We start from the raw sequence: 56,018 nt of genomic DNA on the forward strand, positions 1-56,018 counted from the left end.
GTCCTCGGGGTGATGCACCACCGTCATGACGAGCACGTGCACTGCGCGCAGCCCTCCGTCGCTAGAGCCGCTCGACGCGTTCACCCTCGGCGAGCACGCCTCGGGTGTCGAGCACGAGCTTGCCTTGGTCCTCGACGACCGACAGGTCGAAGGCGGCGTGCTGCTGCAGCAGCAGCGTCACGTCGGCTTCGGCCACTGCCTTGGCGAGGTCTTCCTCACGCGGCACCTCGACGTCGTCGACGCGCCACTCCTTGACGTACGGGTCGGCGAAGACGAGCTCCGCGCCCAGCTCCAGCAGCGCCCGCGCGACCGGCAGGGCCGGGGTCTCGCGCTCGTCGGCGATGTCGGGCTTGTACGTGACACCGAGCAGCAGCACCCGGGAGCCGTTCACGGGCTTCTTCTGCCGGTTGAGCAGGCGCTGCACGCGGGCGACCACGTACGACGGCATCCGCTCGTTGATCTCCTGGGCCAGCTCGACGAAGCGGAACGGGTAGCCCAGCTTGCGCACCGTGTAGGAGAGGTAGGACGGGTCGACGGGGATGCAGTGCCCGCCGACGCCCGGCCCGGGGAGGAACTTCTGGAACCCGAACGGCTTGGTGGCCGCGGCCTCGATCGACTCCCACAGGTCGACACCGAGCTCGTCGCAGAAGATCGCCATCTCGTTGACGAGGGCGATGTTGACGTGGCGGTAGGTGTTCTCCAGGAGCTTGGCCATCTCGGCCTCGCGGGTGCCGCTCACCGGCACGACCTGCTCGATGAACTGGGAGTAGAACCCGACCGCGCGGTCCTTGCAGGCCGGGGTGTAGCCGCCGACGACCTTCGGGGTGTTGCGCAGGCCGTACTTGGGGTTGCCCGGGTCGATGCGCTCGGGCGAGAAGGCGAGGTGGAAGTCGGTGCCCGCGGTGAGGCCCGAGCCCTTCTCCAGGATGGGGCGGGCGACCTCGTCGGTGGTGCCGGGCCAGGTGGTGGACTCCAGGACCACCAGCGCGCCGGCCCGCAGGTTGCGGGCGACGGTGCCGGTCGCACCCTCGACCGCAGACAGGTCGGGGCGGTGGTCCTCGTCCAGCGGGGTCGGCACGCAGATGACGACGGTCCGGCTGTCGGCCAGGACCGATTCGTCCAGCGTGGCGGTGAAGCCCCCCGCCAGCATGTGCTCAAGGTCGGCGTCGGTCAGGTCGTCGATGTAGGACGAGCCCGCGTTGAGGGCCTCGACCTTCGCGGCGTCGACCTCGAAGCCGACGACCCGCAGACCAGCGGCCGTGGCCTCCTTGGCCAGGGGCATGCCGACGTAGCCCAGACCGATGATGGCCAGGTCGTAGGCAGTCACTGGATGACCTTGGAACGCCGGAAACAACACTTCATGGTCGCAAAGGCTATCTCAAGTCCGAACGAGCTACGCCTAATGCGATTGAACGCATCGCAAACGGCTGGGATCCCCGTTACCAACACGAGACCATCAACCAGCAATCGATCGGTAAATATCACGGTAAGTCTCCGCGATGCGGCTCCACGTACGCTTCGCCGCCACCTCGGCCCGTCCAGCCTCACCCATCTCGGCCCTTCGCTCCGGATCGTCACGCAGCCCGGCGATCGCCTTGGCGAGCGCCTCGGGGTCTCCCGCGGGCACCAGGAGCCCGGCTCCCTCGGAACCCACGAGCTCGGAGAGGGCGGGCAGGTCGCTCAGCACGACCGGCTTGCCGAGGGCCATCGCCTCGACGGGTTTCAATGGCGTAACGAGTCTGCAGACGCGCAGGTCCTCGCGGGGGCAGACGAAGATGTCGATCGCCGCCTGCGCCTGCAGGGCCTCGTCGGGACCGACCCGTCCCGGCAGGATCGCGATGTCGCCCAGCCCCAGCTCCTCGACCTGTTCGAGCAGCGCCGCCCGCTCCACGCCGTCGCCGACGAGCAGCACCCTGACCGGCGCGCCCTCGTCCCGCAGCAGCGCGGCCGCGTTGATCATGGTGGCGAAGCCCTCGTAGGCCACGATGCTCGACACCGAGCCCATCACGATCTCGCCGGGCTCGATGCCGTACGCGGCGCGGAAGGCCGCGCCGTCGTACTCGGCGCTGAGCAGCGCGTCGTCCACCGCGTTCGGCGCGAGATAGATCCTCTCCCTCGGCACCCCGCGTTCGACGATCTCGGTGGCCATGGTCTCCGCGAGGGTGACCACGGCGTCGGCGGAGCGCATGATGAACGCCTCGCGGTCGCGCTGGAGCACGTGCCGCTGGCTGCCGATGCGCTTGGGGTCGCGGGAGGCCCAGGTCTCCTCCAGGAAGCCCCGCACCTCGTAGACCATCGGCGTGCCGGTGCGCTCGCGCACCGCCAGCGCCACCGACCCGTTGCGGTGGTCGGTCGCGGCGTGCAGCACCTGCGGCCGCAGGGTCCTGACCAGCTCGGTCACCTCTCCGGCGCCGCGGATCATCCGCCCCTGGCTCTCGAACGGCACCTCGCCGCTCGGGATCAGCCGGTGGTAGGGGATCCCGTCGATCTCCTCGTACGGCGTCGCGTCGGCGTGCCCCTGCATCATCGGCCAGCCCCAGCTGGTCACGACGTGCGGGTCGAGCCCGGCGGCCTTCTGCGAGGTGACGATGCGGTGCGTGCGGACGGTGTACCCGGCCTGCGTGTACGGCAGCGCGTTGGTCACGCAGTGCAGCACCCGGCCGGGGAACCGCTCGCCCACGATCACCTTCGCCTTGGGCGGGATCGGGTTCGGCTGGATCGCGGCCAGCTCTCCGGCGTAGTAGGCGTACCGGCGCTTGATGAAGGGATAGCGCGTGTGGGCCTGCAGCACCGCCGCGGCCTCGCTCATCCGGCCGGAGTCGAAGTGCTCCTTCGCCTCGCTCCACGGGCCCTTCACCAGGCGCATGCCGAGCTTGCGTACGACGATCTTGGCGCGGCGCGCGACGGGCCAGGCGAACCGGCCCACGACGGGGCGGACACTCGGCGGGAGCGTCTCGGCCGCCGCCTGCGCCACGCGTACCGGGTCGGACTTCACCTTGGTCACCACGACGCGGGAGACGATGACCGGGTGCTGGACGAATCCCTTGATCAGCCCGCGCAGTCCGGCTCGGGCCGACTTCGCCGCCACCGGGGTGGGGGTGGAGCCCGGGGGCGTCGCGGAGTCCGGAGAGTCCGGGGACGTCGGGGCGACCGAGGACGCCGGGAGCGACGCGGGGACCTTCTCCTCGTCCTCGTCCGAGGGCCTCGCCGGGACCGTGGGCATGTCGGAGACCGGGGGCACCTCGGAGACCGGGGGCGCGTCCTGGGGCGTCTGCGCGGCGGGCGCCACAGGGGCTGCGGGGTCTGGGCTCTGGACCGCGTCCGGCTTCTCGACCGCGTCCACGGCCGGGGCCGGGGCCGGAGTCGTGTCCACGGCCGGGGGCGTCTCCGCGCTCGGCGGGGGCGGCGGCTCCGTGGGCGTGTCCACGGCGGGCGGGGGCGTCACCGAAGCCGAGGTCTCGTCGGGAGCCTCGGCCGCCGGAGGCGTCACCGGAGCGGAGGGCTCGGCGGGGGTCTCCTTGGCGGCCGGGGTCTCAACGGCCGGAGGCGTCACCGGGAGGGAGGGTGTCGCCGGTGCCGAGGATGTCGCCGGACCCGGGGGCTTCGCCGGAACCTTCGCTGGAACCGAGGGGGAGTCTGGCCTGTTGGCATCGGATACCACGCCGTGACCGTACCATAGGCAACGTTTGCCCCACTGCCGCATGAAAGGCGAGGTCAATGAGGGACTTTGCCCGTCCGGGCGCTGCTCAGGGCCCCGATAATCCCCTCGTCCTGCACGTGCTCGGCGCGCGCCCCAACTTCGTGAAGGCCGCGCCCGTGGTGCGCGCCCTCGCCGAGCTCGGGGTGCGGCAGGGCATCGTCCACACCGGTCAGCACTACGACGCGCTCATGTCGGACGTCTTCTTCGCCGACCTCGGTCTCCCCGACCCGATCGCCAACCTCGGCGTCGGTTCCGGCTCGCACGCCCGCCAGACGGCGGCCCTGCTGGTCGGCCTGGAGGACGTGGTGCTCGAACACCGTCCCACCCTGGTCGTCGTCTACGGCGACGTGAACTCGACGCTGGCCGCGATCCTCGTCTGCGCCAAGCTCAACGTGCCGACCGCGCACGTGGAGGCGGGGCTGCGTTCGTTCGACCGGGAGATGCCCGAGGAGGTCAACCGGATCGTCACCGACGGCCTGTCCGACATCCTCTTCGCCACCTCGCCGGACGCGCTCTCCCACCTGGCCGCCGAGGGCATCGACCCGGCCCGGGTGCACCTCGTCGGCAACCCGATGATCGACAGCCTGTTCTCCGCGCTCGACCACCTCGACCCCGCGCCGGTGCGCTCCCGGCTCGGCCTTCCCGAGCGGTACGCGGTGGCCACCCTGCACCGTCCCGGCAACGTCGACGACCCGGCCTCCGCCAAGGAGCTGGTCGACGCCGTACTGTCGGTGAGCGAGCGTCTCCCGGTCGTGGTGCCGCTGCACCCGCGCGGCCGGACCCGTCTGGCGGAGGCCGGACTGGTGAACGGGGAGAAGCTCCTCATCGTCGACCCGCTGGGCTACGTGGAGTTCCTGTCCCTGGTGCGCGGCGCGACGCTGGTCGTCACCGACTCCGGCGGCGTGCAGGAGGAGACGACCATGCTGGGCGTCCCGTGCCTCACGGTGCGGCCCAACACCGAGCGGCCGATCACCATCACGCACGGCACCAACCGGCTCGTCACCCCCGCGCAGCTGGCCGCCGCCGCCGACCGGGCACTGGCGGACGGCGCGGCGACGCCGTCGGGCGAGCTGCCCCCGCTCTGGGACGGAAAGGCCGGTCCCCGGGTCGCCCGGGTGATCGAGAGCTGGCTGCGCGGCGGCAACCTCTCACCGGCCGGGCAATCCGTACCGCCCAAATCCCTTTAAAACGACTATTTCGGTACGGCTATGGTCGTACGCTGGCACGACCCCTGACAAAGGCGATTCCCCATGAGCGATGAGACCCCAGAAGAGCCGAAGTTCCAGCGTCTCGGGCCGATCAACTGGCTGCCCGAGGAGCGCAAGGTCGTCGAACGCCTTGAGGAGCGCGTCCAGGATCTGGAGCGGCGGCTCGCCATCGCCGAGGCGCGGGCCGACTACGCGCAGTGGAAGCTGGAGTCCACCAAGGTGCAGCGCCCCTACCGGGTGGCCGAGGCGCTGACGGCGGCCAAGGGTGCTCCTGGGGTCACCGCGCTGCCGGGAAGGCTGCGCTCGGCGATGCAGGCCCGCAAGGGGCCCAAGCCGCCCCGCCCGGTGGCCGAGGTGGTCGAGGAGCTCAAGAACCAGGGGCCCGTGGTCGACGTCCCGCAGGTCAAGTGGCCCGCCGGTCCTATCGTCCGCCCCGACATGAAGGTCGCGGTCATCCTGGACGACTTCTCCCGGATGGCGTTCAAATACGAGTGGGACCAGATCGAGTTCGGGCTCCGCGACTGGCCGCAGATCTTCGCCGAGCGCCGTCCCGAGATGCTGTTCGTGGAGTCGGCCTGGCACGGCAACCAGGGCCGCTGGCGCTACCAGATGACCGGCACGAAGGCTCCCAAGCCCGAGCTGCTCGCCCTGATCGACTGGTGCCGCGCCGAGGGGATCCCCACGGTCTTCTGGAACAAGGAGGACCCGCCGAACTTCGACTTCTTCATCGACACGGCCAAGCTGTTCGACTACGTCTTCACCTGCGACGGCGACATGGTCCCCCGCTACCGCGAGGTGCTGGGCCACGACCGGGTCGACGTCCTGCAGTTCGCCGCGCAGCCCCGGGTGCACAACCCCATCCAGGAGAAGCGCGGGCGCGTGAACGACGTCGTCTTCGCGGGCATGTACTTCCGGGACAAGCACCCCGAGCGCCGCGAGCAGATGGAAACCGTCATCGCCCCGATCCGCGAGCTCGGGCTGCACATCTTCGCCCGCAACGGCACCGTGGACCCGAAGTACGCCTGGCCGAAGGAGTACGTCCCGCACATCGTGGGCGAGCTCCCGTACGACCGGATGCTGGCCGCGTACAAGATGTACAAGGTCTTCCTCAACGTGAACTCGGTGCTCGACTCGCCGACCATGTGCGCGCGCCGCGTCTTCGAGCTGTCGGCCTGCTCGACGTCGGTGGTCTCCGGCTGGTCCCGGGCCATCGAGGAGACCTTCGGGTCGCTGATCCCGATCGCCCGCGACGAGCTGGAGTCGTACAACCAGGTCCTGCACCTGATCAACAGCCCCGAGCTGCGCGCCCGCCAGGGGCACCTGGCCATGCGCGAGGTCTTCGACAAGCACCTGTTCTCGCACCGGGTGGACCAGATCCTCGGGATCCTCGGCAAGCCGGTGCGGAAGCGGACCCGGTCGATCTCCGTGGTCCTGCCCACCAACCGCGCCTCCCAGATCGAGCACGCGATCTCCTCGGTCGCCCGGCAGATCCACCGGCCCGTCCAGCTCGTCATGGTCCTGCACGGCCTCGACATCGACCCCGTCGTCGTCGCCGACAAGGCCCGGATGGCCGGGATCACCGACGTGGTCGTCCTGCCCGCCGACGAGTCGCTGTCGCTGGGCGCCTGCCTCAACATGGGCATCGCCGCGGCCGAGGGCGAGCTGATCGCCAAGATGGACGACGACAACCTGTACGGCGAGCACTACCTGTCGGACCTGGCCCGCTCCTTCGACTACTCCGATGCCGAGCTGGTCGGCAAGGGCGCGCACTACGCCTACTTCGAGGGCAGCAACACCACCATGCTGCGCCTGCCCGGCCTGGAGCACCGCTACGCCTTCCTCGTCCAGGGCGGCACCTTCCTCGGCAAGGCCGACATGTTCCGCCACTACGGCTTCGAGGACATCACGCGCGGCGAGGACACCCGCCTGGTCCGCCGCCTCAAGGAAGACCGCGTCAAGATCTACTCCGCCGACCGCTTCAACTTCGTCTACTGGCGCAGCGGCGACAAGTCCATGCACACCTGGCAGGCCGACGACATCAAGCTCACCCGCAACGCCCAGTTCTCCTTCGCCGGGCATCCCGAGGCGCACGTCATGATCTGACGTCGGGGCGGTTCCCTTCGATGGGACGGTTCCCGAAGGTTTTCCTGAGACATGGACACGACGGCCAAGGACAGGCGTGTCAGGTGGGTTCGCGCTCCGGTGGGTGGGTGCTCCGGGCGGCCGTCGTTGGTGGCGGCTCCGGTGTGTCAGGCCTCCGGCCTGGCGGGCGCGCTGGTCGCGGATTTTTATAAGCCGCCCGGAACACCCACCCACCTCCGCACACGATCTGTCCGGCCGTACGCCCCGCAGACCGTAGCTGCTTTGCGACGGGCCACCCATCGGGCTCTTTGACGCTGAAGCAATCCGTACGGGGGCGTTCGACGGTTGAGCGCCGTAGCTGAAGCGCCAGCGCGGAAAGGAGCGCAGGGGCGCTCGCCGGGGCTCGCTCGCCGTACGAAGTTCATGCGGTCCTGAGTACGCCGTCGGTCGGCAGGTGGAACCAGACGGCGGTGCCCGCCTCGGTGTCGTGGTGGACACCCCACCTGGCTGCCATTGCTTCCACCAGGAGCAGGCCGCGTCCGCCGTCGCTGTCGAGTCCGGCCGCGCGGACGAACGGCAAGGTGGTCGCCGAGCCGTCGTCGATCACCTCGGCGTGCACCATGCCGGCGCCGATTCCCAGGCAGACCGTCACCGATCCTCCTGGTGTGTGCCCGGAGTCGGAGTGGACGACGGAGTTGGTCACGACCTCGCTGAGCAGCAGTACCACGTCGTCGAGGGCGGTGTCGGCGACTCTCCCGTTCAGGGGGTGCCGCGCCCAGGTGCGTACGGTCGCGACCGAGCAGGGGGTTCCCGCGAACTCGGCGTGGCCCAGCGGGTGCAGTACGGCCCAGCGCTCCGAGGCCGTCCGCTGCCGCTCGTACCGGCAGGCAGCCTGGTTGTACGCGTTCACGCGATCACCGGCTCGAACGGTGTGAAACCACCATCACGCATGGATTGGACCTCCATCCGATCGAGGACCTGTCCGGGCGTCGTGGACGGGTCCGCCTTTGAGATGCGCAGGAGGGGTTTGGTACGTGCCGCCGTACGGCCGCTGATCATGTCGGCCTGTCAGGGTGAACCAGCTCTTCTGAGGGAAATAGTCTTGGGACTATATTCAGCCCGCGTCGGTTCTCTGTCAATTATCCCAAGACAATTTCTGATGGAAGAAGAGTCGTGTGATGGCCGTGCACTCGCGTTACCTTGATCTCGCCGCCCAGATCCGGACCCGGATCGAGGCTGGCGAGTGGGAGCCCGGAGCCAAGCTCCCGCGTCTGGACGACTTCGCGTCGCACTACGGTGCGAACCGGGACACGATCGGCCGCGCGATCGGGGTGCTGGAATCTGAGGGCTTCGTCTGGGCGGTGCAGGGGCGCGGGATCATCGTCCGGCACGGCATGATGCGGCTGCGCAGACCGCGCGGGAACCTGGTGAAACGGAACGTCGCCACCGACGGTCCCGGCTACTCCTTCCCCTCGGCCTCCGCCCAGGAAGTCTGGAAGCACCACATTCCGCCGACCGCGTCCGTCGAGCCTCTGACCGACCCGCGAATCGCGAAACTGCTCGGCGTTCCGGCCGGTAGTCCGGTGATGCGCCGGTTCCGGGTCACCGGTCCCGAGTCGGAACCACCGTTCCAGATCAACATCTCGTGGATCCATCCGCGTGGTGTCACCGGCGCGCCCGAGGTCGACGCCCAGGCTTCCGGTCCGGGTGACTGGCTGTACCGGCTGGAGAGGGCCGGTCACTGGCCCATCAGCTGGATGGAGATCCACAGAGCACGGATGCCCACCAAGGACGAGGCCGGTCTACTGGAGATCCCCACCAGCCTTCCCGTACTGGAAATCGTGCGCGTGGGCACCTCGGGAGGCGATGGCCGACCCATCGAGGTGACCGAGTACGTCGTGGCCAGTGACCGCGTCGAAACCGTGCACGTTCTCCATCGCGACGAATCCACGAAAGCCCCGTGGCCCGACGGCACAGAGACGGGTGAGTGAGCGAATGCCCTTCATCGTTGAAGCCGCTGCCCGCACTCACATCGGACTCGTGCGCCGGCGTAACGAGGACGCCGTCTTCTCGGGGCGTTCCCTGTTCGCCGTCGCCGACGGTCTCGGCGGTCACACCTCAGGCGACGTCGCCAGCACCACCGTGATCGAAGCCCTGCGACCCCACGACCGCCAGGTCGACCCGGCGGATCTGCCCACTGTTCTGGGGCGAGCGGTCTATGCGGCCAACCAGGCCCTGCACCGCAGGATCGAAACCGAACCCGAACGGGCGGGCATGGGCACCACGCTGGTGGCGATGCTGTGGTCAGGGACGACAGCGGTCCTGGCGAACGTGGGCGACTCCCGCGCCTACCTGCTGCGAGACACCGGACGGGCATCAGCGATCATCCAGATCACCGAGGACCACACCTACGGGAACCTGGTGGCCGACGCCGGCGACGTGCCGAACCTGGCCGGGCGCATCTCCCGCTTCCTCGACGGCCGCGCCGACGGCCGCTCCCCCGACCTCACCGTCCGGGCACTCCGCGCCGGGGACCGGTTCCTGCTGTGCTCGGACGGGCTGAGCTCGGCCGTTCCCGGTGAGCTCATCCGAGACACCCTGCGCTCGTCGAACGATCCGGAGAAAGCGGCCGATCGCCTCGTCACGCTGGCCATCGACCACGGCGGCCCCGACAACATCACAGTGATCGTCATCGACGTGCGGAACGCTTAGATGCTCTCGCCGTACGTACCAAGGATCAAGGAGAGCGAACCGTGAAGCGGTACATCCTCACGGGCACACCCGGTGCTGGGAAGACGTCGATTCTCCGGGTTCTGGAAACCCACGGGTACGGCGTCGTCGACGAGGCGGCGACCGCGGTCATCGCGTTGGAGCAGGCGCGGGGAGAGGCAGAGCCGTGGTCCCGGCCGTCCTTCATCGACGACATCGTCGCCCTGCAGCGACAGCGGCAGACGCGGACGTTCACCACCGCCACGCACATCCAGGTCTACGACCGCTCGCCGATCTGCACCCATGCGCTCAGCACCTATCTGGAACACCCGATCCCCACGTCGCTGTCCGCCGAGATCGACCGGATCACGCGCGAGCGGATTTACCAGCGCCAGGTGTTCTTCGTTCGCAACCTCGGGTTCTGCGAGCCCACCGCCGCCCGGCGGATAGGTTTCGAGGACTCGCTGGAGTTCGAGCGCGTGCACGAGGAGAGCTATCGCGCGTTCGGCTACGAGCTCGTCGACATCCCGGCCGGGAGCCTGACCGACCGGGTGGCCATGGTCAGGGAGTCGATCTCGCGACTCACCGCCTGAAACCCGCGCGCCCTTCCCCTCTCAGCTCAAGGAGGCCAACCAGCCGGTCAGAATCTCATTGACCTCGTGAGCGCGTTCCTGCTGGATCCAGTGGCCGCAACCGTCCAGGAGGTGGGAGGAGGCGAGTCCGGGCAGGGTGACGGGGTAGGCGTCGATCGCTTCGGTCAGCCAGGTGGTGGAGGCGTCCAGGGCGCCGCCGATGAATACCGAAGGCGCCAGAATGGGGGCCGCGTCCCAGGGAGCCAGATCCTCCCAGTCCCGGTCCATGTTCCGGTAGCGGTTGAGTGCCGTGCTCATGCCGGTGCGTTCGAACTCTCCGGCGTAGGCGTCCAGGTCGTCCTGGGTGAGCCAGAACGGCAGCGGGCCGGTGGGGAACCGCTCGCGGAGCGTGCCGCCACGGGTGGCGAAATGGGGGTCGGGCATCCCGGGGGCGGGCATGGTGTCGCCGGAGAGTGCGGCGTAGAACCCGGCCAGCCAGCCTCGGACGTCCGGTTCGATCTCGGCCTCGGCCCGGCCGGGCTTCTGGAAGTAGCTGACATAGAACTCCTCCTCGCCGCCCATCCGGGCGAAGACCTCGCTGGGCCGGGGCCCGCCCCGAGGCGCGTAGGGAACGCTCAGCAACCCGACCGCGGTGAACACCTCCGGCCGGACCAGGGCGCTGTTGGCGGCGATGCTCGAACCCCAGTCGTGACCGATGATGATCGCGGTTTCCGCGCCGAGGGCGTGCACCACCGCGACGTTGTCCTCGACCAACTCCAGCATCCGGTAGGCCGCCACCCCGTGGGGCTTGGACGAACGGCCGTATCCGCGCACGTCCACCGCCACCGCCCGGTATCCGGCCTCGGCCAGTGCCGCCAACTGGTGACGCCAGGAGTACCAGGACTCCGGAAACCCGTGCACCAGCAGCACCAGCGACCCAGTGCCCTGCTCCACCAGATGGGTCCGGCCCGCCGGGGAGGGAACCAGGCGGTGTGTTCCTCCAGGCTTGACTGCTCGCGACATGAATCCCCTTAGTCGAGGCGCTCCTCCAGCGCATCTCCTAATCGTGGGGTGGTGTCCTGAAGATCCGCGAATCCTGTTGCCACTTCGGCAAAAATCCTCGGCTCGTGAGGTGATCTCCGCCGAAGCGCTCCGTGGTGAGCTCCCGCTTGTCTTCTTAACAAGTTCCATACATGTAATAATCTAAAGTACTAGGACAGTAGATAAATGGAGGAACCGGTGATCGAGTTCCATCTGGATGCGAAGTCCGGCGTCTCGCCGTACATGCAGCTGGTCCAGCAGGTGCGGCACGCGCTGCGGCTCGGCCTCCTGCGCGAGGGCGACCAGCTGCCGACCGTCAAGGAGGCCGTGGCGCAGTTGGCGATCAACCCCAACACCGTCCTCAAGGCCTACCGGGAGCTCGAACACGAGGGCCTGGTCGCCGCCAGGCCGGGGGTGGGGACGTTCGTGACGGCGACCCTCACCAACACCTCGCTGGCCGCGCACGGCCCGCTGCGGCTGGAGCTGCAGCGCTGGCTGGCCAAGGCCCGCCGGGCCGGTCTCGACGACGAGAGCATCGAGGCCCTCTTCACGACCACCTTTCGGACCACCGCTCAGGAGGAAATAGCGTGACCACCGTCTTACAGGCCCAGGCGCTGGGCAAGCGGTACGGCAGGCGCTGGGCGCTGCGCGAGTGCACCGTCGACATCCCGGCGGGCCACGTCGTGGGGCTGGTGGGCCCCAACGGGGCCGGTAAGACCACGTTGCTGAAGCTGGCCGGTGGCCAGCTGGAGCCGACGGCGGGCGACATCACCGTGCTGGGCGGGCGGCCCGGGGGCACGCCCGCCCAGCTGGCCAGGGTCGGGTTCGTCGCCCAGGACACCCCCGTCTACGCGGGACTGACCGTCGCCGAACACCTGCGGCTGGGCGCTCGCCTCAACCCCCGCTGGGACGCCGCGATGGCACGGGAGCGTATCGCGCGGCTCGGCCTCGTCCCTGCCCAGCGGGCGGGCAAGCTGTCGGGCGGCCAGCGCGCCCAGCTCGCCCTCACCCTCGGCCTGGCCAAACGCCCCGAGCTGCTCATCCTGGACGAACCGGTCGCCTCGCTGGACCCACTGGCCCGCCGCGAGTTTCTGCAGGGGCTGATGGAGGCCACCGTCGAGCACGAGTTCAGCGTCGTGCTCTCCTCCCATCTGGTCTCCGACCTGGAACGGACCTGTGACTACCTGGTCGTGCTGGTCGACTCCCGCGTCCAGATCGCCGGGGAGGTCGACAAGCTGTTGGACACCCACCACCGGCTCACCGGCCCGCGCCGCGATCCCGACCGCCTGCCCGCCGACCAGCACGTGGTCTTCGCGCGCCACACCGAGCGGCAGAGCACGTACGTGGTCCGCACCGACGCCCCGATCCTCGACCCCGCCTGGACGGTCACCCGGCTCGGCTTGGAGGACCTCGTCCTGGCCTACATGGAGAAGCACACCGCCGAGAACCGGCGAGCCGTTCTGGAGGCGCAACGATGATCTGGCTGACCTGGCGCCAGTTCCGCGGCTCGGCCACGATGACGGCCGCCCTGCTCGTCGCACTCGTCGCCACCCTGGCCCTGACCGGCCCTGACCTGGCCTCCCGTTACTCCACCGGAATCGCCGCCTGTACGCGGGACGGCACCTGCGACCGCTTCTTCGACCGCTTCTTCGACGAGTACCAGCTGCCCTTCATAGCCGCCAGCCTCCTCGTGCTGCTCCTGCCCGCCCTCGTCGGGCTCTTCTGGGGGGCACCGCTGATCACCCGCGAACTGGAGGCGGGCACGCACCTGCTGGTGTGGAACCAGAGCGTCACCCGCGGCCGCTGGCTGGCGGTCAAACTCGGGCTCACCGGCCTGGTCGCCGTCACCGCCGCCTGCCTGTGCGGCCTCGCGGTGACCTGGTGGTCCGCCCCACTGGACAAGTCGGCCAACACGGATATGGCCCTGATGGCCCCCCTGGTGTTCGGCGCGCGCGGCATCGCCCCGATGGGGTACGCGGCCTTCGCCTTCGTCCTCGGCGTGACCGTCGGCATGCTGGTGCGTCGCACGCTGCCCGCCATGGCCCTCACCCTGGCCGTCTTCGCCGCGATCCAGATCGCCATGCCGCTGCTCGTCCGGCCCCACCTGATGCCCCCGGTCGTCGGGACCTTCGAGCTCGGCCGGGCGAACGTGGACAGCATCAGCGTGAACCGGGACGAAAACCAGTTCGTGCACGTCACGTTGGAGTCCGCTATTCCCGGTCAGGCCGGCGCCTGGGTCCTGTCCAGCGACTTCATCGATCCGTCCGGGCGCACGCTCCCCGGCAGCGGCGAGGCGGGCGTCGCCGTCAGGACCTCCACCACGTCGGGACCGTGCGCACCGCCGGGGATGGGAGCGGGACAGGGCATGGACGGGTGCCTGGTCGAGGTCAACCGGCTGGGTTACCGGCAGCAGGCGACCTACCAGCCCCTGGAACGCTTCTGGCCCTTCCAGTGGATCGAGACCGGCATCTACGCCCTGTTCACTGTCGGCCTCACCTGGTTCTGCTTCTGGTGGGTCCGAAGGCGCCTGTCATGACCACCACCAAGACCCCGAAGACGTTAGTCACAACCGCCGCCAAGACCCCGAAGGCATTGGTCACGACCGCCGCCAAGACTCCGCGGCTGCCTGCCGTGACCACCGCCGCCAAGACCACCACCGTCAAGACCGCCGTCGTCAAGGCTGCCGTCGTCAAGGCTGCCGTCGCCGGGCTCGCCCTTCTCCTGGCGGCGGCCTGCACCGCACCGACACCGCCACGCGCCCAGGCGAGTGCGGCCGGGGCAACAGTGTGCGCCCGCCCCCAAGGACCACCCGAAGCCGAGACGGCTACCACGATCGACGTCATCGAACAGGCCTACTTCTGCATCCTCGGCACCTACTACAGCGGAGCCACCCTGGACGCCCGCGCCCTACTACACGCCGGATTCGTCGCCCTGACCCAAGAGCTCAATCGTGAAGGTCGCGACGTGCCCGAGGCGACCATGCCCGCGCTGACCGGCGACCGCAAAACCGACTGGGCCGCCTTCGAGGCCGTCTACCGAAAGGTCACCGACCAGGTCCCCGACCTGCGCGACCGGTTGGCCGACGTCACCCTTGAAGCCATCGTGGCCGCCCTCGACGACAACCACGCCCGCTGGGCGCACGACCTCAAGCGCCACCCCGACTCCTACGACGACGACGGCTACGGCCTGGGCCTTGCCGCGAACATCACCGGCCCCCAAGCCCACACCAACCCCGGCACCGCCCTTGCCCCGCTGTTCGTCACCACCGTCCACGGCGGCGCCGCGAAAACCGCCGGACTGCGCCCCGGCGACATCATCGAAGCAGTCAACGACTCGGCGCCCTTCATCGACGGGAAGGCCACCCCCGCGATCGCCGCCCTCTACCCGCAGTACCCGGAAGCGCGGCCGGTGCGGCTGCGGCTGCTGCGCCAGAGCACCGGCCACCGCTGGAACGCCACCCTTAAGCCCGGCCTGTTCCAACGCGACCTGGCCAGTCTGCAGGTGGTGCGGTCGAAGCTGGTGGATGACGACGTGGCCTATGTGCGGATGAGCGGGTTCGCCCCCGACTCCGCCAACCGGGTGTTCAAGGCCGTCTCCCGGCTGCGCACCGGCCGGATGCTGTCCGGGGTCGTGCTGGACCTGCGCGGCAACGGCGGCGGCAGCCCCACCGAAGCGATCCGGCTCCTGAGCGCGTTCGCCCACGGCAAGAACACCGCCTACCAGTGCACCGCCGACGCCCGATGCGAGGCCTCACCCACCGACGACACCGTCGAATTGCTCGGCCTGCCACTGGTCGTGCTCATCGACCGCGGCTGCGCCTCAGCGTGTGAGCACTTCAGCTCCGCGATCAAGGACCTGCACGCCGGCACCCTGGTGGGCACCAGGACCGCCGGGCTCATCTCCGGCCCGGCCCAGCCCTACCTCCTCACCAACAACACCCTCCTGAGCTTCCCCGACCGGCACCACCTGGGGCCCGACCGCGAGGTGATCGACCGCATCGGCGTACCACCCCATCACCACGTGCCCCTGACCCCCAAGGACGCGGCCACCGGATACGACCCCGCCCTGACCAAGGCCCTGACCCTGCTGCACAAATGAACGGACCTCCCCCATGAGACAGCTCCTGGCGGTCGCTGCGGGACTGGTCGTCCTGGCCGCGTCCGCCTGCTCCGCTCCCGCACCGCCCCGGGCCGATGCCGGCCCGCCGGTGACACCGACCGGTCCCATCACCCTGCCAACCCCCACCGGCCCCCACCCGGTCGGCACCACCGTTCTGTATTTGACCGACACCTCCCGGCCCGATCCCTGGGACCTCGATGTCGACGTCAGAGAGCTCAAGGTCACCCTGTGGTATCCGACCAGGCAGCGCGACGGGCAGCGGGCGCCGTACATGACGGCGAAGGAGTCGGAGCTCACGCTGAAGAGTTCCAGGATCGTCGGCGTGCCGTACGACACGCTGAGCAGGACACGAACCAACGCCGTCAAGGACGCCGCTCCCTCCGGGCGCAAGCTTCCGCTGGTGGTGCTCTCTCCCGGGTTCACCAAGCCGATGAGCACGCTCACGTCTCTGGCCGAGGATCTGGCCAGCCGAGGGTATGTCGTGGCCGGGATCGACCACACCTACGAGAGCTACGCCACTACCCTGTCCGACGGCCGGGTCGCCGAGTGTCTCGCGTGTGAGGGCGACACCGACCCGGGCTTCGGCCCGAGAGTGGTCCAGGGCCGGGCGGCCGACGTCTCCTTCGTCCTCGACGAGCTGCCGTCGAAGTGGGACGGCTCCGGCCTGATCGACCGCTCCCGGATCGCGATGGCGGGACAGTCGATCGGCGGGGCCGCCGCGCTGGCGACCATGGTGAAGGACCCCCGCGTACGTGCCGGGATCGACATGGACGGCACCACCTACGCCCGCATCCCCAGAAGCGGGTTCGCCAAGCCGTTCATGTTCGTCGGTTCGCCGGAGCACGTCCCCGGGGGCCGTGACACCTCGTGGGACCGCGACTGGAAGCTGCTGACCGGGTGGAAACGCTGGCTCGTGCTGACGGGCGCCGAACACCAGTCCTCCACCGACCTGCCGCTGCTGGCGGGCCCCCTCGGCATCAGGCCCGCCCCCGGTGTCCTGTCCGGGGCCCGTGGCTCCGAGCTCACCCGCACCTACGTGGCGGCCTTCCTCGACCGGCACCTGAAGTCGCGGCCACAGCCCCTCCTGGAAGGGCCGTCGCCACGCTATTCCGAGGTCACGTTCTGCCCCGCGACGTGCGGCACCCCCTGAAGCCATCTCGGGAACGTACGACATGATCTGGTCTCACATGGGTGGCCCGGTCGTCGGCGTTCCTGGGCCTCTGGAAGGTGATGGCAGACTTCGTCCATGAATCCGGAGAGCGTCACGGCGGCGGTGGCGGGCACGTGGCAGCTCGGTGATCTGGTCGTCAACCGGATCGGGTTCGGCGCGATGCGGCTGACGGCGAACGCCGACGGCACGCCGAGCGACCGTGACCGGGCGATCGGCGTGCTGCGTCGCGCGGTCGAGCTCGGGGTGAACCACATCGACACCGCCGCGTTCTACTTCTCGCCGCTGCGTTCCGCCAACGAGCTGATCAACCGGGCGCTGGCCCCGTACCCGGATGACCTGGTCATCACCACGAAGGTCGGGCCGGGCAAGGATCCGTCGGGGGCGTGGCTCCCCCTGGCCAGGCCGGAGCAGTTGCGCGGCCAGGTCGAGGAGAACCTCCGCCAGCTCGGCCGCGACCACCTCGACGTGGTGAACCTGCGCGTCCACGGACCCGACTCGATCGCCGAGCGCTTCGGCGCGCTGGCCGAGCTGCGCGACGCCGGGCTCATCCGCCACCTGGGCATTTCCAACGTCAGGCCCAAGCACCTCGCCGAGGCCCTGGCGATCGCCCCGGTGGTCTGCGTGCAGAACAGGTACGGCCTCGGCGCGAGCCCGGAGCGCCACGAGTTCCTGCGCGCCTGCGGGGAGCAGGGCATCGCGTTCGTGCCGTTCTTCGCGATCGCCGGGGACGGGCGCGAGGCGGGCGCGGGCGGCACCGAGAACGACGAGGTCCTCGCCGTGGCACGCGCCCACGGGGCGACGGCCGCGCAGGTCCGGCTGGCGTGGACGCTGGGGCGCGGGCCGCACGTGCTGGCCATCCCGGGCACCGGCAATCCGGATCACCTGGTCGCCAACGTGGCGGCCGGGGCGCTGCGGCTCTCTGAGGAGGAGGTCGCCCGCCTCGAAAGGGCGGTTCCGGTCACTTTCTGACTCTCCGGGCTTCCGGGGCTCCGGGGTTTCCCGGGCCTCCCGGGCCTCCGAGATCTCCGAGGTCTTCGGGGCTCCGGGACTGGAGGTCTAGCCGACCGGGCGGTAGACGCACACGTTCACGCCCGCGTCGCTGGTGACCGTGGAGACCAGTTCGAACGTGCGCAGGGCACCGTCGGCGGGGAAGATCGATTTGCCGCCGCCGAGGATCACCGGCATGACGATGAGCCGGAGCTCGTCGGCCAGCCCCTCGCTCAGGAGGGTGCGCGCGAGGGTGGGGCTTCCCATGAGCACCAGGTCGCCGCCCTCGGTCTCGCGCAGCTTCCGAAGGTGGGCGACGGCCTCGTCACCGGGGATGCGGGTGGTGTTGTTCCAGGTCAGCTCGTCGTCGCCCAGCGTCTGGGACACGACGTACTTCGGGATGGCGTTCATCCGGTCGGCGAAGGGGTCATCGGTCCTCCCGGGCCACGCCGCGGCCATGGTCTGCCACGTACGGCGCCCGAACAGCAGCGCCTCGGCCCCGCTCATCGCGTCGTCGAAGGCGCCGCCGGTCACCTCCGGGTCGAAGAACGGGTGCGACCAGCCGCCGTGGGCGAAGCCGCCGTCGGTGTCCTCCTCGGGGCCGCCCGGCGCCTGCACGACGCCGTCCAGGCTCATGAACTCGATGATCACGATACGCATGGGATTACTCCTTCGGGGGTGTGTCGCTGAGGGATGTCACTTGAGGGATGTCGCTGAGTTGTGGCACTGCCGGCGCGGACGGGCCGGCCGGGAGTGGCGCCACCGCTGTGGACGAACCGGTTGAGAGTGGCGCCACCGCTGTGGACGAACCGGCCGAGAGTGGCGCCATCGCTGTGGACGAACCGGCCGAGATGGCCGGTCAGGCGAAGTTCTCGGCCGTCCAGGTGTCCCACGCGGCCTGCTCGTCGCGGCCCGCGAAGTTCTGGTGGCCGAGGACGAGGGCGTCGCCGCGGGCGGTGCCGGAGTGGATGAACCGGTACAGGCCCTCGTCCGTCCGTACACCCAGGTTGACGGGGAGGTTCGCGTAGTAGACGACCCCGGCGGAACCGTCGGGGAGCCGGACGGGGTCGCCCTCGCGGATGTCCGGTGTGACGCCCAGCGAGTCCGTGACGATCTTCCAGATGGTGTCCGGGCCGCCCGCTCCGGGCCGGAAGGCCGTGGTGACCGACGGGGTGCGGCCGGCGAAGTGGGCGAGGTACTGCCTGAGGGTCTCCAGGTAGATGGGCCAGCCGGCCTTCATCGCCTCGAACTCGGTTTCCCAGTCGTCGCCGAGCATGCCGTTCTGCACGAGCCGCAGCACGGTCGTGCCGCCGTCGCGTCCCTCGACGAGATACTCCATCGCCATGAACCGGCCGTCGGGAGCCTCCGCGCCACGGGTCGCGAGGCGGGTGCCGGGCTCGTAGGCGGTGATCGTGGCCTGCTGGGTGTGGCCCATCATCGTCAGGTGGGCGGAGCCGCCGGCGGACGCGCCGAGCTCGGTGCGTCCCATGAACCAGGAGTCGACGCCCGGTCCGGTCGCGATCGCGTCCCAGACCTGCTCGGGGGTGGCGGCGAGCTCGATCTCCTGGACCAGCTCGAACGGGTGCGTCATCGGATTTCCTTCACACTCGGGTGGACGGCGACGACGATTCGGTGGTCGCGGCCCTTCTCGGCGGACTCGTCGTGGTACTTGGACACCAAAGCGGTGACGGCTCCGGCGAGCTCCTGGGCGAACGCGGCCCGGTCGGCGGCCGAGGCGAAGCGCACCTCGCCGTCGATCGCGAAGGTCGCGACGCGCTTGCGCGCCTTGGTGGCGCCGGTGATGAGCGCCCCGACGTCGCGGACCAGCCGGGCCGCGACGGCCAGCAGCCAGCTCGCCGACAGCTGGTCGGGGGAACGGGCCGGGTCGGGCGCGACCGACGCCAGCGCGGTCGGGGAGATCACGTAGGAGGCGGCGGTAGCGCGCATGATGCGCTCGTTGACGTTGCCCTTGCGCCGCTCCTCGATCATCTCGACGAGCCCGTGCGCCTCGAGCGCCTTCAGATGGTAGTTGACCTTCTGCCGAGGCAGGCCGACCTTGGCGGCCAGCATGGTCGCGGAGCCGGGCTCGCTCAGCTCGGCCAGTAACCGGGCCCGGATGGGGTCCAGCGAGGCCTCGGCTGCGGCCGGGTCCTCGATCACGGCGATGTCCTGCATGACCACAGACTACGACCGACAAATTATATTGTCAAGGAAGTCTTATTTTCCGGTACGCCACTCCCGCTTGGATCGGGTCTTGGCAGTTCCGGGCAGGTGTGGGCGGGTCCGGGTGACTCGGTGCCGGTCCCGCTCCGGCGCTTCACCGGTGGGCTCGCGTCGCCTCCCGGACACGGGCCATGGCCGGCCGTTGCCCGGGATCGCGCGGACGCTACGAGTGCCTGGGGACGATGTACTGAATTTTCAGGAACCGGTGGGTTCGGGCGGACAGTACATGTGTGTGGAAACGACTATGCGTGCCCGGGTACGCGCCGGGGATCCGGACGCCTTCGGCGGGCTGTTCGACGACCACGCGCGCTCGGTCTACAACCACGCCTTCCGGCTGACCGGCGACTGGTCGGCCGCCGAGGACGTGGTGTCCCTGACCTTCCTCGAAGCGTGGCGGCTGCGGGGCGGGATCGACGCGGACGGCGGCTCGCTGCGGCCCTGGCTGCTGGGGATCGCGACCAACGTGGCCCGCAACGTCAGGCGTGCCTCCCGGCGGCACGCGGACGCGCTGGCCAGGCTGCCTCCGGGTGAGGCGATGCCGGACATCGCCGAGGAGGTCGCGGCCCGCGTCGACGACGACGAGCTGCTGACCTCGGTACGGGTGGCCCTGGGCGCGCTGCGCAGGTCCGAGCGGGAGGTGCTCGCGCTGTGCGTGTGGGCCGGGCTCGGGTACGCCGAGGCGGCGGAGGCTCTCGGCGTACCGGTGGGCACGGTCCGTTCCCGGCTCTCGCGGGCGCGGAAGAGGTTGCGGAGGCTCGCCGCGAGCGTGAGCGCGGGGGCGGACGCGAGCGTGAGCGCGGGGGCGGACGCGAGCGTGAGCGCGGGGGCGGACGCGAGCGTGAGCGCGGGGGCGGACGTGGACGTGGGTGCGGGTGCGAGTACGGGAGAAAACCGGGAACCGCGAGCGCGGTCCAGACAGGTAGAAGGTGACCGCGAGAACGCGGTCCGGTTCGTTCGGGAGAAGACCCTGTGAATGCCGCAAAGCCCCGGCCCGATCGCGATCAGATCGAGGAGCCGGCCCGGTCGCTGCCGGTCCCGGTGGAGCGGGACCTTCCGGAGGAGCGTCGCCGACTGCTCAAGGAGTTCGTGATGCAGGAGATCCACCAAGACATCTCGCGGGGAAAGCCCGCACGCCGCCCGCTGCGGCGTCCCTCCTCCCTCGTCGCCGCCCTGGGCGCCGTGGCGGCGCTGGCGGTGGCCGTACCGGTCTTCGTCGGCGCGGGGACCCCCGCCTACGCCGTGGACCAGAACCCCGACGGCACGATCTCCATCAAGATCAACGAGGTCAGGGAGCCCAAGAGGCTGGAGGCCGACCTGAACGCCCTTGGCTTCAGGGCGGTCGTGGACTACGTACCACAGGGAAAGCAGTGCGAGGATCCGCGCGGCGACTTCCTGCCGCGTGAGAGGTCCTACGGACGCGCCGCCGACGACGCGCTGGTCCTCATCGACAGGGAAACGCCCTCCGAAGGAGGGTTCGTCTTCAACCCCGGCGCCCTCGACGAGGGACAGACGGCGGTACTGGAGTTCACCATCGGCGAGCCCACCGTGGGCATATGGGCCCGGATCTCGAACGGGCCGGTGAAGCCGTGCGTCCTGGTCGACAGTGCCGAGCACCCGTTGGGTCCCTCAAGAGCGCCAGGTTCGTCGGGCGGATGAGCCACCCGGGTCCGCCGACCTCGGCGAGCCGGTGAACCTGGCCGTCCGGCCCGGTCACGGCCCTCTGCGACACGTCACCCACCGGAAGCCAGGGCGAGGCCGCGCGTCCGTGTTACGGGAAAACGGGGGCCGCGCGTCCGTGCCGCCGGAGAACGACGACGGCCCCGTCCCGGATCTCTCCAGGACGGGGCCGTCGCAGGTGCCCGGGGTGGTGGTCTCCGGATTTCCTCGGGTTGCCCCTGCGGAAACCGGCCGCCCCGGGTCACGGGCTAGCGGACGCCTCGCCTGCCGTAAAGGCTCACCGCCAGGATGACGCCGACTGCGGCCAGGGCGATCTGGATGATCAGCTCGATCCAGTCGATACCGGATGTGGCGGAGACCCCCAGGGCTCCGGCGATCGCGGTGCCGATGAGTGCCGCGACGATACCGATCACGATGGTCAGCCAGATCGGGATGCCCTGCTTGCCGGGCACGACGAGCCGACCCAGGGCACCAATGATGGCGCCGATAACGATGGCGGTAATGATGCCGGTGACTGTCATGTTCCACGCTCCCTGTCTGCTCAGCTGCCAGGCGTATGCCCTGGGAAAAAGGAACAACACATAACGGGGTGCCCTGAATTAGTGGCCGCCGGTCACGAGTCCGTCGCGTGGGGGTCTCAGGCTGGTCCTGGCCCGTTACCGTCCGCGGAGGAAATCGGGCTTCACCTGCCCCGGGAGTCCCATGGCCCCCATCCGCCCCCTGATCCGCCTTTCGAGGGAAGTGGCTAGAAAGATCGGAAAAATGGGCCGAAGTTAGGGGGTGGCGGGGTGGGGACGGCGGGTTTTCAGGGGGTGTGACCCCGCCGGTTCAGCCTGCCCTGCCGGTGCCACCTCTCCTGTCGGTTCCGTTGGTCTCACCGGTCTCACTGGTCTCACCGATCTCGTTGGTTCTGCCGGGAGTGGCCATGCCGTCGGTGCTCGTGCCGTCGGTGCTCGTGCCGTCGGTGGAGGTGCGGGAGGCCGAGGTATCGGGGGTGGCTCTGACTTGAACGGAAGTGTCCGGGGTGGTCGCGGGGGTGGCGGTGTTCAGGAGGGACCGGGCGAGGCCGAGGCCGGCGCCGCCGAGGGTGAGGGCCTTGGCGAGCATCTCCTCGACGCCCTGGGCGCCGTTGAGGACGACCATGTGGTCGACGTTGCCGAAGGCCTTCGCGCCCGCCTCGACGATCTGGGGCCACTTCTCGGCGAGCTGCTGGGCGATGACCGCCTCCTGGTTCTCGGCGAGGGCGTCGGCGCGGGCGCGGATCGCGTCGGCTGCGGCCAGGCCCTTCGCCCTGGCGGCGTCGGCCTCCGCGAGCCCCTGCGCCTTGGAGGCGTCGGCGGCGGCCAGGCCGCGGGCCCTGGCGGACTCCGCCTCGCCGAAGCCGGTGACCTTCGTCGCCTCGGCGGTGGCGATGCCGCGCAGCCGTACGGACTCCGCCTCGGCCGCGGCGGCCTGCTTGACCTGTGACGCCTGCGCGGCGGCGCGGAGCTCGGTCTCGCGCGCCTCGGCCTCAGCCTGGGCGATGCGGGCGTCGCGCTCGGCCCGGGAGACCGTCACGGTCTCGTACGCCCTGGCGTCCGCGGGTTTGCGGATCTGGGCCTGGAGCCGCTGCTCGGCCAGCGCGGCCTCCAGCTCGGCCGCGCGGGTCTCCTGGACGACGACCTCCTGCCGGGCGGACGCCTCGGAGAGCGGCCCCGCCTGGCGGGACCTGGCCTGGGCCTCGTCGATCTCGGCCTGGTAGACGGCCTGCTTGATCTGCGAGTCGCGCCACGCCGCGGCCTTGTTGGCGGCGGCGATCTGCTCGGCCTGGGTGGCCTCCTGGTCGCGCTGGGCCTCGGCGATGCGGGCCGCGGCGGCGATACTGGCGGCGTGCGGCTTGCCGAGGTTGGTGATGTAGCCCGTCCCGTCCTCGATCTCCTGGATCTGCAGGGAGTCGACGATCAGACCGAGCCTGATCATCTCGTCGGCGGCCGAGGCACGGGTCTCGCCGGTCAGCCGCTCGCGGTTGAGGATGAGGTCCTCGACGGTGAGGTTGCCGATGATCGAGCGCAGGTGACCGGTGAACAGTTCGTGGATGGCGCCGTTCATCGAGTCCTGCTGGTCCAGGAAGCGCCGCGCGGCGTTCGCGATCGAGTGCAGGTCGTCGCCGACCTTGTAGATCACGACACCTCGTACGACCACCGGGATGCCCTGCTGGGTGACGCAGGAGACCTGGAGGTTGGCGGCGCGGCTGTCCAGGCGCAGGCGGCGCGCGGTCTGGAAACCGGGGAGCACCGAGGTGCCCTTGCCGGTGACGATCCTGAACCCGAGGCTGTCGGCGTCCGTGGAGTTACCCCGGGCGCCGAGACCGGAGATGATCAGCGCCTCGTTGGGCTCCGCCACCCGCCAGACGGTCTTGAACAGCAGGATCATCACGAGAAGGGCGACAAGGGCCACGCCCCCTATGACGAAGTACTCCGTGGGCATCTCGGCCTCCGCGATGTGGGGGAGAAGAGTGGGAGATCGGGTTCGAGGGAGGAGTCCCGGGAGAAAGGGGTGTCGAGGGTGGGGTGAACGAGGTCAGGGGAGGGCGCGGGCGACGTAGACCGTGCGCGGCGGGAAGAACTCGACGATCACCACGATCGAGGCAGGGGCGATCTCCTCGTCCGGGACCGTCGGGTGGGCGTAGAACGCCTCGACGCCCCCGCGGACCGCCACCATCACCTCCCCGACCAGGCCTGGGCCGATCCTCCCGGTGACTCTTCCCTGCTTACCGATCACGCGATACTCCCCGCGGCATCCGTCAAAGAGGAAAAGCGAACGCGGACGCCGCCCCCGGTATGCCGCGTCCCACCGTCCGGCGACACGGAGGCGCCGGATCCATCACTAATCCCCTCACTTCACTTTATACGGGTATCGGGTTGAATGACCATAACGTTCTGGGTTATCCGGTAATCCCTATGACGCGCCTCCCCTGCTCCGGGGGGAGTGACATCGGAAGGGCACTGAGCAGCGGAAATGGGATGAGGGCGACGCGAGGATGACATGGGACGCGTACCGGGCCGCTCGCGACATGGCTGGTTTTCCCCGGATCGGATAAGCCCAGGAGACACCGAAGCCGCATCACCCCCTCTCCCCCTTTAATTCCCAGCCACCATGGCATGCCTCTCATATGGGAGATGTCACGACAGCGCGTTAATGGCACGGGTAAAAACTTCCCGAAAACGCAGCGCGGCAGCCCCGCCGATCCATTCACATCGTGATGATCGCCCCATGACCGATCCTCACGAGATCAATCCCCGTAAGGCCCTGGAACTCGGCATGGACCGGCCCATCTCCCGTCGAGACTTCTTCGATGGGGTGATCGCGGCCACCGGGATCGCGGCGGCCTGCTCGCTGCCCGGGATGGGCGAGTGGGGCGGTTCCCCTCCCGCGCCCCCGGAGAATCTGGAGCTTTCGCCGGACACGTCCTATCCGCCGTCCCTCACGGGGCTGCGCGGCGACACCGCGGAGGCGCTGAGCGTGCCCCACGCCCTCCGCGACCGGCGCTTCTGGCCGTACGCGGGCACGCCGGAACCCACCGGCGAGCACTACGACCTGGTCGTGGTCGGCGCGGGGATCAGCGGCCTCAGCGCGGCCCACCGGTGGCTGGAGCGCGACCCCTCCGCGCGGATCCTGATCCTCGACAACCACGACGACATCGGCGGGCACGCCCTGCGCAACGAGTTCCGTCCGGCGGCGCGGAAGGGGCCGCTGGTCGCGTACGGCGGCTCGCGGTCGATGGAGCGCCCGTCGGCGTGGACCCCCGAGGGCAGGGACCTGCTCGCCAAGCTGGGCATCCACCCCGAGAGCGTCGGAGAGCCCACCGGCCGGGGACTGTACGCGAGCCTGGGGATGCACGACAGCGTCTTCTGCGACCGGGAGGCCTTCCCCGCCGGGAACGCGGAGAAGCTCGTCGTGCTCACGCCCGGCGTGAGCGCCGACCGCTGGATCGCCGAGCTGCCCGTCGCGGAGCAGGCCAGGAAGGACCTGCTCATGCTGTACGGGAATCCGCCCGACTGGTTCCCCGGCCTGTCCGCCGAGGAGAAACAGGCGCGGCTGGCCCGGCTGACCTACTCGGGCTTCCTCAGGGACGTCTGCGGGGTCCACCCGGACGTGCTGGCGTTCGTCAGGACCATGCCGAGCGACGAGTGGGCCTACGGCTCCGACGCCTTCGGCGCGATCGACGCCTGGGGCGGCGCCGACGAGTACCGGTACGCGGGGTTCCAGGGGCTCGGGCTCGACAGGTCCAAGCCGTCCAGGTACAACTCCCCGACCGTGATCAAGGAGTGGGACGCGGGCGAACCGCGCGCCTGCCGCTTCCCCGAGGGCAACCAGGCGATCGCCCGGATGATGGCCGCCCGGATGGTTCCCGGCTTCGCCACGGCCACCGGCGTGGAGGGCATCACCACCGCGCGCTTCGACTACGGCGTGCTCGACCGGCCGGGCAACCGGGTCCGGATCCGCCTGTCCAGCCCGGTGGTCTCGGCCGCCAACGACGGCCTCCCCGGCACGGATCCCGGCCCGGATCCCGGCCCGGATCCCAGGACGGCCACCGGTGCCACGGTCGGCTACTTCGACGGCGAGCGGGTGAGGACCGTCCGGGCGGGCGGCGTGATCATGGCCTGCTGGAACGCGATGATCCCCTACCTGGTCGGCGACCTCCCGCCCGCGCAGCAGGCGGCCCTGCGGCGGTCGGTCAAGGTGCCCCTGCTGTACGCGACGGTCCAGCTCCGCGACTGGCGGGCCTGGCGGGAGCTGGGGATCAGGCGCGCCCGGTTCACCGGCGCCCGCTGGTGCGTGGCCGAGCTCGGCGACCCGGTCGACCTCGGCGGCTACCGGTCCCCGAGGAGTCCCGAGGAGCCGATCGCCGTGCACATGGCCAGCACCCCCGTCACCCCCGGCATGTCACCCGCGCAGGGTTCGGTCGCCGGACGGTACTCCCTGATCGGGACGCCGTACGAGCACCTGGAGTACGGCATCCGCGACCAGCTCACCCGGCTGCTCGGCCCGGGGGGCTTCGACGCGGCCCGCGACATCGAGGCGATCACGGTCAACCGGTGGGGACACGGCTACGCGCCCGAGTACGCCACCCCGTGGGACCTCGACTTCTACCCCGACGGGCAGCCCCCGGCGGCCGTCGCCCGCGTGCCGCACGGCCGGATCGCGATCGCCAACTCCGACTCCGTTCCCGCGGCCCGCGCCGACGCGGCCGTCACGGCCGCCTACCGCGCGGTCGCGGAGCTCCAGATCCGGCCGCCGAACCCCTCCGGTGGCCCGATCCTGATCTGATCCGGCCTGAGTGTGGCCTGGCCTGGCGTGGCGTGGCGTGAGTCTGGTCGGGCTGAGTCTGGCCGGTCCCGAGTCTGGCTCTCGCGCCCCCGGTGGTCCGGTTCTCCCAGCCCCGGTTCGCTCAGCCCGGTTCGCTCAGCCCGGTTCGCTCAGCCCGGTTTCCCAGCCCGGCTCTCTCAGCCCGGCTCTCTCAGCCCGGCTCTCTCAGCCCGGCTCTCTCAGCCCGGCTTTCTCAGTGTGGTGAAGGCCCAGCTCATGCTGGGCTCGACCGCCCAGCGGGTGACGCGCCGTACCGGGGACGTGCACAGCAGGGCGGCGAGCCCGACGCCGAAGAGCGCCACGGCCGCGACCCCCGGCACGGTCTGGGACCAGTCGCCGTAGAACCGCTCGGCGACCTTCACCACCAGGCCGTGGAGGAGGTAGGCGTACATGGTCGCCATGCCGAGCCCGGAGTACCAGGTGCGCCTGGACGGGGTGATCGCCAGGAACGCGGCGACGAGCAGCGCCCCGGCGGCCAGCATGCCCAGGCGGATCAGGCTGCCGGTGAGGTCGTCCACCCCGATCACGTCGTTGGCGTGCCGCCAGCGGATCCACTCGGTCTTCACGGAGGTGTGGATCGCGAGCGCCAGGGCCGCCCCGGCGACCAGGACGACCGCGCCCGCGACCCGGACCCACCGCCTCTTGAGCCACTCGAAGTGCTCGGGCCGCAGCATGAGCCCGAGCACGTAGAACGGGAGCAGGCCGAGGGTGCGGTTCATCGACAGCTCGTCGGGGAGCCTGCTCATCCCCGACAGCAGCGACAGTCCCACCGCGACCGCCAGCGGCCACCGCAGCTGCTGCCAGACCGGCGTGGACAGCCGCCACAGGAACAGCGACATCAGGAACCAGGTCAGGTAGTACGGGTCGAGGAGGCTGATGTCGAGCTTGCCGTACAGGAGGAGGCGGGGCAGCGAGTAGATCAGCTCGAAGATCACGTACGGGACGGCGAGGGTGCTGATCAGCTTGCGCGCCTTGCCCGACCCGAAGGTGAAGTTCCGTGACAGATAGCCGCTGAGCACGATGAACAGCGGCATGTGGAACGTGTACACGAAGAAGTAGGCGGCGTGCGCGACCGGGACGTCCCGCAGGTCCTCGATCAGGTGGCCGGACACGACCAGGGTGATCGCCAGGAACTTGGCGTTGTCGAAGAACGGGTCCCTGCCCGCGGCGGCCGGGAGGACGACCCGCAGCGGGGTTGTGACGCTCACAGCCCGGGACGGTAACCGGACCCGCCCAACACCCGGCGAACGGCCGGTGACGCGCGGGGAAATCCCCGCCGCGAACCACGGCACCGGCCGCCCGCGAACGACCCGGCGCTCAGGGACGGCCGGACGCCCACGGACAGCCGGGCGTCACTCAGGGGAGCCAGGCGCCCGCGGACGGCCGAGCGCCCGTGTACAACCCGACGCTCGCGTACGGCCGGGCGCTCGTATACGGCCGAGCGCCCGCGTACGGCCGGGCACCCGGGGACGACCCGGCGCCCGCGGACACCTGCACCTGCATCTGTGCGTGTCCGTGGGCGCCGGGGCGGACGTCGTCATCGCGCCGCGCGGGTGGTCACGCGACGGCGGCGGCGCTCGCCTCCCAGAGGGCGCGGGCCAGCGCGGGGTCGCGCATTCCCCGGGGAACGGCCGCGGGGGCGCTCTTGGCGAAGTAGCGGCCCGGATGGGCGGCGCCGTCCGGGTGGGTGGCGAGGTGGACCATGGTGCTCGCGCCCTCCTCGACGGTCTGGCCCATGCCGGGAACGTTCTTCACCATCCACATCATGAACGTCGACGGGGCGAACTCCGTCTTGATCACGCCGGGATGGAAGCAGGTCGCGGTCACCTCGGTGTCCTGGAGGCGCCGGGCCAGCTCGACCGTGAACAGGGCGCCCGCCTGCTTGGAGTCCCCGTACTGGAGCCAGCCGTTCCAGCGCCGTCGCTCGCGGTCGAGGTCGGACGGGTCGAGGCGCCCGGTCTTGCCCGCGCGGGAGGTGGTGGTGATCACCCGCCCCGCGACCCGTTCGAGCAGCAGGTTCGTCAGGAGGAAGGGGGCCAGGTGGTTGACCTGGATCATCGTCTCGTGGCCGTCGCGCGTGAGCTTGCGCTCGGTGGTCATGACGCCCGCGTTGTTGACGAGGATGTCGATCCGTTCGTAGCGGGACAGCAGTTCCGCCGCCAGCCTTCGCACATCATCCAAAAGGGTGTAATCGCAGGTAAAGGTATCCGGAAGGGACCCGGAGACCGCCTTCACCCTTTCCGCCACGCGCGCCGTCTTGTCGGGATTACGGCCGACCAGAACCACCTTCTGCCCGCGTCTCGCGAGCTCCACCGCAGCGGCTTCGCCAATTCCGGCACTAGCCCCGGTAATCACACTAATCATCAGATCCTCCACTGCGCAAAAACCTTATTCGGTGCTAGTCTCCTGTGCGATCTTCGGAGGCGTATCCATCCCTAAACCGGCACGAGCCTCCACACGCTCAGGGGTTGGGACGAGTGGACATGAGCTCTAGAAACCGCTCGATTCGGTTCAAGATTTTCCTGCTGTTGCTCCTGCCGCTGCTGTCGCTGAGCGCGCTCTGGGGCTTCGTGCTCAACCTGACCGTCGGGGACGGTATCGCGCTGCTGAGGGCGAACACCCTCTACCAGACGGTGGGCGTCACCTCCACGGAGCTGGGCCTCCAGCTCCAGGCCGAGCGGACGCTGGCGTCGGTGGCGATCAGCTCCCGGGTCCTCACGAGCGGGATGGGCGAGCAGCGCGCCCGCACCGACCGCGCGGTCGAGGGGTTCAGGGTGGGCGCCGCCGGTGACCATTCCGGCAGCCCGGAACTGGCCAACTCGCTGGACGAGCTGCTCCGCCAGCTCGACAGGCTCCCGAACGTCCGCTCCGGCGTCGACAGCGGGCAGCACTCGCGTCTGGACGTGCTGTCGAACTACAACCAGATCCTCGACAGGGTCTTCCTGGTGTACGACCAGATGGTCGCGGTGCCCGACCTCTCGATCTTCCAGCAGGCCGCGGCCATGCAGGGGATGGGCAACGCCCACGAGATGGTCGCCAGGGAGGACGCGCTGATCAGCGGGGCGCTGATCGACTACCGGCTGTCCGAGGAGGAGCGCAGGGCCTTCGGCGAGTACGTCTCCACCCGGCGCTTCCTGCACACCCGCGGCGCGGCCTCGCTCGACTCCGAGCTGGGCGCGCAGTACCGCGACACCTTCTCCTCCGCGGCCTTCGAGAAGTTCACCAACCTGGAGAAGGCCATCGCCGGGTCGTCCGGCGGCCGGCTCGCCCCGGAGGCGAGCACGTGGAAGGCGACCACGAACTCGCTCTCGACCTGGCTGGACCAGGTCAACCTCGCCGCCTCCAAGAAACTGGCGGCACGGGCCCAGGACGTCGCCACCGGCGTCATGGTCCGGATCATGATCGCAGGCGGCGTCGGCCTGATCGCGGTGGTGGCGTCGATCATCATCTCGGTCCGCTTCGGCCGCCGCCTCGCCACCGAGCTGGCCGGGCTCCGCTCGGCCGCCCTGGATCTGGCGGACGTGCGGCTCCCCCGCGTCGTGGACCGCCTGCGGCGCGGCGAGGACGTCGACGTACGGGCCGAGGCGCCGCCGATCCAGGCGGGTGGCTCGACCGAGGTGCACGACGTGGCGCACGCGTTCGGCTCGGTGCAGCGCACCGCCGTGGAGGCCGCCGTCGGCCAGGCCAACCTGCGGCGCGGTGTCAGCCAGGTCTTCGTGAACCTGGCCCGGCGCAAGCAGAGCCTGCTCCACCGCCAGCTCACCCTGCTCGACAGCATGCAGCGCCGGGCGACCGACCCCGACAGCCTCGAGGACCTGTTCCGGCTGGACCACCTGACCACCCGCATGCGTCGGCACGCGGAAGGCCTCATCATCCTGTCCGGCGCGGCGCCCGGCCGGACGTGGCGCAAGCCGGTGCCCGTGATCGACGTGCTGCGGGCCGCGGTCGCCGAGGTCGAGGACTACACCCGGGTCAACGTGCTGCCGGTGCCCGACGTCTCGCTCGACGGGGCCGCGGTCGCCGACATCACCCACCTGGTGGCCGAGCTGATCGAGAACGCCACGATCTACTCGCCGCCGCAGACCGTGGTGACCGTGCGCGGAGACGTGGTGGCGAACGGGTTCGCCGTCGAGGTCGAGGACCGCGGCCTGGGCCTGACCCCCGTGGAGTACGCGGCGATCAACGAGCGGCTGGCCAGCCCGCCGGAGTTCGACCTGGCGGACAGCGACCGGCTCGGCCTGTTCGTGGTGGGCCAGCTCGCCTCCCGGCACGGCGTCCAGGTCATCCTGCGCGGCTCGCCGTTCGGCGGCACCACGGCCATCGTCCTCATCCCCCGCCCGGTGATCGCCCAGCAGGAGTCGCCGCTCGCCCTCACCGCGGAGCGGACGTCCTTCACCGCCGAGCGCGTCCCCGGGCGTCAGAAAGAGGTGTTCGAGCCCGCCCCGCCCGGCGCGCTCGCCCCTCCGGCCGGCGGCAACGGCCTCCCGCGCAGGACGAGGCAGGCCTCCCAGAACCAGCCTGGACAGACGGGCCAGACCGGTCAGCCCTTCCAGCAGAACCAGCCGGAACAGCCCGCCGCCCCGTCCCTCAGCGTGGTGACCGACCTGCCCGCCCGTACCCCGTCCCCGGACCAGGCGGGGCAGCCGCCGGTGCCCGCGGGCCACGAGACGGGCTGGGGCGCGGCGGCGCGCGAGGCCCCGGCCGGCGCGCCCTTCCCGGCGTCGCCCCAGGGACCGTCCCACGCGCCCCGTGAGTCCCACGAGACGCCTCGCGAAGCCCCGGCCCGGGAGAAGGGCGGCAACGGCGGTCCGACGCGTCAGACGGCCACACAGCCCCTCACGGGGCCGGGCGGCCTGCCTCGCCGGGTCCGGCAGGCGAACCTGGCGCCTCAGCTCCGCCAGGACTCCGAGCCGGCCGGGCCGGAGCCGAGGACGGACCCCGGCGAGGAGCGTTCGCCGGACGAGGTCCGCGCGCTGTTCTCCGCCTTCCAGGCGGGGGCGCGACGCGGGCGCGAGGAGCAGGACAATGACTTCGCGCACCATACGACAGGCGACAAGGAGGACAAGTGACCGGGAAATTGACCAACACCGGCGAGCTGAACTGGCTCCTCGACGACCTGACCACCAGGGTGGGCGCGGTACGCCAGGCGGTGATCCTCTCCACCGACGGGCTGGCCGTCGGGTTCTCCAAGGGCCTCCTGCGTGAGGACGCCGAGCATCTGTCCGCGGTCGCCGCCGGATTCCAGAGCCTGGCGCGCGGCGCGGGACGCCACTTCGGCGGCGGCGAGGTGCGCCAGACCATCGTGGAGATGGAGTCGGCGTTCCTCTTCGTCACCGCCGCCGGGCAGGGGACCTGCCTGGCGGTGCTGAGCAGCTCCGACGCCGACGTCGGCCACATCGCGTACGAGATGGCGATGCTGGTCAAGCGGGTCGGCCAGCACATCTCCACCAATCCACGCCAGGGTCTCTCGTGAGCGAGGGAACGGGGGGCCGCGTCGTCGACGGACCGTTGGATCCCCGATCCCGGTGCTGGAGGTCCGGATGACGAACTGGATGGACGAGGACGCCGGACCGGTCGTCCGGCCGTACGCGCTCATCGGGGGTCGCACCCGCTCCTCCGGTGACAAGCTGGACCTGGTCGCGATGGTCACCTCGACTCGCGGCGCTCCGTCCGGGGGGTTCGTCCCAGGCCCCGAACAGGAACGCATCCTCGCCATGGTCACCACTCCGACCTCGGTCGCCGACGTCGCCTCGGACCTCAACCTGCCGCTCGGCGTGGTCAGGGTCCTGCTCGGCGACCTGCAGGACCACAAGCTCATCTCGATCGGGCGCGCCTCCGCGAGCGAGCGCATTCTCAAGGAAGTGATCAATGGACTTCGGGCCCTCTGACGAACCCGTCGCCCTCAAGATTCTCATCGCGGGTGGCTTCGGGGTGGGCAAGACCACGCTGGTGGGCGCCATCAGCGAGATCCGGCCGCTCCGCACCGAGGAGGTCCTCTCCGACCGCGGTATCGGCATCGACGACGTCGACGGCGTCGAGGGCAAGACCACCACCACGGTCGCGATGGACTTCGGCCGCATCACGATTAGGGAGGGCCTGGTCGTCTACCTGTTCGGCACGCCGGGCCAGGAGCGCTTCTGGTTCATGTGGGACGAGCTGTCCTACGGCGCGCTGGGTGCCGTGGTGCTCGCCGACACCCGGCGGCTCACCGACTGCTTCCCCTCCATCGACTACTTCGAGCAGCGCGGCACGCCGTTCATCGTGGCCGTCAACTGCTTCGACGGCGCCGACCGCCACGAGGCGGAGGACGTGCGCGTCGCCCTGGACCTCGACGTGGACGTGCCGGTGCTTCTCTGCGACGTACGGCGCCGCGTCTCGGCGAAGACGGTTCTCGTGACACTCGTGGAGCACTCCCTGAGGGTGCTGACGGCCAGCCAGAGCTGAGGATCGGGCCGGGGTGCTCCCCCGGCCCCGCGAGGGCCGGACACCGGCTCGGACACCGGCTCGGACACCGGCTCGGGCATCGGCTCGGGCACCGCGGCCGGGAGACGACGCGCGTCACCGCCCGTGCGCTACCACCTGGAAACGGGTACGGCGGCCCGGGCGCCACGGCCAGGGAGCGGGCGCGCCCGCCGTCGGGGGCGCGAACATGCGTACGGCGCCCTCGGCGTCCTTCTCCGCCGCCGGGACGCTGGAGGCGTCACAGCGCCCGCAGGCCGCTGATCAGTTCCTTCAGGAGGCTCTCGGGGGGCATGGAGGCGGCGGGCAGCGGCGACCGTACCAGGATCAGGCCCTGGTCGAGCAGGTCGCCCAGGAGGACCTTGATCACGCCGATCGGCAGGCCCGCGTCCGAGGCGATCTCCACGATCGGGCGGGCCCGCCTGACGAGGTTGAGCAGCCGCCGGTGCTCGGAGCCCAGGTTCGCCCCGGGCGCGACCGGCACCCCGGTCGCCGCCACCATCGCGAGCAGGTCGAACGAGGACGACGACGCCCGGGTGCGCCCGCCGGTCATGGCGTAGGGGCGCACGACGGGACCGGCCTCCTCGTCGACCCACTCGACGTCGTCGTCTTTCATTGGCCGGCCACCCGGGGGCCGGTGGCCAGGTGCTGGCCGACACGGGTGACCAGGCGGGCCATCTCGTAGGCGATCAGGCCCACGTCGGCGGCGCCGGTGGTCATGACCGACAGGCAGCTTCCCTGACCGGCGGAGGTGACGAAGAGGAACGCGGCGTCCATCTCCACCATCGTCTGGCGTACGGCACCGCCGCCGAACTGCAGGCTGGTGCCCTTGGCGAGACTCTGGAAGCCGGAGGCCACCGCGGACAGGTGTTCGGCGTCCTCCTTGCTCAGCCCTCGCGACGAGGCCATCATCAACCCGTCGTTGGACAGGATCAGCGCGTGCGAGACGTCCGCCACACTCGTGACGAAGTCATCCAGAAGCCAATAAAGCTCACCCGGCACGTGGTTAAACCCCTTCCCCTCTGATGATCTCGCTGGTCGCCGGCCCCCACCGGCTCGGTGAATTCGTTCCCGCGGATCCGTTCCCACGGGCGTCGCCGGGCCGCGCGCACGGCCTCCGGCAGGAGCTTCGCGAACCCGGCACCGGACGATCGAGGCGCGGCGAACCCGGCACGGGACGGCCGAGGCGCGGCGAACCCGGTCGCGGGAGTCCGCTCGGGCGCTCACGGTCACGGCTCATCCGGTCACGGCTCATCCGGTCACGGCTTATCCGGTCACGGCTTATCCGGTCAGGATTCGTCCGGTCACGGCTCATTGTTTGGCACCGCCGTCCTCGTCGCGGCCGCGCCGCCACCCGGACTGCAGGGCGCTCATCAGCGCCCTCGCCTCCTCGGGCGACCGTCCCTCGACCTCGGCCCCGGCCCCGGCCCCGCTCCCGGCACTCCCGGCGCTCCCGGCACCGGTCCCGGTCCCGGTTCCGGGAGAGACGGGCGAGCGGGACTCGTGGGCCTGGCGCGGCGACGGCATGTTCGCCTGCCGCACCCGGCGGGGCAGGCCCTCTCCACCGCGCCGCATCGGCTTCCACAGGTCCGCGGGGATCGGGACCTCACCGGAGGATTCACCGGGCCGGTCCACGCGCTCCACGACGGTCCCGGCGTGCTGCCCGGCGGACTCGGACCGCACGCTGATGACGGTGAGCACCGGCGGCTCCAGCGGCTCATCGACGGGCTCGGGGTCCCCGAGCAGCTGCTCGGGGATGAGGACGACCACCCCGGTACCGCCGTACGGCGAGGCGCGCAGCGCCACCTCGACCCCGTACCTGGCGGCCAGCAGCCCGACCACGGAGAAGCCGAGCCGGTCGGTCTCGGCCGGGTCGAACTCCGGCGGGCTGGCCAGGCGCTCGTTGATCGCGGCGCGCTTGTCGTCGGTCAGCCCGAGTCCCCTGTCCTCGATCTCGACCGCGAAGCCCCGCCCGACGAGCTCGCCCCGGACCGAGACCTGGCTGCCCGGAGGGGAGAAGACCGTGGCGTTCTCCAGGATCTCGGCGAACAGGTGCATCATGTCGGCGACGGCGTTGCCGACCAGGGTGGTGCCGCCCGTCGGGAAGATCCGTACCCGGGCGTAGTCCTCGACCTGGGCGGCGGCCCCGCGCAGCACGTCCTCCATCGGCACCGACGAGCGCCACTTGCGGCCCGCCGCCCCGCCGGACAGGATCACCAGGCCCTCGGCGTGGCGGCGCATGCGGGTGGTGAGGTGGTCGAGCTTGAAGAGGTTCTCCAGCGCCTCGGGGTCCTCCGCCTGCTTCTGCATGCCGTCGAGCATCTTGAGCTGGCGCTGCAGCAGCGACTGGCTCCGGCGGGCGAGGTTGCGGAAGGCCTGGGAGACGCCCTCGCGCAGCCTGGCCTGCTCCACGGCGGCGTCCACGGCGCTGCGCTGGACGCTGTTGAAGGCGTCGGCGACGTCGTGGATCTCGGCCGTGCTGCCCGCCGGCTTGAGCGCGGGCGCCTCGGCCGCCACGTCCACCCTGTCGCCGCGGCGCAGCTTCTCCATCACCCTCGGGAGCCGCGCCTGCGCGAGGTCGATGGCGGCCCGCCGCACGGCGGCGAGCTCCTTGCTGATCCCGCTGCCGATCCGGTACGAGACCAGGATCGACGCGACGACCGCGATGAGGCCGAGCACGCCGACGACGCCGGCGCGGACGAAGACGCCGACGGCCGCGGGCGTGGCCTGGTCGACGAGCGCGGGAGCCGCCGCGGTGAGGGACCGCTGGTAGGCGGCGTCCAGCGCGTCGCCGGCGGCGCGCCAGTCGGTGGACCGCACCTCCGCGCCGGTCAGGATGTGGTTCTCCAGCGTGGTGAAGCGGGCGTACGTCGAGGAGGCGATCATGTCCGAGAAGGGGGCGCGCAGCTCGGGCTCCAGCTCGGGGATCGCCTGCTCCATGAGGAAGATTCGGTTGGCGGAGAGCCGGCTGAACAGCCGCATCTCGCTCGGCGTCATCGGGCTTCTGAGCGCCAGCGAGCCCGCGGCGAGTGCCCGCTCGCGGCTGAGCATGTCCATGGCGTGGTTGATCGTCGTGATGGCGCGCGACTGGCGGTAGAGCGGGAGGTCGTTGCTGAGGCTCAGGGTGTTGAAGAGCCTGCGCAGGGCGTCCGGCAGCCTGGCGAACTCCTCGGAGAGGCCCACCGGCCCGATCCGCCCGGAGTCGACCCTGGCCCGGATCGCGTCGAGCGCGCCCACCTGCCGCATCAGCTCGTCGTGGCGCGTCCGCATCTCCTCGGACATCGCCCCCTGCGCGGTGTCCCCGCTCGTCTGCAGGCGCAGCCGTGTGCGGGCCTGGTCGGTGACCGAGCGCTGCCCCGCGAGGGTGTCGCGGTCCGCGTCCGAACGGGTGGCCAGGTACTCGGCCGACAGGATGTGCTCACGCTGGACCGCGGTGCCCAGGTCTCCCGCGGGCTTGGCCACGGTGTCGTACAGCGTGCCGACGGAGAGCAGGCTCACCGAGTCGCCGACCGTCACGACCGTCGCGAAACCCCACAGCGCCACCAGTGATGCGAGCGGGATGACCAGCAGCACCGAGACCTTGAACCGGATGGACCTGCTCGCTGCCATGTCACCTCAACGGTTCGCTCTCGGAGCGCCAGGGGAGCCCCGGACGATCTCTAGATCGCCGACGAGAATAGCACTGGCGGCTCCTGCTATTTGTAGCCTATTCGTGACATGTCGTGAAAGAGTTTTCAGAAGTGAGTGATTCACCCCAGAGCGGCGCGTGATGCGGGGGCGGCGGCCCGCGCCCAGGTCAGTCGTGCGAGCCGGACGGCCAGCATCCCGACCAGGGCGACCTCGGTGCCGAGCAGGGTCCACTCGACGAGACCGGCGAGCACCCCGTCCCCGGGAAGCGTCACGTAGGTGAGCGCGAGCAGCCCGAACCCCCCGGCCAGCGTCAGCCACTCCAGCGGCCTGGCCACCGGCCGCCACCGCTCGTCCTCGCCGAACCGCGCCACCGTCAGGCCGCCCGCCGCGGGCACCGCGGCCAGCACGGCGAGCGACACGTAGCGGTACGCCTGGGAGACCAGGTCCGTCCCCGTACCGGGAAGCGCCGCGGGCACCACCGCGAGCACGATGAGCCCCACGCCCCAGGCCAGCATCAGCCGCTCGGCCAGGACGCCCACCGGCGCCTCCACGGCCCGCAGCCCGGCGACCACCGCGAAGGCCGCGATCCCCATCGCCACCATCGCGAGCCCGGTGGCCCCGGTGCGGTCCAGCGCGGCGTACTCACTGATCGTCAGATCGAGCGGGTTCGCGTAGGGAACCGGGTCGGCCTGTCCGGCGGCCACGGCCACGGCGGCCACGACGAGACCGGCGCATGCGATCAGGGGGTAGAGCCTCTTCGACGCGAGCATGGGCTAAGACTGTCCTCCGGAGGAGGTTTCAGACATCCGGCGGCACCCCTGATCCAACCCTGAGCCACCCCTGAGACCCCCCTGCCCCGGGACGGTCCGCCGCCACGCGACGACGTGCCCCGCGCTCCGGGTGCCCAGCCTCCAGCGGGACACGCGTCGGGCGGGACACGTCTCAGGAACGACACCTGCTACGCGGGACACGCGTCGACAGGACACGTCTCGGGCGAGGTACGTGCCACGCAGGAGCGCGTCAGACGGGGCACGTGGCAGGCGGGGCACACGTCAGGCGGAGGTCGCGCGACCGTGTGCCCGCGCGACCGTGCCCGTCGTGCCCGTCGTACCTGTTGTGCCGTGTGCCCGTTGTGCCCGTCTGCCGGTGGCTCAGCGGAGGCCGCGGACCTCGGCGTAGCGGGCCCTGACCTCCGGCGTGGGGTCGGCCTCGTAGTGCTCGGCCTTGCCCGCCTCCCACTCCGGGGGCTCGTCGCCGCCGAGCAGCCAGGCGGCCTGCCTCGCCGCCCCGTCCGCGACGTACTCGCCGGGCTCGGGGACGACCACGGGCCGCCCGAAGACCGCGGGGGCGATCCGCCGTACGGCCTCCGACCTGGCGCCTCCGCCGATGAGCAGCACCCTGGCCGGGTCGAGCCCGAGGGCGTCGAAGGCGTCGGCGAGATGGCAGAGCATGCCCTCCACCGCCGCCCTGGCGAGGTGCGCCGGGGTGGAGGTGGCGAGCGTCAGCCCGTGCAGCGAGCCCGTGGCGGTGGGCAGATTGGGGGTGCGCTCGCCCTCCAGGTACGGGACGTGAACGAGCCCTCCGGCGCCCGGGGGCGCCTCCAGGGCCAGCCTGCCGAGCTCGTCGAGACCGACCCCGAGGACCCGCGCCGCGGCGTCGAGCACCCTGGCCGCGTTGAGCGTGGCCACCAGCGGCAGGAACCGCCCCGTGGCGTCCGCGAACCCGGCCACGGAACCGGTCGGGTCCGCGCTCGGGGCCGAGGCGACCGCGAAGGCCGTCCCCGACGTCCCGATCGACACCACCACGTCCCCGGGCAGGGCGCCGACCCCGAGGGCCGCCGCCATGTTGTCGCCCGTACCCGGCGCGAGCCGCACGCCCGCGCCGGAGACGCCGGCTGCGGGCCGCACCTCGCCCGCGGAGTCGCGGGGGCCCAGTACCTCGGGGAGCCCGGGTACGGCGCCGAAGGCCGTCCGGAGAAGGTCGGTCCGGTAGGCGCCGGTCGCGGGCGACCAGTACCCGGTGCCCGACGCGTCGCCCCTGTCGGTGACGAACTCCCCGCCCAGCCGCCAGGTGAGCCAGTCGTGCGGCAGGCACACCCTCGCCGTACGGCGGGCGGAGTCGGGCTCGTGCTCCGCGAGCCAGCGGAGCTTGGTCACCGTGAACGACGCGACCGGCACGCTGCCGACCGACTCGGCCCAGACCTCGGGACCGCCCAGCTCCTTCACCAGGTCGGCGGCGGCGTCCGCGGAACGGGTGTCGTTCCACAGCAGCGCCTTCCTGACGACGTCGCCGGACTCGTCCAGGCAGACCATGCCGTGCTGCTGCGCGCCGACGCTCATCGCCTCGACGCCGTCCAGCCCGCCCGCCTGCGCGATCGCCTCCTGGAGCGCGTCCCACCAGGCTCCGGGGTCGACCTCGGTGCCCTCGGGGTGGGTCGCGCGGCCCTGGCGGACCAGGGCGCCCGTGCGGGCGTCCCTGATCACCACCTTGCAGCTCTGGGTCGACGAGTCGACCCCGGCCACCAGCGTCATCCGCGGACTCCGAGGAGGTAGTCCATGGCGAGCTGGTTGAGACGCGTGAAGTGGAAGCCGCGCGCGGCCACCGCGTCGAGGTCGAAGTCGTCGCGGTTCAGGTCGGCGATCGTCTCACCGGGGGCCAGCGTGGGCTCGGAGAGCTCGGCGACCTTGCTCGCGGCGAGCGCCTCGGCGACCTCGGGGTCGGCGCGGAACGCCGCGACCTTCTCCTTCAGGATCAGGTACGTGCGCATGTTGGCCGCGGCCGAGACCCAGACGTCCTCGGAGTCCTCGGTGCGCAGCGGCTTGTAGTCGAAGTGCCTGGGGCCGTCGTAGCCGCCGTTCTCCAGCAGGTCGACGAGGAAGAAGGCGTTCTTCACGTCGCCGTGACCGAAGATCAGGTCCTGGTCGTAGCGGGGGCCGTGCTGGCCGTTCAGGTCGATGTGGAAGAGCTTGCCGTGCCAGAGCGCCTGCGCGATGCCGTGCGCGAAGTTGAGCCCGGCCATCTCCTCGTGGCCCACCTCGGGGTTGAGGCCGACGCGGTCGGAGTGCTCCAGCTCGTTGATGAACGCGAGCGCGTGGCCGATCGTCGGGAGCAGGATGTCGCCCCGCGGCTCGTTCGGCTTGGGCTCGATGGCGAACCTGATGTCGTAGCCCTGCTCGATCACGTACGAGGTGAGCAGGTCCATGCTCTCCTTGTAGCGGCTGAGCGCGGCCCTGATGTCCTTGGCGGCCCCGGACTCCGCTCCCTCGCGCCCGCCCCAGCAGACGTAGGTGGTCGCGCCGAGCTCGGCGGCCAGGTCCACGTTGCGGATGACCTTGCGCAGCGCGTAGCGGCGCACGTCGCGGTCGTTGCTGGTGAACCCGCCGTCCTTGAAGACCGGGTGGGTGAACAGGTTCGTGGTGGCCATCGGGACCTTGAGCCCGGTCTCGGCCAGCGCCTTCTTGAAGTTCGCGATGGCCCTGTCACGGTCGGGCTCGACGGCGAGCAGGTCGTCGTCGTGGAAGGTGACGCCGTACGCGCCGAGCTCGGCGAGCCTGTGCACGCTCTCCGCCGGGTCCAGCGGGGCGCGGGAGGCGTCCCCGAAGGGGTCGCGGGCCTGCCAGCCGACGGTCCACAGCCCGAAGGTGAAGCGGTCTTCGGGCTTGGGGGTGTAGGCGCTCATCTTCGTTCCTCCGATTTAATCCACTTTATGGACTTAATATGGATTGAGGTGGTGGGATCGTCAAGAGGTGGATGTTCCATGACACAAGCCGTACGCCACAATTCGATGCGCGCCCGCAATCTCGGTGTGGTCCTCGGCGAGGTCCGCAGGAGCGGCCCCGTCACCCGGGCGGCGCTGGCCGAGATCACCGGACTGACCAAGACGACGGTGTCGAAGATGGTCGGCGACCTGATCGAGGCGGGCATGGTCACCGAGTCGGGCGCGCTCAGGGACGGCGAGCGGGGGCGTCCGGGCACCGCCGTCGCGCTCAGCGGGCGGCGGGTCGCCGCGCTCGGCCTGGAGATCAACGTCGACTACCTGTCCGCCTGCGTGGTCGACCTCACCCTGGCGGTGCGGCTCAGATATACACAGGCTGTGGACAACCGTACGTCCTCACCTGTGGAAACCCTCTCCCACCTGGAAGAACTCGTCCACAAGGCTGTGGACGAAGCCCGTGAGGAGGGCCTCTCCATCGCCGGGTCGACCCTCGCGGTGCCCGGCCCCGTGGACGGAGGGCTCGTCCACACGGCCCCCAACCTCGGCTGGCACGACGTCCGCGTCTCGGACCTGCTGGACTTCCCCGTCACGGTGGACAACGAGGCCAACCTCGCGGCCCTGGGCGAGCTCTGGTTCGGTTCCGTACCCGGGGACTTCCTGCACGTGTCGGGGGAGATCGGCATCGGCGCGGGCCTGGTGGTCGGCGGCAGCCTGTTCCGCGGCGCCCGCGGCCTCGCCGGGGAGCTGGGACACGTGGTCGTCTCCCCCGACGGCCCGGCCTGCCGCTGCGGCGGCCGGGGCTGCCTGGAGCAGTACGCCGGGCAGGACGCGCTGCTGAGGGCCGCCGGGCTCGCCGGGGTCCCCGACGGGGTCGCCACGCTGCTGGCACACCTCCACGCGGGCGAGCGGGACTCGCTGGAGGCCTGCGAGCGCGCCGGTCAGGCACTCGGCGTCGCCCTCACCTCGGCGGTGCACCTGATGGACCCGGGGACCATCGTGCTGGGCGGGGTCTTCGCCCCGCTGTTCCCGTGGGTGCGGGGTCCGGCGCACAAGACGATGACCTCCCGGCTGGGCGTGATGCGCCGGGCCGTTCCCGAGCTGACCGTCTCACGGCTCGGCGGCGACGCCGCCACCCTGGGCGCCGCCGGGCAGGTCATCCACCGGGTCATCGCCGACCCCTGGAGTCACCTGTAGACGGCCTTCCGCGAGGACACGCGTCCGGCTCGATCTCGTCCGCGAGGACGCCGCGATCGAAAACGCGCGTCGGGGCCGGCGCCAAGGCCATCCGGCCGATCCGGCCGATCCGGTCAGGGGAACCGGGGAGGCCACGGGCTCACGGGCGCAGAAGGTCTCTCTCCCGCTTCGCGGGAAACGGGGTCACCCGGGGTCTCCGCGTCCGGCGGAGGCGCCTCGACGTTCAGGAGGGCCAGCCGTGTGCGCCGATGCCGACGCCCTCGCGCCCGACTCCGGCGGTCGTGTACGGCACGGTGTTGCCCGGCAGGACGTCGACGGGAAACCAGCCGACCTTGGCGCACTTGCCCGGCTCCGCGTTGACCACCTCGCCGCCCCAGCTCTCGGTGACGAAGAAAAACCCGACGCGGGGTTGTCCCTCCGGGGACAGGTGGTGGACCACCGTGGCCGGTCGCAGGGCGTCCGGGGCGATGACGACGCCGACCTCCTCGCGGGCCTCGCGGACCGCACAGTCGATCACGGTCTCGCCGGGGTCGAGGTGCCCCGACGGCAGGCAGTACAGACCATCGGCGTAGCCGGTGCCCTGACGCAGGCACAGCAGGATGTGGTCGTCGCGTTCCAGGATCACGTGCACATCGACGGTGACCTGCTGGCGCCGTGTCGTCGTCATGGAGGCGGGGGCTTTTCCCGGTGTAGGCGTGACGCCCGTGACGATAGTTGAAGGATGTGATCGGCAAGGGCCGAAGCGCCGTCTTGCGGTGATAGGTGCGACAGCGCGGACCTTTCGAGCGATGAGGGGTACCGCCCCGAGACTCGTTGGCCTGGACGAGTCCCGGGGCCGTCCACATTTCCGAGGAGCCGCCCGGTCGCGTTCGACCCCGCGGACGGCCCCTGGTTGCGCACCACCGCCCGCGGGGAGTTGGGGACGGCGGCACGGGAGGTGGGATCGCCGTGCCGCCGCGTCGTTCATGGAGGGGCCGTCGGTTCGACGTAGTGCTTCCCGAGCCGTCCGGCGACGCGGCGCGCGACCTGCGGCACGTCGTCCACGGGGGCGCGGTCGGCGGGCTCCTCTATTCGGGGCCGGATCCGCCACAGGTCGAGGTCCACCTGCTGCATGTGGTCCCACAGCTGACCGGCGCCGGCGGCGTGGACGGTGCGGCACCGGACCGGGTCAGTGCACTCCCATGCCTCGAACCGGCGAAAGCGCAGGCTCCAGATGACCCACCAGGTGGGCGCGTGTTCCTGCACCTGCTTGGCGGCGCGGGCCGCGTCGGTGTCAGCGCGGGACAACATGGTCGGCCGTGAGGACGTCGGCGAGCAGCGGCAGCTCGCTTTCCAGCACGCTGGTGGCGGGGCGGGCGCGCAAGATCCGGTAGTGCCGGGCGAGTTGCTCGGCGGCGGCGGGCAGTGTCAGTTCGGAGCTGAGCAGCGGGCTGCCTGCGTCGCTGAGTTCGGGGCTGGTCCACCAGAACGTTTCGCCGTTGGTGTAGGCCAAAAGCCCGTAGTAGAGGGACACGATGGCGTTGCCGGAGGCAAGTTCGTGCACGTCGGACGGGATGCCGTAGACATCGTCCAGGACGGCGGAGAGCTCCACGGCTCGTACGGCGGCCTGGCTCTCACTCGGCTCGGTGACGGGCGGCGCGGCGGCGTTCGCCTGGGAAGCGTGACTGTCGCCGTGCCTGCTCATGGCATCGCCCTGCGGTGGGGTCGCGTTCATGCCGCCGCCACCTGCCGGTAGGGCTGGTGCCGTTGGGGCGGAGGGGTGTCCGGGGAGTGGCCCCGGCCGGGGGCGACGGCGGGTCCCGGCCGGAGGGTCTGGCGATCGAGGGGGTTCGGCAGGAGAGTGAGCCGCAGCCAGGCGGTCGGCCGGCTCGTGCTCGGGGGCGGCCCGCCGTGCGCGCGGGCCGTCGCGCGGGCCGTGGTGCGGGCCCGGCGGCGGGAGCGTGGGTCGCGGGCGAGCGCCAGGCGGGCCGCGCGGTCTTCGGCGGTCTCGACCGGCCGAGACGCAAGGCGCCGACTGTCGTCGCGTCGGCGCGGCGCGGCGGCAGGCCGTACAGCCGGGCGGGGCATCCGCTTGGGCAGCGGCTCCGCGGGCGCGGCCAAGACGGACAGCTCGGGGCGGGAAGAAGAAGGAGACAGAAATCCATGAACGACGGCATCCCCCCTGTCCGAGGGCATTTGGTTCCCCGCACAGAACCGGAAGTTGACTGAGATCATTTCCAGTTCACCCTGACGTACCGACACGGAGACACCGATGTCCCCTCAGCCGTTGTCCGAAGAGCAGATCGTCGCCCGCCTGGCCGAGCTACCGGGATGGGAGCGGGAGGGGCAGGCCATGACCCGGACGTTCAAGCACACCTACCACGAGTGCGTCCACCTGGCCGTGTACGTCGCGGCCAAGGCCCGCGAGGTCGGCCACCACCCTGACATCCACATCACCTGGCAGCGGATCCGGTTCGCGATCACCACTCACGACGCCGGAGACCGCCTCACGGCCAAGGACTTCGAACTCGCCCGCCACATCGACGCGATCGCCACCGGCCACGGCGCCGAAGCGGTCTGAACGCACATCTGGAGCAGGGGCCGGTCAGCGCCCCTCGCGTGCCCGTCCTGTGAGCGCGTCCCGCGAGGTCACGAGGGGTTCGACGCAGGGAGGAGGGCGGTGCAGACCTCTTTCAGTTGACGGAGCTGGTCGGGGGTGAGGCGGTCGAACACGGCCTGGCGTACGGCCTCGACGTGGCCGGGGGCGGCGGCGGTGAGGACCGCGAAGCCCTGGTCGGTGAGGATCGCCCAGCTCACGCGCTTGTCCGTGGCGCACGGCTCGCGCCGCACCCAGCCGCGCTCCTCCAGCCGCTTCACCGCGTGCGAGAGACGGCTCTGCGAGGAGTTGACCTCCGCCGCCAGCTCGCTCATCCGCATCGAGCGCCCGGGAGCCTCGGAGAGCTTCACCAGCACGGCGTAGTAGGCGTGCGGCATGCCGGAGTCCCGCTGCAGCTGCCGGTCCAGCTCCTCCTGGACCCGCTGCGAGGCGGCCAGGAACGCACGCCAGGTGCGCTGCTCGTCATCGTCCAGCCATCGCGTCACGCGGTCAGCTTACTTGAACTCTCAAGTATGTGAGGGTAATCTACTTGAGAGTTCAAGCTTTTGGGAGGAACCATGCCGGTCCAGCGGCTCAACCACGCCGTTCTCTTCGTACGCGACGTGGAGCGCAGCGTCGCCTTCTACCGGGAGGCACTCGGCTTCAGGGCGGTTATGGGCATGCCGGGCGCCGTGTTCCTCCAGGCCTCGGGATCCACCAACGACCACGACCTGGGCCTCTTCGAGATCGGCGCGCAGGCGGGCCCGTCGGGGGCCGGGCGCTCGACCGTCGGCCTCTACCACCTGGCCTGGGAGGTCGACACCCTCCAGGAGCTGGAGCGGATCGCCCTCAAACTCAGCGAGCTCAACGCCCTCGTCGGCGCCTCCGACCACTCCACCACCAAGGCCCTGTACGCCAAGGACCCCGACGGGCTGGAGTTCGAGGTCTCCTGGCTGGTCCCCGCCGACCTTCTCACCGAGGAGGTGCTGGACGGGCGCTCCGGCATCAAGCCCCTCGACATCGCCAGTGAGAAGGAGCGGTACGGCGCCGAGACCCGCGGCGGCCTCGGGGTCTCGATCCCCGTCTGATCGTTCCGGTCGTTCCGGTCGTTCCGGGCGTTCCAGGCGCTTCTCCGGGCGGGCGGCGCGGCGCGGGGGCCCGGACGGGGAGGAGGGGGTGATCCGGCGAAGGCCTCCCCAGCCCTTCGCCGGATCACGGACTCCACCGACGTGCCCACCCAGCTCGGGGATACTCCCCTTTCCGCGGTTTTTACCTATCCGTAAACCGTCTCGCGGGAGCGTCAGAGCTTGCGGAACCAGTCGCGTACGGCGTCGATCCCGCCGGTCCCGAGGGCGACCATCAGCGCGCACCGCGCCTTCGAGGGCGCCAGGCCGCGCGCCCCGATCGCCCCGACGCGCGTGGCGAGCCCCGCGCCGTGGCGCATCTCGTCGAGCGGGGCCGCGGAGGTACGGCACCTCGACGCGACGACCACCGGGATCCCCCACTCCGTCAGCTCGGCGATCGTCGTGAAGAGCTCGACCGGCACGTTGCCCACACCGGTCCCCTCCAGCACGACGCCCTGGGCTCCGGCGTCCACGACGGCGGTGAGCAGCACCGGGTCGATCCCCGGATAGGTCTTGATCAGGGCGACGTCCGACGCCGGGTCCCCCGCGAACACGGGCGGCCGGGGCGGCGGGGCGGACAACCTCTCGAACCGGCCGCCGGTCACCCGGCCCAGCACGGGGAAGGGCGCCGACGAGAACGCCGCGACGCTCGTGGCGTCCACCTTGGCGACCCAGCGGGCCGCGTGAACCTCGTCGTTGACGCACACGACGGCCCCGGCACCGCGCAGCGCGCCGTCGGCGGCGGCCACGACGGAGGAGGCGAGGTTGCGCGGGCCGTCCGAGGACGGCTCGTCCAGGGAGCGGACGGCACCGGTCAGCACGATGGCGCCGCGCTCCGCCGCCCGGCCCGCGAGCAGGTCCACGAGGTACGCGGTCTCCTCCAGCGTGTCGGTGCCGTGGGTGATCACGACGCCGTCGAACCCGCGCTCCAGGATGGCCGAGCGCGCCCTGCGGGCCAGTTCCAGCATGGTCGAGGGCGACATGTCCCAGCTGGGCTCGGCCATCACATCCTCGGCCACCACGTCCACGGCGATCGCGCCGGGAGTACCGGGAGCGCCGGGAGCGCCGGGAGGGAGTGCCCGCAGGAGCTCGGCCCCGGACAGGAAACCCGGACGGCCGGGGGCGTACGAGTAGGCGATGACGTCACCGGTCGCCAGCAACAGCACGCGCTTCAAGGAGGTGATCCCTTCGATGGCCGCCTTTGGGTCGTCTCTATTTATAACCCATGCCTACCCCCATTGGGGTTATGTATTGGATCGGCCGGGGGTGCCGGCGCTTTTCACAGCCTGAATCCAGGATTCGGGTTCGGGTTCGGGTTCGGGGGGGCAGAGCTCTTCGGCAAGGCCGGCTTCGGGGTCGGCGAGTCCCTCGCTCCGGAACAGCGCGTGGGCCGCCTCCCGCGTCCCGTCGTCCTGTCGCGCCCTGGTCACGAACTCCTCGGGTGTCCGCCCGAACAGGCGCCGCAGGTTCGCGGAGCGCGCCAGCAGGTGCCCGATCAGCTCCGGCTGGGGAGCGAGCCGCAGCGGCTCGCCCTCCTCGTCCACCAGGCACCCATGCCTGCCCGCGTAGACGTGGCACGACGGGAGAGTCTCCCCCGAGGCGAGGGTCACCGGGAAGGAGCCCGGGGGCAGCGGAAGCCGGAGGTAGTTCGGCTCGGTCGCGTCCAGCGCGGCGAGCTGGGCGTCGTCCACCCACACGACGAACAGGAGCGACGCCCCCGCCACCCTGATGGGCGCGGCGGGCAGGTAGGCGTTCCTGCTGACGTGCGCCGACACTCCCGGGGCGACGCCGTGCACGGTGGCCGGGGTGAGCGGTACGACGGGCCGGATCCCGGCGGCGGTGAACTTGCGGTGCAGCTGGCCCGGCGCGGCGTTGGACCCCACCGCGACCACCGGGTGACGGGCCTCCATCGGCCCCGCGCCGAGGCTCCCGAGGTGGTCGGCGAGCCGCACGAGCCGGTTCCCCGACCGGACCCGCCCGCCGCCGAGGGCACCGGCCTCCTCGGACATCGGCAGGAACCGGCCGTCGGCCAGCAGCCCGGCTCCCGAGGGGAGACGGCCCGGGTAGGTCAGGGGCTCGGACATCGGGTCGTCGGCGAGAAGCCGGGCGGGATCAGCACCGGGAAGACCGGGGAGCACGGGATGGCCAGGAAACGCGGGAAGGGCGTGAGATACAGGGAGGCCAAGGGACCCAGGGCGACCGGGAGGAGCGGGATAACCGGGAAGGGCGGCAGGGCCAGGGGAACCGAAGGAATCGGGAGGGCCGAAGGAACCGGAGGAACCGGAGGAACCGGAGGAACCGGAGGAACCGGAGGAACCGGAGGAACCGGAGGAACCGGAAGGGCCGGGGGAACCGGAGGGACCGGGAGGAGCGGCCCGGCCGGGAGGCGGCCGGTCCGGGGCCCGTTCCGCGCCATGCCGGTCGACATGCTCGCGGGGGCCCATTTCTCAAGGGTAGGTGAAGCCGACAAATACCCCCTTTACCCCAGGACGTAGACGAGACGCGCGACCACGGAGGCGGCGGGACCCCGAGCCCGGGTCCGAGGGTGGGGTTTGCCCTACCTTTTTCCGGGATACCTCGCCCCTGTGTCCCGGCCGCCACGGTCCCTACGGTGGTCGTATGACCGGCATCGAGATGACCACCCCCTGGGAAAGGATCAGCGCCCACTGGTCCACACGGGCCTGGCTCCGCACCGCGCACCTGGTGACGGGCGTGCCGATCGCCCTGCTGGGCACGACGGTGATCGGGGCGCTGGTGGCCGCGTCGGTGGCGCTGGTGTGGACCGTGGTGGTCCCCGTGGCGGCGCTGCTGCTGTTCTTCTGGGTCGTCCGGCTGCTCACCCTGGTGCAGCGGTCGCGGTTCGCCGCCTTCCTCGACGTGGACATCCTCCCGGTCCCGCGCCGCTCCCTGAGCATGAACCCGTTCAAGAGGCTGCTCCAGGAGGCCAGGACGCGGAGCACCTGGCGCCGGCTCGGCTACCACCTGCTGACCCCGCTGATCAGCGGCATCGGCGCCGCCTCGGTCGTCGGGGCGTGGGCGGGCGGCCTGGTCACCGCCGCGCTCGCCGTCCGGCACTGGGCGATGGACGAGACCTGGCCGAGCCTGGTGTTCGTACTCGTCTCGGGGACCCTGCTCGTCGCGGGGCCGTGGGTGGCGCGCGGGTTCGCGACCCTGGACATGATCGCCGCCGAGGCCCTGCTCGGCCCCAGCCTGAGCGACCAGCTGGCCCAGCGGGTGGAGACGCTGCGGGAGAGCCGCACGGGGGTGGTCGACGCCGCCGACGCCGAGCGCCGCCGCATCGAGCGGGATCTGCACGACGGCACCCAGCAGCGGCTGGTGTCGCTGGCGATGAACCTGGGCATGGCCCGCGCCACCCTCACCGACCTGCCGGAACCCGCCCGCGAGGTGATCGTCCAGGCGCACGAGGAGGCCAAGCAGGCCCTGAAGGAGCTGCGCGACCTCGTGCGCGGGCTGCATCCGGCCGTACTCAATGACCAGGGCCTGGACGCGGCGCTGTCCGGCCTGGCCGCGCGGGCCCCCTTCCCCGTACGGCTGAGCGTCGACATCTCCGAACGGGTCTCCCCCACGGTCGAGGCGGTGGCGTTCTTCGTCGTGTCCGAGGCGCTGACCAACATCACCAAGCACGCGGGGGCGTCCGGCGCCGAGGTCGTCGTCGACCGGCTCGGCGACCGCCTCCACGTGGCCGTCAGCGACGACGGCCGGGGCGGCGCGGACCCGGACCGGGGGACCGGCCTGCGCGGCCTGTCCCGCCGCGTCGGCTCCGTGGACGGCATCCTGTACGTCGACAGCCCGCTCGGCGGGCCGACGACGATCAGAGTGGAGCTACCGTGCGCGTAGTGCTCGCCGAGGACTCCGTACTGCTGAGAGAGGGGCTCGTCCGCCTGCTCGGCTCGGCGGGCATCGAGGTCGTGGCCGCCGTGTCCGACGCGGAGGGGCTGCTGCGCGCCGTGGACGAGCACGTCCCCGACCTCGTCGTCACCGACGTGCGCATGCCCCCCTCGCACACCGACGAGGGCCTGCGCGCGGCACTCGTCCTGCGCCGCCAGCGGCCGACGCTCGCGATCCTCGTGCTCTCCCAGTACGTCGAGGAGCGCTACGCCACCCAGCTGCTGTCCACCGCGACCAGCGGGATCGGCTACCTGCTCAAGGACCGGGTGGCCGACGTCGAGGAGTTCCTCGACGCGCTGCGCCGGATCGCCGCCGGAGGCACCGCCCTGGACCCCGAGGTGGTCGCCCAGCTGCTGCTGCGCAGGCACAGCGACCCGCTGGACCGGCTGACCCGCAGGGAGCACGAGGTGCTCGCGCTGATCGCGGAGGGCCGCTCCAACACCGGGATCGCCGAGGCCCTGGTGGTGTCCGAGAGCGCGGTCGGCAAGCACATCAACAACATCTTCACCAAGCTCGACCTCCCCGGCGCCGACAAGGATCACCGCCGGGTACTCGCCGTCCTGCGATTCCTGAAGGTTTGAGGGCATGCCGACACGAAACAACGTCCGAACCGCCTGGCTGGTCATCGGCGGGACGCTCACCGCGCTCACCGTGGCCTTCACCGCCCTGGCCTCGTGGGCCGAGATCATGACGGTCCCCCGGAGCTTCGAGACCACGCTGCAGTCCCGGGAGCTCACCTCGCCGCAGATCGTCGTGGAGACCACGGGCCACGTCAACATCTCGATCGTGCCGGGCGCGGCGAAGCGGCTGGGCATGGAGCGGACGCTCTTCTGGACCCGGGCCCGGCCCAAGGTCACCGAGGAATGGGACGGGCGGACGCTCACGCTCGACGCCCAGTGTCCCGGCGGCGACCGTCCCGGCGGCCCCGTCTGCCAGGCCGACTACATCCTGAGCGTGCCCGCGGCCACCGACGTCGAGGCCGCGTCCCACCGCGTCGGAATCGTCTCGGTGAACGGGATCCAGGGCGACCTGCGCCTCTCCACCGTCATGGGCGACGTGATCGTGGACGGCACGGGGGGCGCGCTGCGGGCGCGGGCACAGAACGGGAACGTGATCGGCACCGGCCTCAGGTCCGCCAGGACCGACGTCGAGACCGGCAGGGGGGACGTCGACCTGAGGTTCGCGGTCCCGCCGGGCGACGTCGGCGCCGTGGTGAAGACGGCCGGGAACGTGGAGGTCAGGGTGCCGGACGGGGAGGCGTACGAGGAGGGCTACAACGTGCGGACCAACACCGGGAACGCGATCGTCGAGGTGCGGCGCGACCCGGCCGCCCCACGGCGGATCACCGCCCTGACCGGAGCGGGCCAGCTGAGCGTCCTCCCCTTCTGACCCGTGCCCTCCCGCCTCCGGGCCCGTGCTCTTCCCCGCCTTCGGGCCCGTGCCCTCCCGCCTTCGAGCCTGTGCTCTTCCTCGCCTCCGGGCCCGTGCCTCCCGCCTTCGAGCCTGTGCCTGCCCGTCCTCAGTCCCGCGCTTTCCCCGTCTTCGGGCCTGTGCCTCGTCCCCGTCCTCGGGCCCGCGCCTTCCCCGCCTCCGGGCCCTGCCCTCCCGTCTCCGAGACCGCGCTCTCCCGTCCCGTGAGCCCCACGGACACGCCTCCGCCCGCCGGGCGGGCGGGGCGGGGCATCGCGCACACAGGTTTGACCAGGTCAAAACCAACACCAGGGCGTCTCCACCCGTGCGGGGGACTTGAATCGAGTCATGATTCCCGCCGACGACCCGCAGAGCCGAGCGGTCATCGACATCGCGGCGCGGCTCTTCGCGGCGTTCGGTCATGACGGCACGTCACTGCAGGGGATAGCGGAGGCGGCCGGGCAGGACCTGGCGTGGGTGCAACAACGGTTCGGCGACAAGCACGATCTCTACCTCGCCGTCATCGACCACGCCGGCCGGGCGGAACGGGCCGTCGTGGAGGAGGCGCTCAACGCCCTCCCCGCCGCCGATCCCGAGTCGTTCGCCGCCGTCATGTACGACCTCTCCGAGCGCTACCTGGATTTCTGCCTCGACAACCCGCAGATCCCCGCGCTCTGGATGCACCGCTGGCTCGGCGACGCCGCCGACCTCCCCGACCTGGAGCAGGCCTACTCGGTCTCCCTCATCAACGACACCCGCGACGCGATGCGCTCCGCCGCCAGGGCCGGGCTGATCGACGACCAGGTGGACCTGGGCCTGATGCTGCGTACGCTGATCTGGAGCGTGTACGGGTTCCTGCACGGCCAGACGATCGCCGAGGCGCACTCCATCTCCACCGACCCGCGTGCGCGGCAACGCCTGCTGGCCCATCACCGCCAGCTGCTCGACCGCATGCTGAAACTGCCCGGAGCCTGAGCACGGCCTCCGAGAGATCTTCTCCGGCCCCGGAGACCGGCGTGCCCACCGGGAAGGCCTCGGAGACCGGTGCCCACTGGAATCCGTGCGTCCCGGGAGGGGCCCGTGCCGTCCGGGAGAGGTCCGTACCGTCCCAGGGGAGCCTGCCGTCCCGAAGAGGCTTTTATGTCCTGGGAGGGGGCTGCCGCCCCCGGGAGGCCTTTCCGTCCCGGAGGCTTTCCGCCTCGGGAGGCGGGGCCTGCGGTCACGGGAGGCGGGGCCTGCCGTCCCGGAAGGCTTTCCGTCCCAGGAGGTGGAGCCTGCCGTCATGGGAGGCGGGGCCGCCGGACGGAGTTCAGGCGTCCCCCGGCACCAGGCCCGCCTCGTAGGCGATGATCGCCGCCTGGACGCGGTTGTTCAGGCCGAGCCGGAGCAGGATGGCGCTGACGTGGGATTTGACGGTGCCCTGCGAGAGGGACAGCTCGCGGCCGATGTCGTGGTTGGACATGCCCCGGCCGACGAGGGCCAGCACCTCGCGCTCCCGCGCGGTCAGCGACCTCACCTGCTCGCGTGCCACCCCCGCCCTGGAGAGCCTGCCGCCGCTCAGCCGCTCGATGACCTTCCGCGCGATCCTCGGCGACAGGTACGCGGCGCCGTCGGCGACCGCGCGCACCCCGGTGATCAGCTCGCGGGGGTCCGAGGCTTTCAGCAGGAAGCCGCGCACTCCCTCGTCGAGCGCCCTGGAGACGTACTCGTCCTCGTCGAACGTGGTCAGCATGACGACCGCGACCTCCGGCATGACGGCACGCAGCTCGGCCGCGGCGGACAGGCCGTCGAGGCGGGGCATCCGGATGTCCAACAGCGCGATGTCCGGCCGGTGCGCGCGTACCAGCTCGACCGCCTCGCGCCCGTCGGCGGCTTCGGCGACCACCTCGACGCCCTCGTCGGTGGCGAGGATCGCCTTCACCCCCGCTCGGATCATGGCCTCGTCGTCGGCCAGCACTATCCGGATCATCGGCTTCCCTCGTCTCCTCTCCCGTCGGGCGGGTCCCCTTCCCCGAAGGCCCGGTCGGGCAGGACCCCCTCCCGGCCGGACGGGAACCGCGCCGTCACGGTGAACCCGCCGTCCCGGGGACCGGCCCGCAGGGTGCCCCCGAGCAGCCGCACCCGCTCGCGCAGACCCGCGATCCCGCTCCCCGCGCCCGCCGGGACCAGGGTCGAAGCCGGGCCCCGAGCCGGACCCGGAGCCAAAACCGGAGCGGAAGCCGGAACCCGAGCCGGACCCAGGACCGGAGCGGGAGCCGGGACCGGAGCGGGAGCCGTAGTCGTGGCCGGCCCCGGACCCGGCCCCGGATCTGGAGCCAGGACTGGAGCCGGACCCGGGAACGGAGCGGGAGCCGGAGCCGGGACCGGCGTGGCGCGGGCGGCGGAGTTGGACACGGTGACGGTGACCGTGTCGCGGGCCCGTTCGACGCGGACGAGCACGTCCGCGCCCGGGGCGTGGCGGGCGGCGTTGGTCAGCGACTCGCGCACCACCCGGTGCGCGGCCCTGTCCGCCAGCGGCGGCAGGGGCGCCCGCTCGCCGGTACGGTCGAGGGTGACGGTCATCCCGGCGCCACGCGCGCGGTCCACCAGCGCCTCGATGGACTCGTCCGGCGGCTCGGTGGAAACGGCGCCGGTCTCGCGCAGCACCCCGAGGGTGTGGCGGAGCCGGTCGGTCGCGGTGACCGCGGAGGCCCGCAGCTGAGCCGCCGCCTCCCGGTTCCGCGGGGTCATGTCGGCGGCCAGCTCCAGGGCTCCGGCGCGCAGCGCGATCAGTGCCAGTTCGTGGCCGAGCGAGTCGTGCATGTCCTCGGCGATGCGGGCGCGCTCGCGAAGGGTGACGCGCTCGGCGACGAACTCCCGCTCCCGCCCGAGCCGGGCGACCCGTTCCCGGCCCGCCTCCAGCAGGTCGGCCTGCTGCCGCTGGAAACAACCCGCCAGCCACGGCAGCACCACGAAGAGGCCGAAGACCATCAGCGCGCCGGTGATGATCGCGACGTCCGGCACGGCGTAGGCGGCCCCGGACGTCGCGAGAACGGCCAGGAGCAGCCGGCCTCGCCGTACGGGCAGGTGGCGGCCGTGCAGGTAGGCGGCCACGGCCAGTATCACGAAGAGAAGCTGCCGCCACAGCGGAACGAAGTCGAGGTACAACCCGCTGACCAGGGCGGATCCCGCGATCACCGCCAGTATCACGCCGTTTCTCACCGGGTCGACACTACCGACCGCAGCCTCGCCAGTCGCGTCGCGGCGGTGACGGTCCCCGCCACGGCCGCGACCGCCAGGGTGATCGTCAACGGGGCGGCGAAGTAGGTGAGCTGCTCCCAGGTGACCGTCCGGCCGTTCGAGATGAAGGAGATCGACCACGGGTACACGGCGAACAGCGCGACCGGCAGCAGCGACGGTGCCAGCCGCAGCCCGACGCGCCAGGCGGGGTTCCCCGCCCTCCGGGCCGCCCAGCGGCGGGACCGCAGCGCGCCGAGCACGCCCAGGCCCGCCGCCGCCAGCGCGACCAGTCCCAGGACCAGCTCGAACATCTGCCGGTCGCCGCCCGGCGCGTCCGGCGTACCGCCCCGGCTCATCGCGACGAGGCCGGTGAGCACGTCGTAGGTGTCGTCGTGGAGGGCGGCGCTGTTGGTCATGACCGCGAAGCCGTACCCCGTGTCCGGGACGATCGCCTCCACGGCGGTGTAGGTGAACAGGTTGCCCGAGTGCACGAGCAGCCTGGTGCCGTCCACGTTCTCCTCGACCCAGCCCATGCCATAGTCGCCCACCGCGGACGGCGTGTGCATGGTCCTCAGGCTCTCCGGCGTCACCAGCCGCCTTCCGTCGCCGGTCTGGCTGATCAGCCATCTGCCCATGTCGGCCGCGTTGGTGACCACCCCGCCACCGCCGCCGTCGCGGAAGCCGGGCATTTCTCGACGCGCCACCCAGGCGCCGTACATCGAGTTGAATCCCTCGGACGGCCTGACGACGCGGTCCCCGACGGCGCTGCCCGTCATGCCGAGCGGGCCGAAGACACGCCGCTCCATGTAGTCGCCGAAGCTCTGTCCGCTGACGACCTCGACCAGCCTGGCGGCCACGTCGTAGTTGACGTTGCAGTACTCCCCGCGCGTACCGGGGTCGGCGGCCAGCGTGCCGGTGCCCAGCGCGGACACGTAGCCGGCGAGCGACGGGGCCTCCTGCGTCGCGCCGATGTCGACGGTGGTGTCGGACAGGCCCGAGGTCTGGTTGAGCAGGTGCCGCACGGTGATCCCGGCGGCTCGCCGATCGGCCATGCGGAACTCCGGCAGCCGCCCGGCGACCGGCTCGTCCAGCGAGATCCTGCCGTCGTCGACCAGCGTCATGACGGCCATGGCGGTGAACGACTTGCTGACCGAGGCGACGCGCATCGGGGTTCTCTCGGTGACCGGTTCGCCGTCCGGCTCTCGCCCGTATCCACCGGCGTGCACGATCTCGCCCCTGTGGGTGACGACGACGGACATCCCCGGCAGCCCGGTGGACTCCATGGTCCTGTCGAGGTACGCCTCGACGGCCGCCGGGGTCAGCCCGGGGGCGGGTGACGCGGCCCGCGCGGCGGGAGCCGTGACAAGGGGCACGACGAGGGCCGTGACCAGGGCCGTGACCAGGCCGGCCGCCGCCGGGCGGATGAGCTCGTGTTTCATGGGAAGAACCTAGAAACCCCAGGTCCCGGAAAGATCCGACGATCGGCCACTGTCACCCCCGACCAAAGTCTGATCCCCGGCCGGAGACAGGGCGCGGCCGGACACCCCGCCGGAAACCCGGGTCCGGCGGGCTTCCAGCGGCGCACCCGCGTCCGGCGCCGCCCGTCCCTCACGTCACCCGCCCACCGGCGTGGCGAAGAACGGCCGGCTCGTCCCTCTTCCTGTCGGTGGCATCCGTTACTGTGTCGTCGATCATCGACGCGAGCAGGAGTGGGAGCGTGCCCACGCGGGTTGGGAAATCCTCTCGACGCAGGGCCGCGACCGTCCCATGATGTCGGTGGGAGACTTCCACCGACAGGGACGACGGCAACCCCGCCACCGCCCCTCGCGTCCCGGCAGTCGCGAGAACCAACGGGGGTTTTCGAAGGATGACCGCAACGACCATCTCGGCCCGGGGCGAGACCCTGGCCTTTCCCGAGGGTTTCGTCTGGGGGGCCGCCACCGCC

The 56,018-nt window shown here is 71.1% G+C and carries 54 protein-coding genes (2 of these 54 cut by a window edge); 26 read left to right on the forward strand and 28 right to left on the reverse strand.

From position 1 onward, the window contains the following. From ABT053_RS36640 to ABT053_RS36650, 3 genes are all read right to left on the reverse strand, one after another. On the reverse strand, window positions 1-42 hold the beginning of the coding sequence (locus tag ABT053_RS36640) for a glycosyltransferase (protein ID WP_350975584.1). The gene continues 1,047 nt to the left of window position 1, outside the view; only the first 42 of its 1,089 coding nucleotides appear in the window; it begins with the start codon at window positions 40-42; its stop codon lies beyond the left edge, outside the window. A 19-nt stretch (window positions 43-61) separates the two neighbouring features. Continuing rightward, window positions 62-1,327 carry a nucleotide sugar dehydrogenase gene (locus tag ABT053_RS36645; RefSeq protein WP_350975586.1) on the reverse strand — a complete coding sequence of 422 codons (1,266 nt, stop codon included), beginning with the start codon at window positions 1,325-1,327 and terminating at the stop codon, window positions 62-64. A gap of 129 nt (window positions 1,328-1,456) precedes the next feature. Next, window positions 1,457-3,553, reverse strand: coding sequence for a glycosyltransferase (locus ABT053_RS36650; RefSeq protein WP_350975588.1), 2,097 nt, complete (start codon window positions 3,551-3,553; stop codon window positions 1,457-1,459). A 164-nt stretch (window positions 3,554-3,717) separates the two neighbouring features. Here ABT053_RS36650 and wecB point away from each other — a divergent pair, with 164 nt between their 5' ends. Both wecB and ABT053_RS36660 read left to right on the forward strand, forming a co-directional pair. Continuing rightward, entirely contained in the window at window positions 3,718-4,887 is a 1,170-nt protein-coding gene (wecB, locus tag ABT053_RS36655) for a non-hydrolyzing UDP-N-acetylglucosamine 2-epimerase (RefSeq protein ID WP_350975590.1), read from the forward strand. Between the two features lie 63 nt (window positions 4,888-4,950). Next, complete coding sequence (locus ABT053_RS36660) at window positions 4,951-7,011, forward strand: glycosyltransferase family protein (protein ID WP_350975591.1); 2,061 nt, start codon at window positions 4,951-4,953, stop codon at window positions 7,009-7,011. A 400-nt stretch (window positions 7,012-7,411) separates the two neighbouring features. Here the strand turns inward: ABT053_RS36660 and ABT053_RS36665 are convergent, their stop codons facing one another. Beyond that, window positions 7,412-7,900, reverse strand: a complete 489-nt coding sequence (locus ABT053_RS36665; protein WP_350975593.1) for an ATP-binding protein — start codon at window positions 7,898-7,900, stop codon at window positions 7,412-7,414. A 268-nt stretch (window positions 7,901-8,168) separates the two neighbouring features. On the opposite strand from ABT053_RS36665, the gene ABT053_RS36670 reads away from it, so the two are divergent. Genes ABT053_RS36670 through ABT053_RS36680 form a run of 3 tightly spaced genes read left to right on the forward strand, consistent with a single transcriptional unit; the run spans window position 8,169 to window position 10,292 of the window. Then, a complete protein-coding gene (locus tag ABT053_RS36670) occupies window positions 8,169-8,981 on the forward strand; it encodes a GntR family transcriptional regulator (RefSeq protein ID WP_350975595.1) in 813 nt (270 codons plus the stop codon). A gap of 49 nt (window positions 8,982-9,030) precedes the next feature. Beyond that, the gene (locus ABT053_RS36675) at window positions 9,031-9,702 is read left to right on the forward strand and encodes a PP2C family protein-serine/threonine phosphatase (protein ID WP_350975597.1); all 672 of its coding nucleotides are present in this window, start codon (window positions 9,031-9,033) and stop codon (window positions 9,700-9,702) included. Window positions 9,703-9,743: 41 nt separating this feature from the next. After that, the gene (locus ABT053_RS36680) at window positions 9,744-10,292 is read left to right on the forward strand and encodes an ATP/GTP-binding protein (RefSeq protein ID WP_350975598.1); all 549 of its coding nucleotides are present in this window, start codon (window positions 9,744-9,746) and stop codon (window positions 10,290-10,292) included. Window positions 10,293-10,313: 21 nt separating this feature from the next. Here ABT053_RS36680 and ABT053_RS36685 read toward each other — a convergent pair whose 3' ends face one another. Then, complete coding sequence (locus ABT053_RS36685) at window positions 10,314-11,294, reverse strand: alpha/beta fold hydrolase (RefSeq protein WP_350975599.1); 981 nt, start codon at window positions 11,292-11,294, stop codon at window positions 10,314-10,316. 216 nt (window positions 11,295-11,510) lie between these two features. Here ABT053_RS36685 and ABT053_RS36690 point away from each other — a divergent pair, with 216 nt between their 5' ends. From ABT053_RS36690 to ABT053_RS36715, 6 genes are all read left to right on the forward strand, one after another. After that, entirely contained in the window at window positions 11,511-11,903 is a 393-nt protein-coding gene (locus ABT053_RS36690; protein ID WP_329083425.1) for a GntR family transcriptional regulator, read from the forward strand. Further along, a complete protein-coding gene (locus ABT053_RS36695; RefSeq protein ID WP_350975601.1) occupies window positions 11,900-12,790 on the forward strand; it encodes an ABC transporter ATP-binding protein in 891 nt (296 codons plus the stop codon). Before ABT053_RS36690 ends, ABT053_RS36695 begins: the two co-directional genes overlap by 4 nt. Further along, window positions 12,787-13,848: an ABC-2 membrane transporter-related protein gene (locus ABT053_RS36700; protein ID WP_350975603.1), complete on the forward strand. Its 1,062-nt coding sequence runs from the start codon at window positions 12,787-12,789 to the stop codon at window positions 13,846-13,848. Before ABT053_RS36695 ends, ABT053_RS36700 begins: the two co-directional genes overlap by 4 nt. After that, window positions 13,845-15,410 (forward strand): S41 family peptidase, encoded by a 1,566-nt coding sequence (locus tag ABT053_RS36705; RefSeq protein WP_350975605.1) that lies wholly within the window; start codon window positions 13,845-13,847, stop codon window positions 15,408-15,410. Before ABT053_RS36700 ends, ABT053_RS36705 begins: the two co-directional genes overlap by 4 nt. Window positions 15,411-15,423: 13 nt before the next feature. Continuing rightward, on the forward strand, window positions 15,424-16,581 hold the full coding sequence (locus ABT053_RS36710) for an alpha/beta hydrolase family protein (RefSeq protein ID WP_350975607.1): 1,158 nt from the start codon (window positions 15,424-15,426) through the stop codon (window positions 16,579-16,581). Between the two features lie 96 nt (window positions 16,582-16,677). Further along, window positions 16,678-17,571 (forward strand): aldo/keto reductase, encoded by an 894-nt coding sequence (locus ABT053_RS36715; protein WP_350975608.1) that lies wholly within the window; start codon window positions 16,678-16,680, stop codon window positions 17,569-17,571. Window positions 17,572-17,658: 87 nt separating this feature from the next. Here the strand turns inward: ABT053_RS36715 and ABT053_RS36720 are convergent, their stop codons facing one another. The 3 genes from ABT053_RS36720 to ABT053_RS36730 all read right to left on the reverse strand — a co-directional run bounded on the left by ABT053_RS36720 (window position 17,659) and on the right by ABT053_RS36730 (window position 19,764). Further along, window positions 17,659-18,249, reverse strand: a complete 591-nt coding sequence (locus tag ABT053_RS36720) for a dihydrofolate reductase family protein (protein ID WP_350975610.1) — start codon at window positions 18,247-18,249, stop codon at window positions 17,659-17,661. A gap of 199 nt (window positions 18,250-18,448) precedes the next feature. Next, the gene (locus tag ABT053_RS36725) at window positions 18,449-19,180 is read right to left on the reverse strand and encodes an SRPBCC family protein (RefSeq protein ID WP_350975611.1); all 732 of its coding nucleotides are present in this window, start codon (window positions 19,178-19,180) and stop codon (window positions 18,449-18,451) included. Then, complete coding sequence (locus ABT053_RS36730) at window positions 19,177-19,764, reverse strand: ArsR/SmtB family transcription factor (protein ID WP_350975612.1); 588 nt, start codon at window positions 19,762-19,764, stop codon at window positions 19,177-19,179. Before ABT053_RS36730 ends, ABT053_RS36725 begins: the two co-directional genes overlap by 4 nt. Window positions 19,765-20,056: 292 nt before the next feature. Between ABT053_RS36730 and ABT053_RS36735 the strand changes: the two genes are divergently transcribed. Together ABT053_RS36735 and ABT053_RS36740 are read left to right on the forward strand one after the other, a co-directional pair. Continuing rightward, window positions 20,057-20,785, forward strand: coding sequence for an RNA polymerase sigma factor (locus ABT053_RS36735; protein WP_350975614.1), 729 nt, complete (start codon window positions 20,057-20,059; stop codon window positions 20,783-20,785). Further along, entirely contained in the window at window positions 20,782-21,468 is a 687-nt protein-coding gene (locus ABT053_RS36740; protein WP_350975616.1) for a hypothetical protein, read from the forward strand. Before ABT053_RS36735 ends, ABT053_RS36740 begins: the two co-directional genes overlap by 4 nt. A gap of 269 nt (window positions 21,469-21,737) precedes the next feature. On the opposite strand, the gene ABT053_RS36745 is transcribed toward ABT053_RS36740, so the two are convergent. From ABT053_RS36745 to ABT053_RS36755, 3 genes are all read right to left on the reverse strand, one after another. Then, a complete protein-coding gene (locus ABT053_RS36745; RefSeq protein WP_329088698.1) occupies window positions 21,738-22,010 on the reverse strand; it encodes a GlsB/YeaQ/YmgE family stress response membrane protein in 273 nt (90 codons plus the stop codon). Window positions 22,011-22,317: 307 nt separating this feature from the next. After that, window positions 22,318-23,955 carry an SPFH domain-containing protein gene (locus tag ABT053_RS36750; protein ID WP_350975618.1) on the reverse strand — a complete coding sequence of 546 codons (1,638 nt, stop codon included), beginning with the start codon at window positions 23,953-23,955 and terminating at the stop codon, window positions 22,318-22,320. A gap of 93 nt (window positions 23,956-24,048) precedes the next feature. Then, complete coding sequence (locus tag ABT053_RS36755) at window positions 24,049-24,249, reverse strand: NfeD C-terminal domain-containing protein (protein ID WP_350975620.1); 201 nt, start codon at window positions 24,247-24,249, stop codon at window positions 24,049-24,051. Between the two features lie 492 nt (window positions 24,250-24,741). Between ABT053_RS36755 and ABT053_RS36760 the strand changes: the two genes are divergently transcribed. After that, window positions 24,742-26,799: a flavin monoamine oxidase family protein gene (locus ABT053_RS36760; protein ID WP_350975621.1), complete on the forward strand. Its 2,058-nt coding sequence runs from the start codon at window positions 24,742-24,744 to the stop codon at window positions 26,797-26,799. A 218-nt stretch (window positions 26,800-27,017) separates the two neighbouring features. On the opposite strand, the gene ABT053_RS36765 is transcribed toward ABT053_RS36760, so the two are convergent. After that, window positions 27,018-28,046: an acyltransferase family protein gene (locus tag ABT053_RS36765; RefSeq protein WP_350975623.1), complete on the reverse strand. Its 1,029-nt coding sequence runs from the start codon at window positions 28,044-28,046 to the stop codon at window positions 27,018-27,020. A gap of 349 nt (window positions 28,047-28,395) precedes the next feature. Beyond that, a complete protein-coding gene (locus tag ABT053_RS36770; RefSeq protein WP_350975624.1) occupies window positions 28,396-29,202 on the reverse strand; it encodes an SDR family NAD(P)-dependent oxidoreductase in 807 nt (268 codons plus the stop codon). A gap of 119 nt (window positions 29,203-29,321) precedes the next feature. On the opposite strand from ABT053_RS36770, the gene ABT053_RS36775 reads away from it, so the two are divergent. From ABT053_RS36775 to ABT053_RS36790, 4 genes are all read left to right on the forward strand, one after another. Continuing rightward, entirely contained in the window at window positions 29,322-31,907 is a 2,586-nt protein-coding gene (locus ABT053_RS36775) for a sensor histidine kinase (protein ID WP_350975626.1), read from the forward strand. Next, window positions 31,904-32,311 (forward strand): roadblock/LC7 domain-containing protein, encoded by a 408-nt coding sequence (locus tag ABT053_RS36780; protein WP_329088690.1) that lies wholly within the window; start codon window positions 31,904-31,906, stop codon window positions 32,309-32,311. The genes ABT053_RS36775 and ABT053_RS36780 overlap by 4 nt, the downstream gene beginning before the upstream one ends. Window positions 32,312-32,378: 67 nt before the next feature. Further along, window positions 32,379-32,726, forward strand: coding sequence for a DUF742 domain-containing protein (locus tag ABT053_RS36785; protein WP_350975628.1), 348 nt, complete (start codon window positions 32,379-32,381; stop codon window positions 32,724-32,726). Next, window positions 32,707-33,282 (forward strand): GTP-binding protein, encoded by a 576-nt coding sequence (locus ABT053_RS36790; RefSeq protein WP_344914886.1) that lies wholly within the window; start codon window positions 32,707-32,709, stop codon window positions 33,280-33,282. Before ABT053_RS36785 ends, ABT053_RS36790 begins: the two co-directional genes overlap by 20 nt. 256 nt (window positions 33,283-33,538) lie before the next feature. Here the strand turns inward: ABT053_RS36790 and ABT053_RS36795 are convergent, their stop codons facing one another. The 6 genes from ABT053_RS36795 to xylA all read right to left on the reverse strand — a co-directional run bounded on the left by ABT053_RS36795 (window position 33,539) and on the right by xylA (window position 40,606). After that, the gene (locus ABT053_RS36795; protein WP_350975630.1) at window positions 33,539-33,913 is read right to left on the reverse strand and encodes a DUF742 domain-containing protein; all 375 of its coding nucleotides are present in this window, start codon (window positions 33,911-33,913) and stop codon (window positions 33,539-33,541) included. Beyond that, window positions 33,910-34,299: a roadblock/LC7 domain-containing protein gene (locus tag ABT053_RS36800; RefSeq protein WP_350975632.1), complete on the reverse strand. Its 390-nt coding sequence runs from the start codon at window positions 34,297-34,299 to the stop codon at window positions 33,910-33,912. The genes ABT053_RS36795 and ABT053_RS36800 overlap by 4 nt, the downstream gene beginning before the upstream one ends. 309 nt (window positions 34,300-34,608) lie before the next feature. Beyond that, window positions 34,609-36,906: a sensor histidine kinase gene (locus ABT053_RS36805; protein WP_350975633.1), complete on the reverse strand. Its 2,298-nt coding sequence runs from the start codon at window positions 36,904-36,906 to the stop codon at window positions 34,609-34,611. Window positions 36,907-37,046: 140 nt separating this feature from the next. Continuing rightward, the gene (locus ABT053_RS36810) at window positions 37,047-37,697 is read right to left on the reverse strand and encodes a DUF998 domain-containing protein (RefSeq protein WP_350975634.1); all 651 of its coding nucleotides are present in this window, start codon (window positions 37,695-37,697) and stop codon (window positions 37,047-37,049) included. 381 nt (window positions 37,698-38,078) lie between these two features. Continuing rightward, window positions 38,079-39,458, reverse strand: coding sequence for a xylulokinase (xylB, locus tag ABT053_RS36815; RefSeq protein ID WP_350975635.1), 1,380 nt, complete (start codon window positions 39,456-39,458; stop codon window positions 38,079-38,081). Beyond that, window positions 39,455-40,606: a xylose isomerase gene (gene xylA, locus ABT053_RS36820; RefSeq protein WP_350975636.1), complete on the reverse strand. Its 1,152-nt coding sequence runs from the start codon at window positions 40,604-40,606 to the stop codon at window positions 39,455-39,457. Before xylA ends, xylB begins: the two co-directional genes overlap by 4 nt. A 78-nt stretch (window positions 40,607-40,684) precedes the next feature. On the opposite strand from xylA, the gene ABT053_RS36825 reads away from it, so the two are divergent. Continuing rightward, window positions 40,685-41,836, forward strand: a complete 1,152-nt coding sequence (locus ABT053_RS36825) for an ROK family protein (RefSeq protein ID WP_350975638.1) — start codon at window positions 40,685-40,687, stop codon at window positions 41,834-41,836. 223 nt (window positions 41,837-42,059) lie between these two features. Here ABT053_RS36825 and ABT053_RS36830 read toward each other — a convergent pair whose 3' ends face one another. The 3 genes from ABT053_RS36830 to ABT053_RS36840 form a co-directional block, all read right to left on the reverse strand. Then, the gene (locus ABT053_RS36830) at window positions 42,060-42,503 is read right to left on the reverse strand and encodes an NUDIX hydrolase (protein WP_350975640.1); all 444 of its coding nucleotides are present in this window, start codon (window positions 42,501-42,503) and stop codon (window positions 42,060-42,062) included. Window positions 42,504-42,799: 296 nt separating this feature from the next. After that, on the reverse strand, window positions 42,800-43,126 hold the full coding sequence (locus tag ABT053_RS36835; protein WP_350975641.1) for a hypothetical protein: 327 nt from the start codon (window positions 43,124-43,126) through the stop codon (window positions 42,800-42,802). Beyond that, a complete protein-coding gene (locus tag ABT053_RS36840) occupies window positions 43,110-43,520 on the reverse strand; it encodes a hypothetical protein (protein ID WP_350975642.1) in 411 nt (136 codons plus the stop codon). Before ABT053_RS36840 ends, ABT053_RS36835 begins: the two co-directional genes overlap by 17 nt. Window positions 43,521-44,102: 582 nt before the next feature. Between ABT053_RS36840 and ABT053_RS36845 the strand changes: the two genes are divergently transcribed. Further along, the gene (locus ABT053_RS36845) at window positions 44,103-44,396 is read left to right on the forward strand and encodes a 4a-hydroxytetrahydrobiopterin dehydratase (RefSeq protein WP_350975643.1); all 294 of its coding nucleotides are present in this window, start codon (window positions 44,103-44,105) and stop codon (window positions 44,394-44,396) included. A gap of 68 nt (window positions 44,397-44,464) precedes the next feature. Here the strand turns inward: ABT053_RS36845 and ABT053_RS36850 are convergent, their stop codons facing one another. Next, complete coding sequence (locus tag ABT053_RS36850) at window positions 44,465-44,917, reverse strand: MarR family winged helix-turn-helix transcriptional regulator (RefSeq protein WP_350975645.1); 453 nt, start codon at window positions 44,915-44,917, stop codon at window positions 44,465-44,467. Window positions 44,918-44,989: 72 nt separating this feature from the next. Between ABT053_RS36850 and ABT053_RS36855 the strand changes: the two genes are divergently transcribed. Next, a complete protein-coding gene (locus tag ABT053_RS36855; protein ID WP_350975646.1) occupies window positions 44,990-45,499 on the forward strand; it encodes a VOC family protein in 510 nt (169 codons plus the stop codon). 212 nt (window positions 45,500-45,711) lie between these two features. Here ABT053_RS36855 and ABT053_RS36860 read toward each other — a convergent pair whose 3' ends face one another. Both ABT053_RS36860 and ABT053_RS36865 read right to left on the reverse strand, forming a co-directional pair. After that, window positions 45,712-46,701 carry an asparaginase gene (locus ABT053_RS36860; protein ID WP_350975666.1) on the reverse strand — a complete coding sequence of 330 codons (990 nt, stop codon included), beginning with the start codon at window positions 46,699-46,701 and terminating at the stop codon, window positions 45,712-45,714. A gap of 78 nt (window positions 46,702-46,779) precedes the next feature. Next, window positions 46,780-47,619 (reverse strand): hypothetical protein, encoded by an 840-nt coding sequence (locus tag ABT053_RS36865; RefSeq protein ID WP_350975648.1) that lies wholly within the window; start codon window positions 47,617-47,619, stop codon window positions 46,780-46,782. Window positions 47,620-48,154: 535 nt separating this feature from the next. On the opposite strand from ABT053_RS36865, the gene ABT053_RS36870 reads away from it, so the two are divergent. The 4 genes from ABT053_RS36870 to ABT053_RS36885 all read left to right on the forward strand — a co-directional run bounded on the left by ABT053_RS36870 (window position 48,155) and on the right by ABT053_RS36885 (window position 51,829). After that, a complete protein-coding gene (locus tag ABT053_RS36870; protein ID WP_350975649.1) occupies window positions 48,155-49,393 on the forward strand; it encodes a sensor histidine kinase in 1,239 nt (412 codons plus the stop codon). After that, window positions 49,384-50,025, forward strand: coding sequence for a response regulator transcription factor (locus ABT053_RS36875; RefSeq protein WP_350975651.1), 642 nt, complete (start codon window positions 49,384-49,386; stop codon window positions 50,023-50,025). The genes ABT053_RS36870 and ABT053_RS36875 overlap by 10 nt, the downstream gene beginning before the upstream one ends. 4 nt (window positions 50,026-50,029) lie before the next feature. Further along, window positions 50,030-50,833 carry a DUF4097 family beta strand repeat-containing protein gene (locus tag ABT053_RS36880; protein WP_350975653.1) on the forward strand — a complete coding sequence of 268 codons (804 nt, stop codon included), beginning with the start codon at window positions 50,030-50,032 and terminating at the stop codon, window positions 50,831-50,833. Between the two features lie 369 nt (window positions 50,834-51,202). Next, window positions 51,203-51,829, forward strand: a complete 627-nt coding sequence (locus tag ABT053_RS36885; RefSeq protein ID WP_350975655.1) for a TetR/AcrR family transcriptional regulator — start codon at window positions 51,203-51,205, stop codon at window positions 51,827-51,829. A gap of 334 nt (window positions 51,830-52,163) precedes the next feature. Here the strand turns inward: ABT053_RS36885 and ABT053_RS36890 are convergent, their stop codons facing one another. Genes ABT053_RS36890 through ABT053_RS36900 form a run of 3 tightly spaced genes read right to left on the reverse strand, consistent with a single transcriptional unit; the run spans window position 52,164 to window position 55,512 of the window. Continuing rightward, window positions 52,164-52,823 (reverse strand): response regulator, encoded by a 660-nt coding sequence (locus ABT053_RS36890; RefSeq protein WP_350975657.1) that lies wholly within the window; start codon window positions 52,821-52,823, stop codon window positions 52,164-52,166. Beyond that, complete coding sequence (locus tag ABT053_RS36895) at window positions 52,820-54,055, reverse strand: sensor histidine kinase (RefSeq protein WP_350975658.1); 1,236 nt, start codon at window positions 54,053-54,055, stop codon at window positions 52,820-52,822. The genes ABT053_RS36890 and ABT053_RS36895 overlap by 4 nt, the downstream gene beginning before the upstream one ends. Then, on the reverse strand, window positions 54,052-55,512 hold the full coding sequence (locus ABT053_RS36900; RefSeq protein ID WP_350975660.1) for a serine hydrolase domain-containing protein: 1,461 nt from the start codon (window positions 55,510-55,512) through the stop codon (window positions 54,052-54,054). The genes ABT053_RS36895 and ABT053_RS36900 overlap by 4 nt, the downstream gene beginning before the upstream one ends. Window positions 55,513-55,940: 428 nt before the next feature. Here ABT053_RS36900 and ABT053_RS36905 point away from each other — a divergent pair, with 428 nt between their 5' ends. After that, window positions 55,941-56,018, forward strand: partial view of a GH1 family beta-glucosidase gene (locus tag ABT053_RS36905; protein WP_350975662.1) — the start only. It continues 2,334 nt past the right edge of the window; 78 of the gene's 2,412 nt are visible here — the first part of the coding sequence; it begins with the start codon at window positions 55,941-55,943; its stop codon lies off the right edge, out of view.

This window comes from Streptosporangium sp. NPDC002524, assembly GCF_040295985.1.
Lineage (GTDB): Bacteria > Actinomycetota > Actinomycetes > Streptosporangiales > Streptosporangiaceae > Streptosporangium.

Excerpts from the sequence above, each read along its gene's own strand:
- wecB (WP_350975590.1), top strand. The coding sequence starts at position 3,718 with ATGAGGGACTTTGCCCGTCCGGGCGCTGCTCAGGGCCCCGATAATCCC.
- ABT053_RS36660 (WP_350975591.1), top strand. The coding sequence starts at position 4,951 with ATGAGCGATGAGACCCCAGAAGAGCCGAAGTTCCAGCGTCTCGGGCCG.
- ABT053_RS36670 (WP_350975595.1), top strand. The coding sequence starts at position 8,169 with ATGGCCGTGCACTCGCGTTACCTTGATCTCGCCGCCCAGATCCGGACC.
- ABT053_RS36685 (WP_350975599.1), bottom strand. The coding sequence starts at position 11,294 with ATGTCGCGAGCAGTCAAGCCTGGAGGAACACACCGCCTGGTTCCCTCC.
- ABT053_RS36700 (WP_350975603.1), top strand. The coding sequence starts at position 12,787 with ATGATCTGGCTGACCTGGCGCCAGTTCCGCGGCTCGGCCACGATGACG.
- ABT053_RS36705 (WP_350975605.1), top strand. The coding sequence starts at position 13,845 with ATGACCACCACCAAGACCCCGAAGACGTTAGTCACAACCGCCGCCAAG.
- ABT053_RS36710 (WP_350975607.1), top strand. The coding sequence starts at position 15,424 with ATGAGACAGCTCCTGGCGGTCGCTGCGGGACTGGTCGTCCTGGCCGCG.
- ABT053_RS36715 (WP_350975608.1), top strand. The coding sequence starts at position 16,678 with ATGAATCCGGAGAGCGTCACGGCGGCGGTGGCGGGCACGTGGCAGCTC.
- ABT053_RS36720 (WP_350975610.1), bottom strand. The coding sequence starts at position 18,249 with ATGCGTATCGTGATCATCGAGTTCATGAGCCTGGACGGCGTCGTGCAG.
- ABT053_RS36725 (WP_350975611.1), bottom strand. The coding sequence starts at position 19,180 with ATGACGCACCCGTTCGAGCTGGTCCAGGAGATCGAGCTCGCCGCCACC.
- ABT053_RS36730 (WP_350975612.1), bottom strand. The coding sequence starts at position 19,764 with ATGCAGGACATCGCCGTGATCGAGGACCCGGCCGCAGCCGAGGCCTCG.
- ABT053_RS36735 (WP_350975614.1), top strand. The coding sequence starts at position 20,057 with ATGCGTGCCCGGGTACGCGCCGGGGATCCGGACGCCTTCGGCGGGCTG.
- ABT053_RS36745 (WP_329088698.1), bottom strand. The coding sequence starts at position 22,010 with ATGACAGTCACCGGCATCATTACCGCCATCGTTATCGGCGCCATCATT.
- ABT053_RS36750 (WP_350975618.1), bottom strand. The coding sequence starts at position 23,955 with ATGCCCACGGAGTACTTCGTCATAGGGGGCGTGGCCCTTGTCGCCCTT.
- ABT053_RS36760 (WP_350975621.1), top strand. The coding sequence starts at position 24,742 with ATGACCGATCCTCACGAGATCAATCCCCGTAAGGCCCTGGAACTCGGC.
- ABT053_RS36770 (WP_350975624.1), bottom strand. The coding sequence starts at position 29,202 with ATGATTAGTGTGATTACCGGGGCTAGTGCCGGAATTGGCGAAGCCGCT.
- ABT053_RS36775 (WP_350975626.1), top strand. The coding sequence starts at position 29,322 with ATGAGCTCTAGAAACCGCTCGATTCGGTTCAAGATTTTCCTGCTGTTG.
- ABT053_RS36785 (WP_350975628.1), top strand. The coding sequence starts at position 32,379 with ATGACGAACTGGATGGACGAGGACGCCGGACCGGTCGTCCGGCCGTAC.
- ABT053_RS36790 (WP_344914886.1), top strand. The coding sequence starts at position 32,707 with ATGGACTTCGGGCCCTCTGACGAACCCGTCGCCCTCAAGATTCTCATC.
- ABT053_RS36795 (WP_350975630.1), bottom strand. The coding sequence starts at position 33,913 with ATGAAAGACGACGACGTCGAGTGGGTCGACGAGGAGGCCGGTCCCGTC.
- ABT053_RS36805 (WP_350975633.1), bottom strand. The coding sequence starts at position 36,906 with ATGGCAGCGAGCAGGTCCATCCGGTTCAAGGTCTCGGTGCTGCTGGTC.
- ABT053_RS36810 (WP_350975634.1), bottom strand. The coding sequence starts at position 37,697 with ATGCTCGCGTCGAAGAGGCTCTACCCCCTGATCGCATGCGCCGGTCTC.
- xylB (WP_350975635.1), bottom strand. The coding sequence starts at position 39,458 with ATGACGCTGGTGGCCGGGGTCGACTCGTCGACCCAGAGCTGCAAGGTG.
- xylA (WP_350975636.1), bottom strand. The coding sequence starts at position 40,606 with ATGAGCGCCTACACCCCCAAGCCCGAAGACCGCTTCACCTTCGGGCTG.
- ABT053_RS36825 (WP_350975638.1), top strand. The coding sequence starts at position 40,685 with ATGACACAAGCCGTACGCCACAATTCGATGCGCGCCCGCAATCTCGGT.
- ABT053_RS36830 (WP_350975640.1), bottom strand. The coding sequence starts at position 42,503 with ATGACGACGACACGGCGCCAGCAGGTCACCGTCGATGTGCACGTGATC.
- ABT053_RS36835 (WP_350975641.1), bottom strand. The coding sequence starts at position 43,126 with ATGTTGTCCCGCGCTGACACCGACGCGGCCCGCGCCGCCAAGCAGGTG.
- ABT053_RS36840 (WP_350975642.1), bottom strand. The coding sequence starts at position 43,520 with ATGAGCAGGCACGGCGACAGTCACGCTTCCCAGGCGAACGCCGCCGCG.
- ABT053_RS36855 (WP_350975646.1), top strand. The coding sequence starts at position 44,990 with ATGCCGGTCCAGCGGCTCAACCACGCCGTTCTCTTCGTACGCGACGTG.
- ABT053_RS36865 (WP_350975648.1), bottom strand. The coding sequence starts at position 47,619 with ATGTCCGAGCCCCTGACCTACCCGGGCCGTCTCCCCTCGGGAGCCGGG.
- ABT053_RS36870 (WP_350975649.1), top strand. The coding sequence starts at position 48,155 with ATGACCGGCATCGAGATGACCACCCCCTGGGAAAGGATCAGCGCCCAC.
- ABT053_RS36880 (WP_350975653.1), top strand. The coding sequence starts at position 50,030 with ATGCCGACACGAAACAACGTCCGAACCGCCTGGCTGGTCATCGGCGGG.
- ABT053_RS36885 (WP_350975655.1), top strand. The coding sequence starts at position 51,203 with ATGATTCCCGCCGACGACCCGCAGAGCCGAGCGGTCATCGACATCGCG.
- ABT053_RS36890 (WP_350975657.1), bottom strand. The coding sequence starts at position 52,823 with ATGATCCGGATAGTGCTGGCCGACGACGAGGCCATGATCCGAGCGGGG.
- ABT053_RS36900 (WP_350975660.1), bottom strand. The coding sequence starts at position 55,512 with ATGAAACACGAGCTCATCCGCCCGGCGGCGGCCGGCCTGGTCACGGCC.